Origin of the sequence: Bradyrhizobium sp. Mp27 (assembly GCF_029953005.1) — a bacterium.
In the GTDB taxonomy this organism is placed as follows: domain Bacteria; phylum Pseudomonadota; class Alphaproteobacteria; order Rhizobiales; family Xanthobacteraceae; genus Bradyrhizobium; species Bradyrhizobium barranii.
In genome coordinates this window covers 1-41,183 of sequence record NZ_JASAUS010000078.1, presented here as the reverse complement: position 1 = coordinate 41,183, position 41,183 = coordinate 1, and the positions used below count along the sequence as shown (strand labels likewise).

36 protein-coding genes and 3 pseudogenes are annotated in these 41,183 nt (G+C 61.8%); 25 read left to right on the top strand and 14 right to left on the bottom strand.

All coding sequences use genetic code 11. The annotated features are described in order from the left end of the window. Positions 1–343 precede the first annotated feature (343 nt). Both QJT78_RS30985 and QJT78_RS30980 read right to left on the bottom strand, forming a co-directional pair. Entirely contained in the window at positions 344–568 is a 225-nt protein-coding gene (locus QJT78_RS30985) for a hypothetical protein (protein ID WP_028149231.1), read from the bottom strand. A gap of 351 nt (positions 569–919) precedes the next feature. Continuing rightward, complete coding sequence (locus QJT78_RS30980) at positions 920–1,156, bottom strand: hypothetical protein (protein WP_049810602.1); 237 nt, start codon at positions 1,154–1,156, stop codon at positions 920–922. Between the two features lie 174 nt (positions 1,157–1,330). Between QJT78_RS30980 and QJT78_RS30975 the strand changes: the two genes are divergently transcribed. Both QJT78_RS30975 and QJT78_RS30970 read left to right on the top strand, forming a co-directional pair. Next, the gene (locus tag QJT78_RS30975; RefSeq protein ID WP_281460391.1) at positions 1,331–2,368 is read left to right on the top strand and encodes an alpha/beta hydrolase; all 1,038 of its coding nucleotides are present in this window, start codon (positions 1,331–1,333) and stop codon (positions 2,366–2,368) included. A 178-nt stretch (positions 2,369–2,546) separates the two neighbouring features. Continuing rightward, positions 2,547–3,719: an AI-2E family transporter gene (locus tag QJT78_RS30970; RefSeq protein WP_038944704.1), complete on the top strand. Its 1,173-nt coding sequence runs from the start codon at positions 2,547–2,549 to the stop codon at positions 3,717–3,719. A 67-nt stretch (positions 3,720–3,786) separates the two neighbouring features. On the opposite strand, the gene QJT78_RS30965 is transcribed toward QJT78_RS30970, so the two are convergent. The 3 genes from QJT78_RS30965 to QJT78_RS30955 all read right to left on the bottom strand — a co-directional run bounded on the left by QJT78_RS30965 (position 3,787) and on the right by QJT78_RS30955 (position 6,633). Continuing rightward, positions 3,787–4,908: a PAS domain-containing sensor histidine kinase gene (locus QJT78_RS30965; protein ID WP_038944706.1), complete on the bottom strand. Its 1,122-nt coding sequence runs from the start codon at positions 4,906–4,908 to the stop codon at positions 3,787–3,789. After that, entirely contained in the window at positions 4,905–5,699 is a 795-nt protein-coding gene (locus tag QJT78_RS30960) for an alpha/beta hydrolase (RefSeq protein WP_028140614.1), read from the bottom strand. The genes QJT78_RS30965 and QJT78_RS30960 overlap by 4 nt, the downstream gene beginning before the upstream one ends. 562 nt (positions 5,700–6,261) lie before the next feature. Next, positions 6,262–6,633: a hypothetical protein gene (locus QJT78_RS30955; RefSeq protein WP_028149229.1), complete on the bottom strand. Its 372-nt coding sequence runs from the start codon at positions 6,631–6,633 to the stop codon at positions 6,262–6,264. Between the two features lie 501 nt (positions 6,634–7,134). Between QJT78_RS30955 and QJT78_RS30950 the strand changes: the two genes are divergently transcribed. Beyond that, on the top strand, positions 7,135–7,812 hold the full coding sequence (locus QJT78_RS30950; protein ID WP_028149228.1) for a Crp/Fnr family transcriptional regulator: 678 nt from the start codon (positions 7,135–7,137) through the stop codon (positions 7,810–7,812). A 222-nt stretch (positions 7,813–8,034) separates the two neighbouring features. On the opposite strand, the gene QJT78_RS30945 is transcribed toward QJT78_RS30950, so the two are convergent. From QJT78_RS30945 to QJT78_RS30935, 3 genes are all read right to left on the bottom strand, one after another. Next, positions 8,035–8,847 carry a transglutaminase family protein gene (locus QJT78_RS30945; protein ID WP_028140611.1) on the bottom strand — a complete coding sequence of 271 codons (813 nt, stop codon included), beginning with the start codon at positions 8,845–8,847 and terminating at the stop codon, positions 8,035–8,037. A 130-nt stretch (positions 8,848–8,977) separates the two neighbouring features. Then, positions 8,978–9,862, bottom strand: a complete 885-nt coding sequence (locus QJT78_RS30940) for a transglutaminase family protein (RefSeq protein WP_028140610.1) — start codon at positions 9,860–9,862, stop codon at positions 8,978–8,980. A 77-nt stretch (positions 9,863–9,939) separates the two neighbouring features. Continuing rightward, positions 9,940–10,323 (bottom strand): response regulator, encoded by a 384-nt coding sequence (locus QJT78_RS30935; protein ID WP_028140609.1) that lies wholly within the window; start codon positions 10,321–10,323, stop codon positions 9,940–9,942. Between the two features lie 579 nt (positions 10,324–10,902). Here QJT78_RS30935 and QJT78_RS30930 point away from each other — a divergent pair. Beyond that, positions 10,903–11,163: a DUF1488 domain-containing protein gene (locus QJT78_RS30930; RefSeq protein ID WP_028140608.1), complete on the top strand. Its 261-nt coding sequence runs from the start codon at positions 10,903–10,905 to the stop codon at positions 11,161–11,163. A 907-nt stretch (positions 11,164–12,070) separates the two neighbouring features. Here the strand turns inward: QJT78_RS30930 and QJT78_RS30925 are convergent. After that, positions 12,071–12,280, bottom strand: a complete 210-nt coding sequence (locus tag QJT78_RS30925) for a helix-turn-helix domain-containing protein (RefSeq protein WP_028149227.1) — start codon at positions 12,278–12,280, stop codon at positions 12,071–12,073. Positions 12,281–12,742: 462 nt separating this feature from the next. On the opposite strand from QJT78_RS30925, the gene QJT78_RS30920 reads away from it, so the two are divergent. Next, positions 12,743–13,102 carry an IS110 family transposase gene (locus QJT78_RS30920; protein ID WP_049807912.1) on the top strand — a complete coding sequence of 120 codons (360 nt, stop codon included), beginning with the start codon at positions 12,743–12,745 and terminating at the stop codon, positions 13,100–13,102. A 921-nt stretch (positions 13,103–14,023) separates the two neighbouring features. Next, positions 14,024–14,564 (top strand): annotated as a pseudogene (locus QJT78_RS30915) (transposase); the annotation flags it as partial. Positions 14,565–14,862: 298 nt separating this feature from the next. Here QJT78_RS30915 and QJT78_RS30910 read toward each other — a convergent pair. Beyond that, positions 14,863–15,297, bottom strand: a pseudogene (locus tag QJT78_RS30910) (transposase); the annotation flags it as partial. Between the two features lie 357 nt (positions 15,298–15,654). Here QJT78_RS30910 and QJT78_RS30905 point away from each other — a divergent pair. Further along, a pseudogene (locus QJT78_RS30905) lies at positions 15,655–16,623 on the top strand (DUF3363 domain-containing protein); the annotation flags it as partial. Here QJT78_RS30905 and QJT78_RS30900 read toward each other — a convergent pair. Then, positions 16,515–17,264: an FUSC family protein gene (locus QJT78_RS30900; RefSeq protein ID WP_038976118.1), complete on the bottom strand. Its 750-nt coding sequence runs from the start codon at positions 17,262–17,264 to the stop codon at positions 16,515–16,517. The pseudogene QJT78_RS30905 and the gene QJT78_RS30900 sit on opposite strands and share 109 nt — an antisense overlap. 90 nt (positions 17,265–17,354) lie before the next feature. On the opposite strand from QJT78_RS30900, the gene QJT78_RS30895 reads away from it, so the two are divergent. After that, on the top strand, positions 17,355–18,293 hold the full coding sequence (locus QJT78_RS30895; RefSeq protein WP_028149224.1) for a helix-turn-helix transcriptional regulator: 939 nt from the start codon (positions 17,355–17,357) through the stop codon (positions 18,291–18,293). On the opposite strand, the gene ribB is transcribed toward QJT78_RS30895, so the two are convergent. Together ribB and QJT78_RS30885 are read right to left on the bottom strand one after the other, a co-directional pair. Next, positions 18,252–19,328 carry a 3,4-dihydroxy-2-butanone-4-phosphate synthase gene (ribB, locus tag QJT78_RS30890; protein WP_028140605.1) on the bottom strand — a complete coding sequence of 359 codons (1,077 nt, stop codon included), beginning with the start codon at positions 19,326–19,328 and terminating at the stop codon, positions 18,252–18,254. The genes QJT78_RS30895 and ribB overlap by 42 nt on opposite strands. Positions 19,329–19,470: 142 nt before the next feature. Continuing rightward, positions 19,471–20,094, bottom strand: a complete 624-nt coding sequence (locus QJT78_RS30885) for an Lrp/AsnC family transcriptional regulator (RefSeq protein WP_028140604.1) — start codon at positions 20,092–20,094, stop codon at positions 19,471–19,473. Positions 20,095–20,703: 609 nt separating this feature from the next. Between QJT78_RS30885 and QJT78_RS30880 the strand changes: the two genes are divergently transcribed. The 12 genes from QJT78_RS30880 (at position 20,704) to QJT78_RS30825 (ending at position 32,037) form a co-directional block, all read left to right on the top strand. Continuing rightward, positions 20,704–21,057 (top strand): VOC family protein, encoded by a 354-nt coding sequence (locus tag QJT78_RS30880; RefSeq protein WP_028140602.1) that lies wholly within the window; start codon positions 20,704–20,706, stop codon positions 21,055–21,057. A gap of 27 nt (positions 21,058–21,084) precedes the next feature. After that, positions 21,085–21,672: a flavin reductase family protein gene (locus tag QJT78_RS30875; RefSeq protein ID WP_244439215.1), complete on the top strand. Its 588-nt coding sequence runs from the start codon at positions 21,085–21,087 to the stop codon at positions 21,670–21,672. A gap of 114 nt (positions 21,673–21,786) precedes the next feature. Then, positions 21,787–22,656 (top strand): branched-chain amino acid ABC transporter permease, encoded by an 870-nt coding sequence (locus QJT78_RS30870; protein ID WP_028140601.1) that lies wholly within the window; start codon positions 21,787–21,789, stop codon positions 22,654–22,656. Continuing rightward, positions 22,640–23,671: a branched-chain amino acid ABC transporter permease gene (locus QJT78_RS30865; RefSeq protein WP_240536500.1), complete on the top strand. Its 1,032-nt coding sequence runs from the start codon at positions 22,640–22,642 to the stop codon at positions 23,669–23,671. Before QJT78_RS30870 ends, QJT78_RS30865 begins: the two co-directional genes overlap by 17 nt. Further along, the gene (locus QJT78_RS30860; protein WP_038944968.1) at positions 23,668–24,393 is read left to right on the top strand and encodes an ABC transporter ATP-binding protein; all 726 of its coding nucleotides are present in this window, start codon (positions 23,668–23,670) and stop codon (positions 24,391–24,393) included. The genes QJT78_RS30865 and QJT78_RS30860 overlap by 4 nt, the downstream gene beginning before the upstream one ends. Continuing rightward, the gene (locus QJT78_RS30855) at positions 24,386–25,105 is read left to right on the top strand and encodes an ABC transporter ATP-binding protein (protein ID WP_028149223.1); all 720 of its coding nucleotides are present in this window, start codon (positions 24,386–24,388) and stop codon (positions 25,103–25,105) included. The genes QJT78_RS30860 and QJT78_RS30855 overlap by 8 nt, the downstream gene beginning before the upstream one ends. A 105-nt stretch (positions 25,106–25,210) precedes the next feature. Beyond that, positions 25,211–25,975, top strand: coding sequence for an enoyl-CoA hydratase/isomerase family protein (locus QJT78_RS30850; RefSeq protein WP_028140597.1), 765 nt, complete (start codon positions 25,211–25,213; stop codon positions 25,973–25,975). Positions 25,976–25,979: 4 nt separating this feature from the next. Then, positions 25,980–26,771 (top strand): creatininase family protein, encoded by a 792-nt coding sequence (locus QJT78_RS30845; protein ID WP_028140596.1) that lies wholly within the window; start codon positions 25,980–25,982, stop codon positions 26,769–26,771. A 167-nt stretch (positions 26,772–26,938) separates the two neighbouring features. Beyond that, positions 26,939–28,072 carry an LLM class flavin-dependent oxidoreductase gene (locus tag QJT78_RS30840; protein ID WP_007594451.1) on the top strand — a complete coding sequence of 378 codons (1,134 nt, stop codon included), beginning with the start codon at positions 26,939–26,941 and terminating at the stop codon, positions 28,070–28,072. Between the two features lie 16 nt (positions 28,073–28,088). Beyond that, positions 28,089–28,868, top strand: coding sequence for an enoyl-CoA hydratase-related protein (locus QJT78_RS30835; RefSeq protein ID WP_007594449.1), 780 nt, complete (start codon positions 28,089–28,091; stop codon positions 28,866–28,868). Position 28,869: 1 nt separating this feature from the next. Continuing rightward, positions 28,870–30,735, top strand: a complete 1,866-nt coding sequence (locus QJT78_RS30830; protein WP_028149222.1) for an AMP-binding protein — start codon at positions 28,870–28,872, stop codon at positions 30,733–30,735. A gap of 273 nt (positions 30,736–31,008) precedes the next feature. Next, the gene (locus QJT78_RS30825; RefSeq protein WP_240537754.1) at positions 31,009–32,037 is read left to right on the top strand and encodes an ABC transporter substrate-binding protein; all 1,029 of its coding nucleotides are present in this window, start codon (positions 31,009–31,011) and stop codon (positions 32,035–32,037) included. Between the two features lie 73 nt (positions 32,038–32,110). Here the strand turns inward: QJT78_RS30825 and QJT78_RS30820 are convergent, their stop codons facing one another. Beyond that, the gene (locus tag QJT78_RS30820; protein WP_173015766.1) at positions 32,111–32,971 is read right to left on the bottom strand and encodes a helix-turn-helix transcriptional regulator; all 861 of its coding nucleotides are present in this window, start codon (positions 32,969–32,971) and stop codon (positions 32,111–32,113) included. Between the two features lie 371 nt (positions 32,972–33,342). Here QJT78_RS30820 and mdeB point away from each other — a divergent pair, with 371 nt between their 5' ends. The 5 genes from mdeB to QJT78_RS30795 all read left to right on the top strand — a co-directional run. Then, entirely contained in the window at positions 33,343–36,021 is a 2,679-nt protein-coding gene (gene mdeB / locus QJT78_RS30815; protein WP_028149220.1) for an alpha-ketoglutarate dehydrogenase, read from the top strand. A gap of 17 nt (positions 36,022–36,038) precedes the next feature. After that, a complete protein-coding gene (locus tag QJT78_RS30810) occupies positions 36,039–37,319 on the top strand; it encodes a 2-oxo acid dehydrogenase subunit E2 (protein ID WP_028149219.1) in 1,281 nt (426 codons plus the stop codon). An 8-nt stretch (positions 37,320–37,327) separates the two neighbouring features. Continuing rightward, on the top strand, positions 37,328–39,040 hold the full coding sequence (gene lpdA / locus QJT78_RS30805) for a dihydrolipoyl dehydrogenase (RefSeq protein WP_028149218.1): 1,713 nt from the start codon (positions 37,328–37,330) through the stop codon (positions 39,038–39,040). 17 nt (positions 39,041–39,057) lie between these two features. Beyond that, the gene (locus QJT78_RS30800) at positions 39,058–40,587 is read left to right on the top strand and encodes an acyl-CoA carboxylase subunit beta (protein WP_212481288.1); all 1,530 of its coding nucleotides are present in this window, start codon (positions 39,058–39,060) and stop codon (positions 40,585–40,587) included. An 8-nt stretch (positions 40,588–40,595) separates the two neighbouring features. Next, positions 40,596–41,183: biotin carboxylase N-terminal domain-containing protein (locus QJT78_RS30795; RefSeq protein ID WP_281460390.1), on the top strand; the 588-nt coding region annotated here is incomplete at its 3' end.

The following is a 41,183-nucleotide window of genomic DNA, read 5'->3' as shown; positions in this document are numbered from 1 at the left end:
CCGGCGGCTCTTCTTCGTCATCTTCGCTCCTGATTCGCAGCAAGAATCCTCGCCGCTGTCAGGCAGAAAATCCACTCAAGCTACTGTCCGAATTTGCGGGGCCAGCTCTTTTCGTGAATTGTGATTCCGAGCAACGGCTCGCGGTGAGCGGCAGCGTGGCGCCTGCGTTAGATAGTTCGCTGTGTCCAGCGGCCGTCTTCGATTGCGCCCCCACTGCATGTCTCCGAGTGCGCCGGCTTTCGCTCCGTAGCAAGACAACTCGTCACCGTTTGCTCGACGATGCGGCTCTTTGCCGAGCAAGGCCCTTTCCGCTCCTGATGAGCATCCTCGGAGAGTTGATTTCTCAGCCCAATAAGGTTCGGGCGGTTGTCACGGCGTCATAAATTTCGATCCGGAGCATCGGGTAGGTCGATTTAAGTGCGCGACCCGACGACTCGGCGGCTTCCGCGGTATCAAACCTTGACTTGAAGTGCCCGTCGACAACGATCGCAAATCCTTCCATCGGCAGTCTATCAGCGCGTGGTGCTCTCGGCTCGGGCTCTTCAGATGAGTGAACAGGCATTTTCATATGAACTCCCATTGTGCAGCGAAAGCATGGCAGGCGGCGCCTCAAAGACCGACAGCATGCCAGCAAAAGAACCTAATCGCGGCATCAGGCGCTGGCAGCCAAGTTGTGTCTCGGAGCGCAGGCAGAGGCGGGACAAGCTTGCCCTCGCCACGTTCTGACAGGAACAACTCTCCCATCGTGGGATTGTCATATTGGTCTATGGCGCGATACCTGACCCCTCAGCTTGCGTCATCCACCCGGGATGGCTCATCGTCGGACGCGCGTCTTGCGATGAGCCGGTTCTCGGAAGGTGCCTGAGTTGGTCTTTCAGGTTCATTCCGCGACCGCTACGAAGAGGGCAAAGTCGCGGGCCTATTCGGCGGGCTTCTCTTTGTGCCGAGACGGAGTGCCCCGATTTTCGTCAGTCTGCTCCGCGTCACCGGGCGTTTTTCCCGCCATATTTCCCGGATTGTAATGATACTTACCTTTCGGATTTTCACCGGGCTGCTTCTCATCCGGGTTTTTGTTGTTTGCCATCGATCCAGTCGCTTTCTCGGTAAGAGTAACAATGTTGAACAAGACCAACGTCGACATGTTCCATGCCATCATTTATTGCCTTCAGCGCTGGGCTGATCAGTCGGAGTAATCTTGAACCGGCGAGAGCGACAACGAGGCGCTCCAAGTTGCGTTTGGAACGAAGACTCGGCGGCGACCGTTGAGGATGAGCCTGCAACATTTCTCAATTTGCCAGAGTCATCGTGCATGCCACCTGAGGTACTGCACATGGCATCCCCGCGAACACGCTCCCTCTCGCTCCGGTCCGACTACACCACGGCCTTGCGGCGACATCCCGCGCTTATGGCATTTGCTGGGGCGGCTTCCCTTCTCGGCGCCATAGCGATCGTAAATGGGCGAGTCGCCAAGAAAGCGGAACGCGATAACCCGCCTCGTGGGCAGTTCCTGGAGATCGATGGCGTCCGACTGCACTACGTGGAACGTGGCAATGGGCGTCCGCTTGTGCTCCTGCACGGCAACGGCAGCATGATCCAGGATTTTGAATCAAGCGGCCTGATCGATCTCGCGGCCAACAGGTTTCGGGTGATCGTATTCGACCGCCCCGGATTTGGACACAGCTCGCGGCCACGAAACGTGATCTGGACCCCGGAAGCACAGGCAGACCTGTTCAGAAAGGCACTTGATCGTCTGAGCGTTCAGCGGGCGATCGTGCTTGGACATTCATGGGGTGCGGCGGTCGCTCTTGCGTTGGCGACAAGACATTCGTCATTTGTCGAAGCCTTGGTGCTGGCGTCGGGATACTATTTTCCAACCGTTCGTGCTGACGCGGCGGCATCTTCGATGTCAGCGATACCCGGCATCGGCGATGCCATCAGTCACACCATCTCGCCGATCGTCAGCCGCCTCTTGTGGCCTTCCATGTTGCGCAAGATGTTCGGTCCGCGGCCAGTCCCTGACAAGTTCGTCGGCTTCCCCAAGGAATTGGCGTTGCGACCGTCACAGATGCGTGCCAGCGCGGCGGAGGCAACGTTGATGATCCCCGCCGCATTTGCCTCGTCCAAGACCTACGACCAACTTAGGATGCCCATCATCATCATCGCCGGCGATGATGATCGCCTCATCGACATCAACAAGCAATCGGTCAGACTTCACGGCGAAGTCACTCACAGCAAGCTGCACCGCGTCGCTGGGGCAGGGCACATGATCCAACAGTCTGCCACGGCTCGGTTCCTGGCGGCCATCGATGAAGCCGCTGCCGAGACCGAGATTGGCGGGAATGCGCCGCATCGGTTCGCGAGCGCCTAGGAACGCTCCGGCGGGGCCACGTGTTCTCCTTATTCTTCAGTTGGCGAAGAGGCCCGCCGCGGCCGAACCGTCCAGCCGGACCGACTGCTTATCCGGCTAGAGGCTCCTGCAGCCGCATCGCGCCCTTCCGACCGGTGCGAAGCTGACTCAGCGGGTTGGGGCAGGCCCCTGGATCGGGATGGAGAAAAGCGTCGTGGTCTCGCTGTCAAAGTTGCCGCATGAGCCCCCCTGGTCCCCAGGGCAGAATGTCGGCGTACCGGAACCGGTTGCCTCGCCACCGCAGGCGGCCGACGATATCGAAATGCCGCTGCCGTCCAGCCCGCAGACGTTCTTTCTCGGTAGTCTGCTAACACTGGCCGTGCTCGCAGCCATCCATGTGGCAAGCTCGATCATATTGCCCGTGGTGCTCGCCTTCGTGCTGCAGCTCATTCTGCACCCCGTCGTGCATCTGCTTGAGCGTATAGGTCTTCCGCGTGCCATAGGAGCACTCTTGGCGATCCTGGTGGTCGTCGGAGCGCTCGTGGGCTTCGTGGCAGCCTTGTCGCTACCGGCAGCGTCTTGGGCGGAGAAATTGCCGGAGGGCCTGCCTCGCCTCGAAACTCATCTGGTCGTTCTAAAGCGCCCGATCGAAGCGCTGCAGAAAGTCATCCAGCAGGCCGAGCACGTCGCTGACGCTCCCGAGAAAAAGGGAGCCACGGTTTCGGTCCGCAGCGATCTCGGCCTGACCGGCGCGCTCTTCGCTGGAACGCGGGCTGTCATCGACGGCCTGTTCACCACGGTTCTGGTGCTCTACTTTCTCCTGGTCGCAGGCGACGTTTTTCTGCGACGTATCGTCGAGGTCCTCCCAAGTTTTCGCGACAAGAGGCAGGCGGTGGACATCTCCCAGCAGATCGAAGCGGACATATCTGCCTATCTGCTCACAATCACTACCATGAACGCTGCGGTGGGAGCTGCAACGGCGGTTGCGATGTATTTCTGCGGGCTTGGAGACCCCTTGTTGTGGGGAGCCGCGGCCTTCCTGCTCAACTACGTTCCGATTCTGGGCCCACTGTTAGGCACCGTCATCTTCCTCCTAGCCGGAATGTTGAGCTTCGACAGCTTGTGGTGGGCCTTGCTGCCGCCGGCCCTCTACTTCTGCATCCACCTCGCCGAAGGCGAAACCCTGACACCCATGTTGCTTGCCCGACGCTTCACGCTGAACCCGGTGCTGGTCATCCTGTCGCTGGTGTTCTGGTTCTGGATGTGGGGCGTGCCTGGCGCGATCCTGGCTGTTCCGATGCTGGCCATCCTCAAGATCGTCAGCGATCGCGTGCGTCCGCTAAGAGCTTTGGGGCACGTCCTCGAAGGCTAGTCCGGTGTCGCTCTTGGGAGAAGATTGAGGACCGCGCCGTCGGAAGGCGGCCATTGCAGCATGCAGGTTACGCCAGCGGCATTGAGAAACTAAAGCGGGTCTCCGCGGGGGTCGATGCGACGGTCAATGCGCCCCCATGCGCCTTTGCGATCTGAGAGGCGATGTACAGCCCAAGTCCAAGCCCTTGCTTGCTCGCACGGGCCTTGCCGCGGAAGAACGGTTCGAACAGCTTGTCCATCACCGTTTGCGGAATAGCCTCACCCGCATTGGCGACCCAGAGCTCGAACAATCCATTTCGCGTCTCGGCGTGAACGGTGATGGGCTTGTTGGCCGTGCCATGCGTCACGGCGTTGCCGAGCAAGTTGGAAAGGAGCTGGCCGATGCGGATGCGATCGCAGTTTACCGGCCCGTCGACGGCAAACTCGAATTCGATGACGCGACCGGGCGAAGCCAGCCTCAGTTCGTCGATCACCTGGGCAAGGACGGGCTCCAGCGGTCCTTTCGCATCGTATTCCAGGGTAATGCCACCGCCCAGACGACCGCGTGCAAAGTCGAGGACGTTGTCGATCATCGAGGCCATGCGCATGACCGTCGTCTGCATCATGGCGACGATCTGCTGCTCCTTCTCATTCTGCACGGTACGGCCGAGAAGTCTCGCGCCGGCGCTGATGGAGGCGAGAGGATTGCGAAGATCGTGACCAAGTACGGCGATGAACTGTTCCCGCAGTTCGGAGGTTTCGTGCTCGAGCAGCAGCACTTCTTGCGTCGCCCTTTCGGCAGCAATGGCCAATTCTCGGCCGGCGAGGAGCTCCTGTTCGTAGCGCCGTCGGTCGGTCGCCTTGATCAACGCAAGACGGATCAGCAGCAGCTTTCCATCCGCATCGCGGCGCTCGTTCGCGTTGGCGATCAGGTGGAGCGGCTCACCGGCAGTGGTCACCATGTCGATAGCGAATTCGTTGAAGAAGCCCTGCATCCGCAGCAGCGGCGCGATATGAGTTTCGTAGTAGATGCGGCCTGGCATGGTCAGGAAATCGGTGAAACGCTTGCCGACCATCTGGTCTGCCGGGTGCCCGCTCCACGCCAGCAAGGTCGGGTTGACATGCTCAATGCGGCCGTTCGGGTGCAGGGTGACGTACCCGCACGGGGCGTTGTTGACCATGTCCTCGAAGTCTGGACCGGAGACGCTCACGAGACGAAGGCTCGAATCGCCGCGATGACCTCGTCGGGCGCACTGAGGTTCGGGCAATGCCCGGTCGCGTTCAGGACGATCATTCGACCGCCGGGGATACTACGGGCAACGAAATCGCCGACCTCCTGGGAGGCGATGATGTCTTCGCTGCATTGGAGGACGAGGGTCGGAACGGAGACCTCCGCGAGATCCTTACGGTTGTCGGAGGTGAAAGTCACTCGGGCGAACGCTTTGGCAATATCGGGATCCGTGCGGCAGAAGCTATTCGTGAGCTCCTGACCGAGAGCCGGCCGGTCGGAATTGCCCATGATCATAGGTGCCATCTGCGCCGACCAACCCATGTGGTTGGATTCGAGAAATTCGAGCAATTCATCGATCTGCTTGGCACTGAACCCGCCAACATATCCTTCGTCGTCGATGTAGCGGGCTGAAGGGCCGATGAGCACGAGCTTGCCGAACGTGCCTGGCGCTTGTCGCGCGGCCAGCACGCCGATCATGCTGCTGACGGAATGTCCGACGAAGACGGAATCCTTCAAACCAAGTTCGGTGCCGATTTCGACCACGTCGTCGGCGTAACCCGACAAGGTCGAATACTTGGCCCTGTCGTAGGCCGACAGATCGGATCCGCCAGCGCCGACGTGGTCGAACACAACGGTCATGAAGTCCTTTTCGAACGCCGGAGCCACGAACCGCCACATGTTCTGATCGCACCCGAAGCCGTGGGCGAAGACCATCGCCCTGTCGCCCGCGCCACGAACCTGGACGTTATTCCGTTCGATTACATTTGCCATCCGACCCCTTTGAATCATGCATCATTCTTGCAAGCTTTCCGCAGTTGCCGGGGCGCAGTCCGGTTTGCGAGCCCTAGAGGGGAAACGGACCTGTTTGGACGTTCGAGCTCTCAGCGGGATACCCCGGTGCGCTCCCGGGATCAGAAAGGGCATGAGGAACGTGTCTTGCCTTGCAATGTTTGACTTTGCTGGCTGGAGACAGCCGGTTCACCGCGTGCGTCTGGCAAGGCTTCGCAAGGAAGACGCGATTTGCCGCCGCTGATTCCGGTCAGGTCCCGGCGGGAGCGTCCGAGCAAACCGGAGCATCTGATGGCGCAATTGAACAAGTTGCGAGATGCTGTAGCCGATTTGTTTGTCTGTTCGCTTGCGCAGAAGTGACCGCATGACATCAACCATGGATAGGCGGCGTGCTGGCTCTCCTTCACTGAAGAGCTACGGAAGCCATAATGGAACCTGGCTTGATGCCCCCCCCGCTGGTCAATATTGCTCAACTTGCAAGTAATTGTCCTGAACCCATCTAGGACAGCCGGGAGCGTACGCTTCGGTCACAGCGTTCAGGATCCTAGGTCAGCCTGTGAAATGCCGGCGGCAGTGTCTCTCGAACCAGTTCACTTAGATTCAAAGTCTCGCCACTTTCGGCGATGTCAGAGAACAGAACCTCGACGAAGGGATGTTGGCGGTTGAACGCGATACCTCGCTCGTATTTCGCGCGCACAATCCGTTGCAGTGCGGGCAGGTTCAGTCTTCCGAGCGCGTTGTATTGACCTCGGAAAAGACTTTGGCGTCCTCCGCGATGCTCGACAGATTCCGCCCAGATGTCCATCACTTTCCGACTCATGAACGCCTCGACCTGTTTGTTGTCGTCCCGCGCAATGAGCCGGAGCCCGTCCATGGTGTGCGGTCCGTCATCGATCCGAAGTTGCGCAAGTGACATGGCATCCTCCTATTGTCGACCACTGTTCATATCTGCAGCTGGTGCCACTCTCCTGCCGGCTGGCACGATCAGAGACACAGGATAGGATATGGGTATGGGAGGGTCGAATAACGAGGGATGCAAAGCAGACTCAGTAAAGAGTCGTGTCGCTGCTGCCGTCTACAATAATCCCGTCAACCTCTCCATGTGAGCTATATTGACCAGCGCGTCGCGCCGCCGGGCTTCTATGCTCCACCTTAAGATCGTGCCGCGCACAGGGCCAGCGCCTCCTCGTCTGAGATGACCGAAAACGCCCGCTGATGGGCGCACAGTGAGCCGCGCCGCTTGGAAAGTGGCTCTTCCCTAGAATTGCGAACAATCAAGGAGTAAAGTCTGCCCAACGGGTCCGCTCCCGCAAGTTCCAGCCGGCAAGAAGCGGCTGTTCGTCGCTTGGTCGAGAAAGTCGTTCGCTTGGCAATCGATCGAAGCGGGCAAGTCTCGTCGATCCAAGGGAGTCCACGCGTGGCGAAGTCGACCAAGGACATGTTCGACCCCCAGAAATTTCTCGCCAAGGTGGGCACCGGCAAAGCCATTCTGACGTTTCGCAAGAACCAGCTTGTGTTTCAGCAAGGCGACCCTGCTGACTCAGTGTTCTACATTCAAAGCGGCAAGGTCAAGCTGACGGTCGTTTCGGAGCAGGGCAAAGAAGCAGTCGTCGCCATTCTCGAGCCCGGTCAGTTCTTCGGCGAGGGGTGCATGAATGGTCACCCTCTGCGGATGTCGACGACAGCGGCGATGGAAGATTGCGTCATCACATCGATAACCAGAGAATCGATGATGTCGGCTATTCGTGACGAGCCGAAATTCTCCCAGCTGTTCATTTCGTATCTCTTGACCCGAAATAGCCGGATCGAGGAGGACCTGATCGACCAGCTATTCAATTCCAGCGAACGGCGGCTTGCTCGTCTGCTGTTGCTCCTCGCCAATTTCGGCAAGGAAGGCAGTCCGCAGCCGATCAGCGCGAGCATCAATCAGGAGACATTGGCTGAAATGATCGGAACGACACGATCGCGGGTCAGCTATTTCATGAACAAGTTTCGAAGATTGGGGCTCATCAGCTATAACGGCCACATCGAAGTCCACAACTCGTTGTTGAGTGCGGTGTTGCACGAGAAGCCTGTGCTGAGAGAGCGCGACTAGAGGGACCGTCCCAAGCGACGGCCCCAGAGCGTGGGGGCGCAATGAGGCCGTCATTTCCTCGGATGCTTTGGGGGGCGTTTGCATCCGGTCGTGCTTACCAAGTTGCGCCACCGACATTCGTTCCGGCAGAGGCCCAACTCGGTTTCGTACTGACAAATCCCGTCGCAAGTCCGCGATCATTTCTCCAAGCGATTCAGGGTCCAGACTCGCTGTATCCTGTGCTCAGGAAGAAGGGATCTCGTCGGTCCACACTTTGAAGCTGACCAAGGTGTTGGGGCCAAACGTCTGGGTAATCGGCACGTCGGCAGCGTCACGTCCTTGAGAAATCAGCACACGTCCAATCCGGGGGACGTTGTTGCGTGGATCGAATGTGTACCAACGCCCGCCGATATAGGCTTCGAACCATCCCGCGAAGTCCCCTGGGGCATAAGGGGGAGGCATACCAATGTCGCCGAGATAGCCGGTGCAGTATCTGGCGGGAATGTTCATGCAGCGACAGAACGTGACGGCCAGATGCGCGAAGTCCCGGCACACGCCCTTGCGCTCGTTGAAGACGTCCCGGGCCGTCTTGGTTGCATGCGCGTGCTCATAGCCGAATTCAATGTGATTGTGAACGAAATCACAGATCGCCTGAACACGGGCCCATCCGGGCGAGACCTTCTCGAAGAGTTTCCACGCGACATCGGACAGCTGGTCGGTTTCGCAATAGCGGCTGCCGAGCAGATACACGATCGTCTCTGCCGGCAAGTCCTCGACCGCGTGTTGGGTAGCCGAGGGCACAACGACGTCCGGCAAGCCCGTGTCGCGAACGATCCCGTCAGCCGCCAGGCGCATTCGACCCGCTGGCGCAACGATGCGGCTGCACCAGTTACCGAAGCCGTCACGATAGGGGACGATCGCAACCGAGGGCGTGGTGGTCAGATAATCGGGGACGATAACGTCCGATGCCCGGGAAAAATGAACGCCCAGGACCATGATCATGGGCGTGGGCTGCGGAAAGTCGTAGATCATCTCATAGCCGACCCGGATCTTCACGCGGCGTCCTCCAAAGTCGACAAATTCCCGCGGCTGCTAATCGTGAGCATGGCTCGTCGACACAGCGCAGCACTGCAAAAGTGCCAACGCGTTAGTAGTTGCCGTGTTCCTGTCCGTTCATTGAGCAACTCTATGACAGAGCTGACGTCGTTTTGACGTTCACGTCCACGTCCATTCCAAGCTCATCCTCGCGAGTTCCCCAATAACTGCCAAACAGGGGAACAGCTTGGCTCGGGACCCTGGCCACCGCCACGCGGATCAGATCTCGGTTTCCGACGATCCCATTGGTCGGATCGAACTCGACCCAGCCGGAGCCGGGGACGTAAATCTGACACCAGGCATGAGTGGCTCCCCCGCCCAGCCAGGCTGGACCATCGCGATCCGGTACGTAGATATAGCCGGTGATAAAGCGTGCGGCGAAACCTAGGCTTCGCGCGGCTTCAATCATCAAGACGGCAAAGTCCCGACAGCTGCCCTTCCTGCGTTCAAGTGTCGTGGAGGGACTTTGCGTTCCTGGCGCCGTGCGGCGGTCATATGCAAAGCCATCCGAGATTGCTTCATTGAGGGTCATCAGGACCTGGCCCGTACGGCGTCTGGTCCCGCGCACGAGAAACGTATCCAGCCACCGGCCGAGATGATCTTCCGGGTGCGAGAACCATCTTTGAACATAGGGTGCCAGGTCCGGCGCCTCATCATCCTGATACGCAAATGGATGGTCCTTCGCGTGGGCCTCAATTCTGAAGTCGGGCGCATTCTCCGGCGTGTGGTCGACCTTGATGATACACTCGAATCGCAAGTAGTCGCTGTCACAGGCAAATTCGACCTGCGCAACACAATTCCCGAAGACGTCGTGCAGCCACCTCACCTCCGAGGGCGCGGGCGTCACATCGAGCGAGAAATCAATCAGTCGCTGGTCGAAACTGTCGCGCGGGCGCGCCATCAGTTGATGTCGGCCCAGCCTGACCGCACGCCGGTACCGATATGTTGTGACATGCCGGACGAGGAAGATCGCCATAATGTTGCCGATCGACGAGAGGTGAGGGCTAGTTAGGATGGCCGCTTGACGCGGATGGTCGGGCGATGTTGGGCGCCTCAGGCGTGGCCAATCATCGTGCGAATCCCAGCTATGATCTGCCAGGCTTGGAGCGGCTTACCGTAGAATCTGCTGCGGGGGGGAAGATCGATGCTGGGCGGGTTCAATTGCTCGGACATCAGGATGATATCGATCGCCGGCCACCGTTTACGCACGGTACGCGCGAGGCCCATGCCGTCCATGCTGCCCGGCAGCTGGATGTCGGCGCAAACGAGCGCGATGTCGGATCTGGAGCTCAGGATTGCGAGGGCTTCGTCGGTATCCCGCGCTTCCAACGGCGTGTAGCCGGCGTCTTCCACCATGCCAACTGCGCGCATGCGGAGCACCATCTCGTCTTCTACGACGAGAACGATGGCTGGACTGCGTGACGGACCGAACGTCATCGGTAACTCTCCGCAATGCGGGTGCGAGTTGATCCTAGGTATCTCGTCCCCCGATGGCTGCCTCGCTGGGGTATCCCTCGTGCTGCTGAAATGTTCCATCATGCAGAGACTTTTGGCGCTGGCGGCGCGGGCCCGCGCAGGCGAGCAACTACCACTGAATGAGCACCGCACCAGCGATCACAAGCGCGAAGAAGATCGGCAGCAGGACCGGCGGTACCAGCCACTCGCGGAGTCCGAATTTGGAGATGTTCGACATATTGACCGCCTCTTGGTCGCGGCGGGAGCACGATGCTCTCAGTCACCGATAACTGCCGTGAACTCGCGGTGATATTCGAGATATAATGCCCATCGGCGGAATAACGAGGTCAAGCAGAACTATTTGCTGTGACAGGGGCGAGCAGAGTTGTAGTTCGCTTTCAACGTAGCCACTTAAGGGTTGGCGCAATCGCCTTAACGCTCTTTCCCCCTCGCCATGCTTGGCCGTTGCGAGCGTCGATGCAGATTGGCCATCGACCGGCGCAAAATCGGATAAGTCGGCAAGGAAGTCTCCTTCACCGACAACTGATCGGCCCCGACCATATGATCGAGTTTCCAAACCATAGCCGTTCATACGACCGCACGCGGCGTGCCGTACGATTCTGGGGACACGACAGCGCTATCGAGGCATCGTTTTTCATCGACGAAGATGCGCTGAAGCGAATTCAACCAGATGCCGGTTACGATGAAACGGGCTTTCTCCGCGTGTTCGATTGCAATCGCGACTTGATATGCGCCGCCGCTGCCAAGGTGTACGTCCGCGGCAGTAGGGGCTCTTACGATTTGGTCGCCGGTAATTTTTGAACCGATTGCGCTTTGTGAGGGCTTCGTCTCATCCGAAACTGCTCAACGCTTGCCGAAACGTCGGCCCTTCAATCTGAAAAGATGTCAGGCGGCGCGTCGATCGACGTTGGTCCTGATCAGCTTGGCCACGCGCCATCGTTCTGGCGGGCCATCTGCTCAATTCCCTTGTTCGGAATGGCGAAAAATCGCCGCGATTGTTTGTTCTCCCGATACCAACAAAATGCCACCAAACGGACGGAGGCGGTGAATTTTTGCTTGTGTTTTCAACGCGATCGAGGGCTGCCGACACAGGAATACAACAATATGATGCACTGTATTTACTGGCAAAAATAAAACTGCAGGCTGCCTCGGCAGCAGGCACCGCTCATCGCGTTCCGGTCTCCAAAATCGCCCCCGACCGGAATCGAACCCGGTTCTGACTCGAAGTCCCAGCGGGGACTCGACCTAACGTAACGCGAGGTTAAGGGCGGGCCTATGTCGCGTGCACGCGAAACCGGTATCGATAACGCGGGATCGCGCGACGCTGATCCGCGATCTGCTGGGCGTCCAATGACGAGAGCGTCCTAATGTCCGAAAACACTGAACAAGGCGCTGCGGACCATGGACTGCGATAATGCCCCGGCGGCGACCACCGCGCGCACGCGTCCGCTCGACCGCGTCGACCTGCTGAGCGAGTAGGTCGCGTTCGACGACGATGTAGTCGGAAGCCCAGCTCGCCCATAGTACGGAGAAAAAGAGCGCCACTGCGCGACGAGGTGGTACGGCGCCAGCTTTGGGACAATAAGAACCAGGCATCTGTAACCGTGCGGCCTAGCGGGCCGAACGGTGCGTTTAATACAACATAAAGTTGATCGCCTTGATAGCCTGAGCGACGATGCGCCCGCCGTTTCGCTACGCAGACGGCGGCCTAGCTCGCCCTCGTTTCGAGCCTCGGCAGCGAAGCGTGATATTCATCCACGCTGTCGAGGTCGATCATGGTCTTGCCCCCCATCTTGTAGGCCCTGATCCTCTCGTGGGCGATCAGCTCGTAGGCCTTAGTCTTTCCGAATTTCCCATAGCGGCAACCGTCCTTGAACTCGACGAGTCGGCGCCGCTCGTTGTTATCATTGTCAACCATGGTTCCTGCACGTGCTCCGATGATCCCGGCCAGAATCGGATCGAGCGCCGTTGAGCGAGATGGGCATTTCCATGGCGCGACCTTGGTGTCGATGCGGGCCTCCTAGGAAGGCGCTGGATTTGTGGTAGCTGACGAGGTTGCTGTTGACTTGTTTCGACGCCATCTGCGCGTTGCTCAACTGTCCGGGATGCGTTGATCCATATCGCCTACGGTGCCAAACAAAAGGCGCTCTGATCCCGCCGCTAACCGCTGCGCGCCGTAGCGTACAAATCGGACGGACCGGAAGCGCTTGGCAAGATCGTAGCCTGCCGTTACCGGTGCTCAGTTGGCCCCGTTGGGCAACTCCCGGTGTACAAGCGCCATGCAAACCTGGCAGTCCGCTCGATGCCTCCAGCACCTATGGAAGGATCTTCGCGAACAAGATGCTGGTGAACTGCCCATGACCAGATTGCACGCCGAAGGATGCGGAACAAGACCGACCGGAATGATGCGCGTGGCATTGCGCAGATGATGCGGTTGGCCTGGTACCGCGCCGTCCATGTCCAGAATATCGACATGCAGAAGATGCGCACGCTGCTGATCAGCCGGAAGCTGCTTAGGCGCAAACTGATCGACCTCGAAAACCACATTCGTGGCGCGCTGCGGGCCTATGGGTCGCTCGTTGGAGCCGTCGCCCGCGGTGCCTTTGAGGCCCGGGTCCGCGAGCTGATCGAGCGCAGCGATCCCGTCTTCGTGATGACCATCGAGGCAATGTTAGATGTGCGCCGCGCCATCCTCGAGGGATACGATCGGCTCCATCGTGCGCTGCTGCAGGTGGTCTAACATGATGCTGTCTGCCGGCGCTTGATGACGGCTCCAGGCGTCGGTCCCGTTGCGGCCCTGTCGTTCAAAGTCGGCGTTGATGACCCTCATCGCTTTGCCAGATCGAAAACGGTCGGCGCGCGCATTTTGGCTTGGCGCCGAGGCGGCACCAGTCCGGCACGTCGATCGATTACGAAGGACGCATCAGCAAACGAGGCGACGTCGCCGTACGCGAGGCGCTTTGCGAGGCGGCCGCAAGCCTGCTGCTGCGGGTCAGGAATGATCGGCACTGCGGGCATGGGGCCTGCGGATCGCCAAACGGTCGTGCATGCTGTGCGCGATCACCGCGGTGGCACGGAAGCTGGCAAGCATTCTGCACCGGATGTGGGTTAGCGAGACCGACTTCCACGTCGGGTTTGGCGAAGATCACGCAGCGGCTGCGGTTGAAACCGGCGCAGTAGTCGCGGTGCAGGTGACGACAGATCAGCGCTGGGCTTACGCCCGGCATGTTGAGGAGGAGCGAAATTTGAGATCCGCGCGCGCGGTGAGCGTCCCCTGGCGTGGCCGCGAAACGGGGAATGTCCGCTATCTTGCCTGCTGCCGCCCTTCGGGGACGAGAGCGCCGGAGACAGCCCTGTTTACGAACCTGATGAAGAGCATGCGACGGCCGAAGTGCTGAACGCGAAGGAACGCATGGACCCCGCCCGGTGAGTGCACGTCGCGTACGCGGCTGCGGTGAAGTGCGCGTTGTTGGTGCAGGGAGTCGGTCATGGCTGAAGTTCGAAGAGTCGCAGAAAAGCGTAGGAATGAGTTGACTTTGCCCGCCCGATTAGGAAGGCCGCTCGTAATCGGCCTGCTCCGGGCGTTGCGGCGGCAGATCAAGTGGCTTGCGCGCTGAATAAGCCGCACACTGCGCCGCTTCGGCAACGCGGGAGGCGTGCGATGGAATTCTTCTGTGGTCTGGACGTCGGCATGGCCGAGACAGCGATCTGCGTGGTGGACGCGACCGGCAAGGTGATGCTGGAGACGGCGGTGGTGACCGATCCCGATGCGATCAGGACGGCGCTTGACCGTATCTTGGCCGCTTGCGGCGGCTCGGCCACGAGGCAGGCTCGCTGTCGCCCTGGCTGCATCCGGAACTGCTCAAGCTTGATCTGCCGGCGGTGTGCCTGGAGACCCTCCAGGTTCGCGCGGCGCTGAAGGCGCAGCGCAACAAGACCGACCGGGCGGACGCGCTCGGGATTGCCCACATCATGCGCACCGGCTGGTTCCGCAGGGCGCATATCAAGAGCGAGGCCTGCTACCGGCTGCGGCTGTTGCTGACCCACCGCCGCAATTTGAAGCGCAAGTTCTTGGACCTCGAGAACGCGACCCGGCACTCTTTAAAGGTGTTCGGCATTCGCCTGAACCGGGTCGGGCGCGGCGGATTTGCGCAAGCCGTGCGCGGCGATGCGCTGGTCATGAGCTGATTGACGCCATGCTTTCCATCGGTGTGACGGAGCCACATCACAGGCAATCCGGCGCGATCGGTCGGATCCGAAGATGCATCGTCGCAGGCAAGATAACGTGCGTTCCGTCGTCGCTGTGCTGCATCAGTCCTCATCCGCCAGCGGCGGAGCTCCGTGTTCAGGTCGCGGCTATCGTCGCGGCGTTGCCAGGTTGAAGGATCACGCAGCTCATGCGTAAGCCCCGAGCAATTTGCGCTGCTTGGCGGTGGTTTCGGCGCGCATCTCCGCCGCAGATGTGTCCGGATCGCCGCAATAGAACGTGCCGCCAGTCTACATCGCGTGCATGATCACGGCGAGCTTGCGCGCCACTGCCACCGTCGCCTTGTGGTGCGAGGAGCGCCTGGCCAGCGCCAGCCCCCACGCCTTGACCTTGTCCTTTTTCTTGTAGCGCGTCGGCAAGGCGCTCGCCGCCTCGTACAGCGCCCGCCGCACGTCGCCGTCACCCGTCTTGCTGATCCGCCCCTTGACGTCGATCGAGGAGCCGGACTGCCAGCGTCGCGAGGTCAGGCCAAAATACGCCACCACGTCGCGCGAACGCTTAAAGCGCAAGGGATCGTCGACCGCGGTCATGAAGCTCAGCGCCGCGATCGGACCGACGCCGGGAATCTGCATGAAGCGCCGGCACAGCTCGTGCCCGGCGACCAGCCGCACCACCAGATCGTGCAGCCGGCAGTACTCCTTCCACAACGCCGCGCGCGCGTTCAAGATGCGCCGCGACGGCGTCCGCGCTGCCTTGCTGCAGCGAGTTTGTGCCGCCGACGAGCGCGGAAGACTGCACGGCGCGTCAGGACTCGCAGCCATCGCGGCGCATCGTGTCATGGCGTGGATCAGAGCGGCTTGTCGAAGACGGGAAAGGAAGCGAGAATGGGTAAGATCAGAGAGACGACACGACCGATTAAGACGGCGAGATAAAAGGGGCTCGCCGGTCGAACTGCAAGCCATTGGCATGGCTTGCGTTCTGGCGTGCCGGTCGGTCGGGGCGCGTGCCGCGCTCTGCAATTTGAGTAACGCGATCAAGGGCATTTTCGGCACTGCAGGTGCTTTTGATCGTGGGGAGGCCCTCCCGTGAGCGTGGGCGACAGCGATCTGCGTATCCGGCCTGGGCGCATCCGCACTACCCGCGCGCCAAAGCCGAAGAGCTTCATCAACCAGGTGCTTCGTGCCGCGAAGAAAGCTGGACACACCTCGGATCAGACCGTGGCCAGCAGGCGCTCGGCGGCCTATGGGCGCTCGACGTTTGGCCGCGGCCGACTGTCCTTTAGCCGTGCCCGATTGTTCAGCCCAACGCGTCGCGTCATGGTGAAGGCCCGCGTGGTTCGTCACAGAGGAAGAGCTTTCCGTTCAGCGCCACTGACCGCCCATCTCTCATATCTGAAGCGCGACGGCGTGACCCGGAGCGGCGAGAGGGCCGAGATGTTCGATGCCGGCAGCGACCGCGCCGATAGCGCGGCTTTCGCAGAACGGTGCAGGGACGACAGGCATCATTTCAGGTTCATCGTCTCACCGGAGGATGCGGGCGATATGACCGATCTCAAGGCCTTCACCCGCGATCTCGCAAAGCAGATGGAGGCCGATCTCGGCACGCGGCTCGATTGGGTGGCTGTCGATCATTGGAATACCGACAACCCTCACGTCCACCTTCTCGTCCGGGGTGTAGATGAGGAAGGGGCGGACCTGGTGATCTCCCGCGACTACATCAGCCGGGGCCTGCGCTCGCGCGCCGAGGAACTGGTCGCTATCGAACTGGGTCCAAAGCCAGAGCATGAGATCCGCAGTTCGCTGGAGAGGGAGGTCACGGCGGAACGATGGACGCGGCTCGATCGGGAGATCCGGCTGGCGGCAGATGAGACCGGCTCGATCGATCTTCGCCCAGAGAACCCCGGCCAGTCCGATCCCGAGATCCGGCGCCTGATGGTCGGTCGCCTTCAACATTTGGAGAAGATGGGCCTCGCCGCATCCGCCGCATCGGGGGAATGGATGGTTGGGCTCGAGGCCGAGCGCAGCTTGCGCGATCTCGGCATGCGCGGCGACATCTCAAGACCATGCACACCCGTATTCGGTGCCTTGTCGACGCGCGCGCAGAGCACATCGGTGGTCCGGGCGAAGGCGTCCGACAATGCGGCGCAGAGGGATTTCAGCACAGGAGTAGTGACGTCGCTCGGGAACAGCAGGGTGTGCACCAAGGTCGCACAGCCGATGCCGAGCAGGATCTCCTCGACACGCGACAGCGCGGTCACAAATACCATCGCCGGAACGTTGACGCTCGAGAACGCGATTGTCGTCGCGGTGTAGCCTGCCAGCAGGAAAGCATAGCTGCGCGGCGTGCGATCCTGCAAGGAGATATAGAGGCAGAGTCCGGCCCATGCGGTAACGGCAACCGACAATAACGCGGGTTGATCGACCAGGATCGGGACCAGCGCCAGCGCCACGCAGGCGTCCAGCAATGTCCCGACAAAGCGGTAGACGGCGCGTGACCGAACCGCGCCGGCGAACGGCTGTGCGGTCAGATAGACCGTGAGCATCGCCCAATACGGCCGCTCCAATCCGAGCCGGAAGGCAAAATAGATCGCGAGCATTGCCGCGATGAAGGAGTTCGAAGAGAACAGCGCCCATTTCGGATCGAGCCGGCCGGGCGCTGCTGTTGCGAGAAGCCGAGACAGAAATGGTGAAGGCATGATGTGATCGTCCGTGAAGCACGGAGACCATAGGCGTTGCTGCGTCGAGAGAATTTCGTTATTCTGCCAATTAATTGCTAAAGGATGACAATGCGCGGCACGCTCTATCAGCACTATCGGCGGTTCGATCCTGACATTTTGGACCGTCCGATCGTGGCCGGCATGGTGGATACCCGGGAGCAGGAGGACGAGCTGCCGGTTCACATCCATCGCAAGGGACAGCTCGTCCTCGCCCAGCGCGGCGGTGTGACGTGCGAAGTGCCGAGCGGCCTGTGGATGGTCCCGCCGCGCTGCGGCGTCTGGATTCCCGGCGGTATGCCCCACAGCAATCGCGTCAGCGGCAACGCCAGCCTGCTGTTTCTCTATGTGGACATGGATGCGGCGAGCGTGCCGCAGGAATGCTGCACGCTGTCGATCTCACCGCTGTTGCACGAGCTGATCCATCGGATGGCGACGCTGCCCCCGCTCTACGATCCCGACGGCCCGCCCGCGCAGATCGCCGCGGTGCTCCTCAACGAGTTGATCGCCATGCCGACCGAACGGCTGCATCTTCCGATCACGCGGAGTTCGAAACTGCGTATGATCGCCGATGCCTTGATGGACAATCCGGCCGACCGTAGGACCGTGGCGGAGTGGGCGCAAGCCGTCGCGCTCGGCGAGCGGACGCTGATGCGCATTGTGCTCGCAGAGACCGGCATGACCTTCAGTCGCTGGCGTCAGCAGCTTCAGATCATCGTCGCCATCCAGAAATTGTCTGCTGGCAACACGGTTCAGTCCGTGTCCGAGGCGCGCGGCTACGAGTCGGTGAGCGCGTTCATCACCATGTTCAAGAAGGCGCTTGGCAAATCGCCGGCGCGCTACTTCTCCGAGCGCGAGGCCGGCCAGACTGGCCCGGGGGAGACCTGCCGCGACACGAACTGCAAGCTTCGCCGGATGCCTGAGGTGCGGGACGCGCTCAATGGACTTTCGAAACGCGGATGGCTGGAGTTAGAGCGCTTCGTTTCGGACGATCTCGATGCCGAAGCCTGACAGTCCCTTGAAGTGATGCGTCGACGACGTGAGGTGACGGATGGAGCTGATCTTGAGATCCCGCAGGATCTGGGCGCCGACACCGATCTCGCGCCATTGCCGATTACGGTCGTCTTCGCGCGAACTGATCGGGCCTAGCGGCGCAGGCGGAACGCCCGCCGCGCCGTCGCGCAGATAGACGAGCACGCCGCTGCCATTATCCTTGAAGCGTTGCAGAATGACGTTCATCTTGGCCTGTTCCTGACCCGAGAACAAATCGCGCAGGATGTTGGGTTTATAGAAGCGCGTGAGGACGTTGGTGCCGTCGCCCAGTTCTCCGTAGATATAGGCGACGTGATGAATGGGGTCGAACGGCGAGCGATACGAATAGCCCTGGAGCGGGCCGATCGAGCTCTCCGCCGTGACGCTCGAGACGCGCTCGATCAGCGTCTCGCGGGCCTGCCGGAAGCTGATGAGGTCTGCGATGGTGACCTGTTTCAGCTTGTGCTTGTCGGCGAACGCCGCGACTTGCGGACCCTTCATCACCGAGCCATCGTCGTTCATCAGTTCGCTGATGACACCGACCGGCTCGAGACCTGCCAGTCTGCACAGGTCGACGGCGGCCTCGGTGTGACCCGAGCGCATGAGTACGCCACCTTCTTTTGCGATCAGCGGGAAAACGTGTCCCGGCCGGCAAAAATCGCCGGCGCCGACGTTGGGGTTGGCGAGTGCACGGCAGCACGAGGCCCGCTCTTCGGCCGAGATGCCCGTACCGTTATCCGGCCGGTAGTCCACTGACACGGTGAACGCCGTGGTGTGAGCCGAGTCGTTGTTGACAACCATCGGGTCAAGCCGCAGGCGTCTCGCGTCTTCGAGGGTAATCGGAGCGCAGACGATTCCCGATGTATGGCGAATGATGAAGGCCATCTTCGCAGCCGTACACCGCGAGGCGGCAACGACGAGGTCCCCTTCGCCCTCGCGATCGTCGTCGTCGGTGACCACGACGATTTCGCCGTCGGCGAGCGCCTGCAGGGCCGCTTCGATCGATCCCGTCATCTCGGTCGCTCTGCTCGCTGGAACCGACGGGTGCTCGCGTTGGGTCGTGTGCGGATTGTCAGGCTCGCAGCGCCGCTCGAGCACTCTGCCGATCTTAACTTCACCATTATTGCCAACTGGCCGGAGCCCATGGCGGGGCGCCTCATAGCCTTTCCACGCTGTAGCTGGGACGATTGGTGTCGAGCCCGATCGGCGCATCGGACAGCAAAGGACCGGTTGGGTCGTATCGGGGTCTTGGTGAGCGCTCCAGAGGGCGCGAGGGGGTGGCGCAAGCCTTGACGGTGACCGGCCGATTGGCGTCGATCGGCAGCACGGTCTTGTGCGAAATGCGCTTGAGGGCCAGATTTGATCGAATGCTGCTGACGCCGGGAATGCGGGATAGTTTGTTGACAATCAGGTCTTCGAGATCTTCGATGTCGGCCGCCATGACGCGGAGCATGTAGTCGCTCTCACCGGTCATGAGATAGCATTCCATTACCTGGGCCAGCCGGTCGATGGATCGGGTGAAATTCTCGAGGGACGTCTGGACCTGCTTTTCCAGCTTGATCTGGATGAAAGCCGTTACACCAATGCCGAGCACGGCGGGATCGAGAAGGGCGATCCGTCGATCGATCACGCCGAGTTTTTCGAGTGTTCTGACGCGTGCCAGACACGGCGACGGCGAAAGATTGACGCGTGATGCGAGCTCGACATTGGTCAAGCTCGCATTCTGCTGGAGCTCGTTGAGGATCTTGATATCTATTCTGTCGAGAGAGGTTGTCGACATCGCGTATCTCCCAAGTATGGCAGTCTTCTGCGGCGCGTATCACCGTCGTTTGCGGGGTGATGACAATCGCGTGGTAAAAGCTAACCGCAATTGCGCTTGTGGGATTTCGACAAATCGTCGATTTGTATCGAAAAACCGTCAACCTTCGCATTGTGCATTGCGATCAAAAGGTTAGTTGCCTACTTCCGATACATTTTTTGCCTATGCGATATGCAGGCCGACGTTGATCCACGGATTCGGTCAAGATGTAATGCCCGCCGCTCCATCGATTGGCTCCCCGTGTCACTTGACGGGACGTGCAGCAGAGCTCGATGTCGAGAACTGCCCTGTTTCGTACAACCGCCTGTCGTCGCGTGTGGCTTCGGTCCCACGTCGCTGACCACGCCGCGGGCGTTGCGCGAGACAAAAGGTTCGGCAGCAACGACGCCCACCTCGTCAACCAGAAAATGGCAAAGATCGGCCGGATGCAGAGTTGGATCTAGCGACTCGACAAGTCGTTACAGCATAAAATGCTGATGAAGCTTCTGTGACAGGCGTTGTTCAAGCAGTAATGCTGAGAGGCTCGGGCGACTATCCACCCACGATCGCACTTGGGTAGCGACGGTTTGGATGTCGAGCGTGAAACTGAAGCAAGTCTATTTGACAGCGAACGATCCTGGACGCCTGGCCGAGTTCTACGAAGGTCTGGGTCTGAAGGTGCGCTTCGCTGATCCCGGCAAGTGGATACAGTTCGTGAGCGATGCGGCTGCGTTCTGCGTCGCCGGACCGACGGAGTCGGTCTCGGACCAGCTGCAAGATGCCGTTCTTGTCTTCGGTGTCGATGACCTCGATGCCGCCATGGAGCGTGCCGCAGCCATGGGGGCGCAAGTCGGCGCGGTCCGGGACATGGAAAGTCACGGCCGTGCGGTGAAGGTGCGGGATCCGGGCGGCAACGTCATCCAGTTCTATCAAGCAGCCGGATAGCTCAGACGTTCACCGGGGCAGCGCTGCATGCCCGGACTCACAACCAGACAAAGAGGGCGCATCCATCTCATGAATCCAAGGGTCGTAGCCATGCCGTCCGCAACACCGCCGCTGTCCGAAACGAGCCCACTCGATGCCGCAGCATTCCGTGCTGCGATGCGCAGCGTGCCGGGCACCGTGTCGATCGTCACGACAGGTCGGGCGCCGAACCGCCATGGTCTGACACTGACGGCGGGCTGCTCGCTGTCGGCGGCTCCGCCCAGCGTGCTGGTTTGCGTCAATCGATCTGCCGGTGCGCACGACATCATTCTCAGCAGTGGGTCGTTCTGCTGGAATATTCTAGGAGTCGAGCATCGCGATCTGGCGCTCAAGTTTTCCGGGCAGGACGGCAGCAAGGGCGATATCCGCTTCGGTGACGGTTTGTGGTGCGATCTCAAAACCGGAGCACCAAGTCTGGTCGGCGCGGTCTGCAGCTTCGATTGCCGCGTGGTGAATGCTTACAGCGACAGTAGTCACACCATTTTCACCGGAGAGGTGGTGGCTCAGACCACGAGGGCCGGATGTGAGTCGCTCGTCTACATCGACGGATGTTTCGCCGCGCCAAAGGCGGTCTGAAACACAGGACGACGTCAGGCGCCGCTACGTTTCCGCTACAGCCAAGATGGAACCGATCAGCATGCAAGGAAGACGAAGACTTTCTATCGCGCATCCATCGGCGGTCGGTCGCTGATGCTGTCGCTCTGGCTCAATGTCATCGCCGGCGGGGTGCTCATCGGGCTGGTTTACGGGCTCGTCGCGCTCGGTCTCACCATCATCTTCGGCGTCATGCGCGTGGTCAATTTCGCTCATGGCGAGATGGTCGTGTTCGGGATCTACATCGGATACTGGACCGTTCAAATCTGTGACATCCCGATCGTTTTAGCCGCCGCGATCGCCGCGGTCGTCATGTTCGTGTTCGGCTATCTGCTAGAGACGCTCGTCGTGAAGCGGTTCGTCAATCGGCCGCATCATTATCAGTTCATCGTCTTCATCGGCCTCTCACTGCTTTTCAGCGGCGTATTGCTGATGTCGTTCGGTCCGGATCCGCGGCCGACGGCGTCTCAGTTGTCCTTCCAGACCGTGAGCGTGGGTCCGCTCACCTTGGATTGGGCCCGCATCCAGGCGGCCGCTACGGCCGGACTGCTGATCGCCGCACTGGGAGCCTATCTGAAGTACTCCGCATTCGGCCGATCGCTGCGGGGCGCCGCCAATAATCGACTGGGCGGACTGGTGGTCGGGCTGAATATCCCTCGGGTCTATGCGGTGACCTTCGGCATCGGAGCCGCCTGCGCTGGCGTCGCCGGCGCATTGATCTCGCCGCTGTTCGATGCGCAGCCCTATCTTGCCGTCGACTTCACGCTGCTGGCCTTCGTGACGGTGATCGTCGGCGGTCTCGGCAGCTTCGGTGGCGCTCTTCTGGGCGGCCTGACGATCGGGGTCGCCGAAGCGATCGCGGCCTTGATGTTCACGCCGTCGATGAAAACAGCACTCCCTTACGCGCTCCTGATCATCATCCTGATTTTCCGTCCGAGGGGGTTTTTCGGTGCAAAGGACATCTGATCAAGCCAGCGACACCAAGCGTTGGGGTGCCGGCGCTCTGGTCTTCGCCGCCCTGGCCGTGGTGGGTGGCATGTCCAACGCCTACGTCATCTCACTTCTGACGATCGTCCTGTTGTTCACCTTCATGGGACAATCGTGGAACCTGATGCTCGGGATCGGCGGGCAGCTATCCATCGGTCACGCGCTGTTCGTTGGAATCGGTGCGTATGCGGTGGCGATCCTGAACATCAAATACGGCGTCACCCCGTGGATCGGTCTGCTGCTGGGCGCGGTGATTGCGGGCTTCGTCGGCGCGGTGCTGGCGTGGCTGAGCTTCCGCTTCGAGGTCCGTGGCATCTATTTCGCGCTGCTCACGATCGCAGCCGCCGAATTCGCCCGGATCATGTTCGGCGGGTGGGACTATGTCGGCGGCATGCAGGGCCTGTTCTATCAGGCGCCGAGCGGCACGATGGACCTCGGGATGCTGCGCGGTGACGCGCGGTTCTACTACTTCGTCGCGCTCGCGCTTGCGGCCATCGGCGTCGCGGGAACGGAGCTGATCTCGCGGTCCTATTGGGGCTATGTCTGGCGGGCGATGCGGGACGACGAAGAGGCCGCCCGCGCACTGGGGGTGCGGACGTTTCGCCACAAGGTGCTGGTGGTCTCGATATCGGCCGCGACGGCCGCGGTCGGCGGCGGCGTGCTGGGCTTGGTGCAGGGTGCGATCTTTCCGGATTCGATCATGGGCATGGCGATCTCGGTCGACGTACTGATCGGCCCTGTGGTCGGCGGATTGGGCACTGCGTTCGGCCCGCTGGTCGGCTCGATGGCCGCGATCCCGCTGCATCACGCCATGGGGGCGCTCGGCGACAGCCTGGGGCTCCCCGGACTGAACAGCGTCGCCTACGGGGCGGTGCTGATCCTGGTCGTGTGGTTTCTGCCCGACGGCATCTGGCCGGCGATCGTCCGGCTCTACGAGGCGATCCAGCTGCCGGCGCGCGGCCGGATCTCACAATTGCGGAAGGTCGAGGAATGACCGCGCTGCTCGAAGTGAAGAACCTGACCAAAGCGTTCGTTGGATTGGTCGCGGTCAATGACGTCAGCTTCTCACTGCAGGCAGGCCGCATCACCGCCCTTATCGGGCCGAACGGCGCCGGCAAGACCACCTGCTTCAATCTCGTCGCCGGGGCGCTGAGACCGACCGCCGGGCGGGTGCTATTCGAGAGGCGTTCGCTCGAGCGCGAGCCGCCCGAAGCGGTGTGCCGCATGTGCATTGCGCGCACCTTCCAGATCGTCCGACCGATGAAAGATATGTCGGTGCTCGAGAATGCCATGGTGGGCGCCTTCAGCTGGACGACGAACGTCAAGGAGGCGCGGGACAAGGCGTATGAGTCGCTCGAAAATGTCGGGCTCGCCGGCAAGGCGAATGCCCGGACGGATCAGTTGACGTTGCCCGATCGCAAGATGCTCGAGATGGCGAAGGCGCTCTCGACTCGCCCCAAGTTGCTGCTGCTCGACGAAGTGATGGCGGGGCTGCGTCCGACCGAAGCGGCAGGCGTCGTCGGCGTGCTGCACCGGCTCGCCGAGGGTGGACTGACGATCCTACTGGTCGAGCACGTGATGCGGATCGTGATGGAAGTGGCGTCGACCGTGGTGGTGCTACACCACGGCGCCAAGATCGCCGAGGGCAAGCCGTCAGAGGTGGTAGCGGATCCTGCGGTGCTGGAAAGTTATCTGGGAGCCGGTTTCCATGCCTGACGACGCGCTTCTCGAAGTCGACGACCTGTGCGTGGCCTATGACGGCTCCAATGCGCTGAACGGCGTGTCGCTCCGCATCGGCAAGGGTGAACTGATCTGCGTGGTCGGCGCCAACGGCGCCGGCAAGACCTCTCTGATCCGATCAATCGCGGGGATCGTGCCGTCGTCGCGTGGTTCCGTCAGGATCAACGGAGTCGAAATCTCGCGGCTACCGCCGTGGGACATCTGCGAAATGGGCATCGCTCAGGTCGCCGAGGGCCGCCAGATTTTCAGTGCGCTCTCCGTCGAGGACAATCTGCTGATCGGCGGCTCGCTGAAGCGGGCCAGGCACGACCTGGCAAATACGCTTGATTCCGTCTATCAGCTGTTCGGGCGACTTCGCGAGCGCCGCGACCAACTCGCCGGCACGCTGTCCGGCGGCGAGCAACAGATGCTGGCGATCGGTCGGGCGATCATGTCGAAGCCAGAAATCGTGATGTTCGACGAGCCGTCGATCGGACTGTCGCCGGCGCTGACCGATGTGATGTTCAGCGTCGTCAAATCCCTCAACGAGCAGGCCATCACGGTCCTTCTCGTCGAGCAGAATGTCGCCAAGTCGCTCGCTCTGAGCAGCCGCGGCTATGTGCTCGAGAACGGCTCCGTGGTGTTGCATGGATCTAGCCGCGATCTGCTCGAGAACCCCGATGTCCAGCGCGCCTATCTGGGATTGTGAGGCGCGCCGTCTCGGCGAGGCGTCGGGCGTTGCGGCTCTCGTCTCGCCGCCGTTCGGTCCACCGCTCCCCGGCTGTTGCAGCCGCCTCTCGCTTGGGTCTCATTGATGAATACTGCCACTTCTCTCCTGATCGAGCGTGATCAAGACCTGGTCACGATCACGATGAACCGGCCGCCGGCCAATGCGCTGAATGCGCAACTAATCGTCGAGTTGCTGGAGGCGATCCGGCGCCTTGCCGACGACGAGAATCCGCCCGGCATCGTGCTCACCGGAAGCGGCGACCGCTTCTTCAGCGCAGGCGGCGACATCAAGGAAGTCGTCGGGATCGACGTCGCTAGGCCGCGCATCCGGTTCTTCCACGAACTCCTCGTGGCGATGGAGAACTATCCGGGCCCGATCGTCTGCGCCGTCCGCGGCTATGCGGTCGGAGGCGCCCTGGAGTTTCTGCTGCATGCGGACTATGTTGTGGCCGATGCGGCGTGCAAGATTGGATTTCCGGAAATCAACCATGGCCTGCTGCCGGTGACCAAAGGCATGCGCCGGGCCGTCGAGAAGCTCGGCGTGCGGGCGGCGCAAGAGCTGCTGTACTGGGGCGAGCTCGTCGGCGCGGAGCGCGCCGTGGCGATCGGCGCCGTGAACGAGATCGTCCCGACCGAGGAGGTCGCATCCCGTGCGCGAGACGTGTGCGGCGTGTTGCGGCAGAAAGACCGCAAGCTGTTCCATGCCATCAAGCGATCGCTCAACCTCACCGCGCAAATGAGCGATCAGGCGCTCGAAAAAATGACCGTGGCCGACCTCGACGCCTATGTCACAGCCGAGAGCTCAACCAAAGCGCGTGCAAGATTTCTATCAAAGAACAGTAAGGGTTGAGCCGATGACGCGCGGATATCCCGATCAGATCTATCTGGAGCAGATGAGCCACGAGGAAGTCGCCGCGGCGCTGGCCGATGGGTGCACGACGGTAGTGATCCCGCTGGGGGCCGTCGAGCAGCATGGGCCGCATTTGTCTTTGGGCATGGATGCGGATCATGCCGATGCTCTGGCCGAGCGGATCGCGCGCAGCCGCGGCAACACGCTGGTGGCGCCGACCATCACGGTCGGCTGCTCGTCTCACCATCTGCCATTCGCGGGTACGATCTCGCTACGGCCGGGGACGCTGGAAGCGATTTGTGTCGATTATTGCACAAGCCTGGCGCGGCACGGCTTCAAGCGTATCCTGATTCACTCGGGTCACATCGGCAATTTTCCGGTCCTGAAGGACATGCTCGGTCGCTTGCGCGAGGCCGTCCCCTCGGATGTCGAGATCCTGGCGTTCTTCGACTCGACGAAATGGATCGACACGTGGCGCGATGCGGTGCGCGAAGCCGGAGGAGACGTGTTGGCCGTCGGCGGCCACGCCGACATCGCCGAGACGTCGCTGATGATGGTCATTAGGCCCGACAGCGTCAGACCGGACCGCTTCGAGGTGGGCCATCTTGGCGGCTTGTCGGAGGCTGATCTCGAACTGATGTGGAAGAACGGCATCCGATCGGTTTCGCAGAACGGCGTGATCGGAAGTCCGATCGGCTCGAGCTACGCCATCGGCGAAGCGTGCCTCGCGGCGGTCGCCGAGTTGCTGATCAAGACCTTCGATAGCGAGGCCGGAGCCGCCATCGCCCGCCGTTGACGGTCAGCCCGTCCGCTGCGTGGCGAAGCTTCCCGGGGCGTCTGCCATGTTGCGAATGCTGACAGCATAAAATTCGGAAAGCGTTACTACGCAACGCGGCTTTCGGGCGAAAATATCGCCACGCCTATGAAACCCTGTGCCATCTCGCAAGCTAAAAGGATTGAGACATGGCACTTACGTTTGGGTTCTGGTCTGAACAGGAAACCCAGGTCGGCCACAGTTACTCGCGCAGGCTTCACGAACTGGTCGACGAAGTCCGTCTGGCCGAGAAGGTCGGCTTCGACTGCGTCGCGCTCTCCGAGCAGCACGTGGCACTGGGCGGGATCTCGAGCTCGGCGCCCGAAGTGGTGTTCGGCTATCTGGCCGCGGTGACGTCGCGCGTCAAGCTGCGCGCGGCGGTGACGCTGATGCCGCAGCGCATCAACCACGCCTTGCGTTCGGCCGAGCGGCTTGCCGTGACCGACATCCTGTCCAACGGCCGCATGGAATTCTACGGCGGCCGCGCCAACACCACCATCGCGATGCGGGCGTTCAACGTCGATCCGAACGAAACGCTGGCGCAGATGGAAGAAGGGCTGGCGCTGCTGAAAACGGCGATGCGCCAGGACATTTTCACGTTTGACGGCAAGTACTACCAGATCCCTCCGCGCCAGCTGGTTCCGAAGCCGCTGCAGAAGCCGCATCCGGTGATCGGGATCGCGGCGACCAGCGAGCGCAGTCATCTCTGGGCGGCCTCGCAGGGCTTCGCCGTGATGAGCAGCAACATCTATCAGGGCTGGGAAGCTCAGCAGAAGCTGATCGACGCCTATCAAAAAAACTGGAAGTGCGACGCGGAGGGACCGCTGCAGCGTCCGCGTATCGGCATTCCGCTGTTCATCGGCATCGGGAAAACGGACGAGCAGGCCAAGGCGGATTATGCCGGCCCGCTAATGCACTATGCCAAGATCTCGACCGATGCCTATCCGCGTCTCGCGGCGATTGCCGACGACTACAAATACATGGGGGAGAGCGTGCCGTCGATGGAGCGCGCCGCCAACGACTGGGACTATCTGGTCAACGAGTCGGCCACGACGGTGTGCGGCAGCCCCGATACGGTCATTCGTCAGATCGAGAAGTTCGAGGCCATGGGTATCGACGAGGTGCTGCTGCACATGGACTCCGTCCCGCACGAAAAGATCATGGAGGCGATCGACATGGTCGGTCGCTACGTCATCCCGCATTTCAACGACGGAAACAACGTCGTGCGGCCGACCGAGGAGATTCTCGGGCAGATCCGGCTGATGCGGACCCAGAAGCAGTAATCGAACGGTGAAATCAATGTCGCAATACGGCTACAAGTACCTGATCGTCGAGCAGCGCGCCACTGGCGTCGCGATCGTCACGATGAACCGCCCGGAGATCCTCAACGCGATCAACTGGGAGATGCACGAGGAGCTCGAAGACGTCTTCGTCAAGCTGGATCACGACAGTTCTGTCAACGCGATCGTTCTCACCGGTGCGGGCCGCGGATTTTGCTCTGGTGGCGATCAGAAGTCGCTGGATAAGGGAACGCTGCCGTCCCCGACGCGCAGCGGTCGCCACCTCATCCGCAACATGCTGGAAGTCGAAGTGCCGATCGTCGCGGCCGTCAACGGTGTCGCGGTCGGCCTGGGTGCCACGCTCGCGCTGTTCTGCGACGTGATCTATGCGAGCTCGACAGCCCGTTTCGCCGACACGCATGTCAATGCCGGCGTCGTCGCGGGCGATGGCGGCGCGGTGATCTGGCCGCTGCTGATGGGGCCGGTACGCGCGAAGCACTATCTGATGACCGGCGAATTCATCTCCGCCGAGAAAGCGGCTGCTATCGGTATGATCAACGAGGTGGTCGCAGACGGCAACGTTCTCGATGCCGCGATCGAATACGCCGAACTGCTGGCAAGCGGGCCGAAGGAATCGATCGTGTGGACCAAGTACAGCGTCAACAAGATCATCAAGCAGTACGCCCACCTGCTGCTCGACACCTCTGCGGCGCTGGAGATGTTGACGTTCAAGTCGCCCGAGCGGGCCGAGGCGGTTGCCGCATTCGCGGCCAAGCGCAAGCGTTTCGCGGAGCGCTGAGATGAACGTCGCTGAGATGACATCCGGCGCCCAGTTGGCGGATACGACCGTCGTGCAGCTTTTGGCCGCGCGACTCGCGGAGCGGCCCGACAAGATCGCCTTGCAACAAAAGCGTCACGGCGCCTGGACCGCCATGACGTGGGGCGCCTATGCGCAGCGTGTCGTGAACCTGGCCAGCGCGCTGCGGCGTGCTGGTCTCGAGCGCGGCGATCGGGTCGCGATCATGGGCGATTCGTCCGAGGAATGGCTGATCGCCGACATGGCCACGATGTGCGCCGGCGGCGTCATGGTGGGCGTTTACTTCACCTCGTCACCCGAAGAAGTGGCTTACTGCTTCACGGATTCAGGCGCGAAGTTCGCGTTCGTCGGCGGGGAGCCGCAGCTTCGCATCGTGCTCGCCTCCGGTCGGGCCGAGCAGCTCCGCGGCATCATCGTGCTCGACCCGGATTGGACCGGCGAGGCCTCGGCGTTGATCAAGTCGCTGGCCGACTTTGTTGGAGCACACGATGTCGATGCGCATGACTATCTGCAGAAGGAGAGCGCGACAGCAAAGGCGTCCGATGTCGTCAGCATCGGCTATACGTCCGGGACGACCGGAAACCCCAAAGGCGCCATGCTGACGCACCTTTCCATTCTCGCCGGCGTTCATTGCATCACCCTGTTCGGCCCCAGTATGCGCGAAGAGGAACACCGGGTGGTCGTGCATTTGCCGATGTCGCACACTGTGGCGCGCGGGCAGGCGACCACGTTGCCGCTGATCGCCGACGCAGTTCCATATTTCGGCGAGACGACCGCGGACTTCGCCCAGACGATCAAAGAGGTGAAGCCGACCTACTATATGGCGCCGCCGCGGTTCTACCAGCGCTTTGCGACACAGATCCTCAGCAAGGTGCATCCCGCCGGTGAAGCGGGAGATCAGAACTACACGCTTGCCGTGACGATCGCGCGCAGGGCGCTCGAAGACCGTCAGCGCGGCCACGAGGATGCCTTCGTCTCGAAACTGTTCGCGGCCTGCCGCGAGCAAGTGTTCCTGCCGCTGCTCGCGGAGGTCGGTTTCGACGAACTGAAGGTCGCGTTCACCTCGTCGGCGGCGATGCCGTCCGAGCTGATGTCGCTGTGGCAGTTGTGGGGCTTGCAGCTCAAGGAGTGCTACGGCCAGACCGAACTGGTCGGTGCCAATCTGGTGCAGATGGCGGAGTGGCCGAAGGCCGGCAACGTCGGGGTCCCGCTGCCGGATCCGGCCTGGGAAACCGCCGTGCTCCAGGACGGCGAGATGATCGTCCGTGGACCGGGATTGTTCGCGGGCTATTGGAACAAGCCGGACGAGACGAAAGCGGCGCTTCGCGACGGCTGGCTCTACACCGGCGACATCGTCGAAGTGTCGCCGGAAGGAACCTTCAAGCTTGTCGACCGGAAGAAGGAGATCATCAACACGTCGAACGGCAAATCGATCAGCCCGACTCAGATCGAAAACGAGCTGAGGCACAGCCCGTTCATCTCCGAGGCGGCTGTGATCGGCGAGGGGCGAAAATATCTCACCGCCCTGATCGAAGTGGATGCCACCGCCACAATGGACTGGGCGAAGTCGCGCGACGACAAGATCGCGAGTTACGCGGACCTGGCAGGCTCCGAGATCGTCAACCGGCTGATCGAGGCGGAGATCGGCAAGGCCAACGGAAGGCTGGCGCGAGCCGAGCAGATCAAGGCGTTCCGCATTCTGCCAGAGGAGCTGTCGCTCGAGAACGGCGTGATGACGCCGACGCGGAAGAAGCGTCGCAAGCAGATCAACGAGCGCTATCAGTCGCTGATCGCGTCGCTCTACGACGAAACCGAGGAAGAATTGATCAAGGCCGAGATGGGCCTTTGAGGTCGGCGGTCGGTCCCAAAACGTACGAAGCTAACAGTCGAGATAAGATTTCACTCCTTCAGCAACAGGACATCGAGATGACCAAGCGAAGCGGAATCACGCGGCGGACGATTGTCGGAAGCGGATTGGGAATTGCGGTAGGCCTGGTATCAAGGCCATCGTTTGCGGCGAACACGAAAGTGAAAGTCGGAGCGATCATGCCCAGCAGCGGCGTGCTGGCGTTTCCCGGTCAGGCCTGCGTGCGCGGCATCGATCTCGGCGCCAAATTCGCGCGTGAGAAGTTCGGCCTCGACATCGAGATCGTTCACGCCGATACGGCAAAGCCGTCCGGAGAACGGCCGGATTGCCGCCGAGAGCCTGATCCGGCAGGGCTGCACCGTGCTGATCGGCGCGTGGGATTCCGGTGCCACCATTTCGGCGCTGCAGGCCTGCGAGGCCGCCAAGGTGCCGATGGTGGTCCACATCGCGAGCGCCACCCAGGTAACTTCACAGGGCTTCACCCAGGTGTTCCGCTATTACCCCACGTCGCTGACCATCGTGCGGCAATCGTTGGCCGAGCTGAAGTCCGTGCTCGGCACGCTGAAGGATCCGCCGAGCAGCGCCGTCGTTCTCCATCTCAACAACACGATGGGGCAGTCGACGGCGGCCAGCATCGATCAGGCGTGGAAGGAAGTGGATGTTCCGCTCAAGATCGCGCAGCACGTTGCCTATGACGAGAAGGCCAAGGATCTGTCGGTGGAAGTTGCCAAGGCGAAAGCGTCGGGTGCCGATGCTTTGATCTCGGTCACGCGCGTCAACGACGCGATCATGATCGCGCGCGAATGCATCAAGCAGGGCTGGGACCCGAAGATGGTGTTTTCGCCCAACTCCAACGGCGTGTCCGACAAGGCGTATCACGACGCGCTCGGAAAGTATGGTGACGGTCCGGTTCTGTCGGCGTTGTGGCTCAATCCCAAGGGCGCCGAGACCGACAAGATCATGAAGATGTTCGCGGCCGACTACCCGAACGACTGGTTCGATGCCAATGCGGGCTGCGCGTTCGAGGCGGTGCAGATCGTCGCAGACGCCGTGACGCGGGCGGCTTCGCCGGAGTCCGCGGCGATTCACGGCGCGCTCAAGAAGACCGACATGAAGCCGATCCTGATGTACGGCGACAACACCAAGTTCGACGAGACCGGCCAGAACATCCACTGTTCGATGGTGATGCTGCAGGGTTTGAAAGGCAGGCCTCGGGTGGTGGCTCCAAAGGCCATTGCGGAAGCGTCGCTCGAGTATCCGCTTGCGCCTTACAGCAAACGCTGACGTCGTTACGGGCGGCCCCGCGAAAGCGTCGCGGGGTCGCGGTCGTCAAGTGCCCAAGGCAGGGACGTGCGAGCTAGGGCAAACTGTCCGAATTAATCAGGCGCGACCGCTCGGCAAGGAAGCGGCGGGGGCTCTTTCCCATCGTCTTCTTGAACATCGTGATGAACGCGCTGGGGGTTTCGTACCCCAGTTCCAGCGACACGGCCTGGACCGAAGTGCCCGCCGTGAGGCGTTGCATGGCGATCAGAATGTGGAGACGCTGGCGCCAGCGCCCGAAGGTCATCCCCGTTTCCTTGGCTATGAAGCGTGCGAAGGTACTCTCGCTCATCGCGTAGCGCGAGGCGACTTCGTCCATCGTGCTGCGGTCGCCCGGATTATTCAACAAGGAGGTCGCGAGGTGTTGAAGACGGGCGTCGGGGGAGATCGGCAAATACATTTCATCCGTCGTCGACATCTGCACGAGTTCGTCGAGCAAAACCCGGCCGAGACGGCTGGTCGGTCCTTCCAGCGGATAGAGCGGTGGGAACACCGAGAGGCGGTGGATCAATTCCCGCACCAGCGACGTGATCATCAGCGTGCAGCAGGTCCGCGGCAGCATGCTGACCTGCGGATCGATGAACACTGTGTAGAGTTTGCCGAAATCGGCCACGCAATTGCTGTGCTGCACGCCGGCCGGGATCCATACCGCGCCTTGCGGAGGCACGATCCACAAGCCGCCGGGCGCCCGGCACATCACCGAGCCGTGAGATGCGACGACCAATTGGCCTTTGCGGTGTGAGTGCAGCGGCAGGTCGTCGTTGTCTTTGCTGGTTTCGAGACAGAATGAAGTGACGGGACGATCGAACTGATCCGGATCGACAGGATCATAGTTGATCCGAAGATCGGGCAGATCCATTCGCGCAAAATCGCGATCGAACTCGGTCTCGGGCGGCATTTCAATCCTGCCAATTCGTCAAGTCAGTCAAGCCTTGATGCAGATCCTGCTGCTAGCCGAGGTTAGCTGTTTTGAAAGGTCAGGTCACTAGTCGCGGCGAGCCGTCGAGTTCGCTGATCTGCGACAAGATGCCCGCTACTGCGGCGTGAGCGCTGAGCGATGCGGCATGCTGCGCCGTGACCAAGCGGGAGCACCTGTCAGGCGGCCGACGGCTCGATCACTCGCCCGATTAAACCAACAGCAGAGAATGCTGCGATGCGAGCCTCCGCGTCCCGCCGGAGCCGGGCAATCCGTCGGAACGCGGCCGAATTCAGCAGCACGTGCCATAGCACCCGATGCTACCAAGTGCGGGCTTTCTCGGAGCCCGACGCATGACTGCACACATCGATCCGCCACGCAAGGTCGTCAACGCCGATCAGGATGCGGTCGAAACCGCCGATTGGCTCGCCTCGCTTGGATCGCTCCACCACAGCGCCGGTGCCGAGCGCGTGCGTTACATCCTGGCTGCGCTCGATCGGCGCGCGAAGGAGCTCGGCGTTCTGCCGGACTCTCCGCCGTTTTCGCCCTATCGCAATTCTATTCCGCTCGAGCAGCAGAAGCCCTACCCCGGCGACATCGCGATCGAGACCCGCCTGACGGCGATCATTCGCTGGAACGCGCTCGCGATGGTGGTCCGTGCCAACAAGGCCTATGGGGAGCTCGGCGGGCACGTCGCCAGCTACGCCTCGGCCGCGGAGATTTTCGAAGTCGGTTTCAATCATTTCTTTCGCGCGTCAAGCTCCGAGTCGGAGGGCGACTTGGTGTATTTCCAGCCGCATTCGTCCCCCGGAGTCTATGCACGAGCGTATCTCGAAGGCCGACTGTCGGACGAAAATCTGAAGCTGTATCGCCAGGAACTGAGCGGCCCCGGTCTGTCGTCCTATCCGCATCCCTGGCTGATGCCGGAGTTCTGGCAGGTGCCGTCGGCGTCGATGGGCCTTGGGCCAATCAGCGCGATCTACCAGGCGCGGTTCATGAAGTATCTGCAGCATCGCGGCCTGGTGCAGACGGCTGGTCGTCACGTCTGGGGTGTGTTCGGCGACGGCGAGATGGACGAGCCGGAATCGATCGCCGGGCTCGCCCTGGCGGCGCGGGAAAATCTCGACAACCTCACCTTCGTCGTCAATTGCAACCTGCAGCGCCTGGATGGGCCGGTCCGCGGCAACGGGCAGGTGATTCAGGAACTCGAATCACTTTTCCAGGGCGCCGGCTGGAACGTAATCAAGGTGCTGTGGGGATCGGACTGGGACGATATCTTCGCGCGCGATAGCAAGCATGCGCTGCTGCGCAAATTCGCCGACACCGTCGATGGCAAATATCAGACGCTCGGCGCCAAGGATGGGGCCTACAACCTCGCCCACTTCTTCAGCGAGGATCCCGAGGTCCGGGCGCTAGTTGCGCACATGTCGGACGCGGATATCGACGGCCTTAAGCGCGGTGGCCACGACTTCAAGAAGTTGTTCGCGGCCTTTGCCGCCGCGAAAGACATTAAGGGTCGGCCGACCGTCATTCTGGCGAAGACCAAGAAGGGCTACGGCATGGGCGGCGCCGGCGAGTCGCGCATGACGTCGCACCAGGCCAAGAAGCTCGATGTCGACGCGCTGTATGCGTTCCGCGACCGGTTCGCCCTGCCGCTCAGCAACGAGCAAGTCGAGGATCTGGAATTCTTCAGGCCTGCGGAAGACAGCGCGGAAATTCAGTACCTGCGCGCCCGTCGCGCGGCACTCGGTGGCTACATGCCGGCGCGGCGACGCGCTTCGGCGGCGCTGCCGGTGCCGCCGCTGCAATCCTACGCGGAGTTCGCGCTGCGCGGCGACGGCAAGGAGACGTCGACCACGATGGCGATCGTGCGGCTGTTCACCAATTTGCTCAAGGACAAAACGCTCGGCCCGCGCATCGTCCCGATCGTCGCCGACGAAGCCCGCACCTTCGGAATGGCGAACCTGTTCAGACAGGTCGGCATCTACTCGCCGGCGGGACAGCTCTACGAGCCGGAAGATGCCGGTTCGATGCTGTACTACAAGGAAGCGATCGACGGTCAATTGCTGGAGGAGGGGATCACCGAGGCGGGGGCGATTTCGTCATGGACCGCGGCGGCGACCTCCTATAGCATCCATAACTTCCCGTTGCTGCCGTTCTATATCTACTATTCGATGTTCGGCTTTCAGCGGGTCGGCGATCTGATCTGGGCGGCGGCGGACCAGCGCGCGCGTGGCTTTTTGATCGGGGCGACGGCCGGCCGGACGACGCTCGGCGGCGAAGGCTTGCAGCATCAGGACGGGTCCAGCCATCTGATGGCGGCGACCGTTCCGAACTGCCGGGCCTACGATCCGGCATTCTCCTACGAGGTGGCCGTCATCGTCGATCACGGCATGCGGTCGATGCTCGAGCAGGGCAACGACGAGTTCTATTACCTCACGGCGATGAACGAGAACTATGCGCAGCCCTCGATGCCCGACGATGCACGCGACGGCATCATCAAGGGTCTCTATCGGGTTCTGCCGAGCGCTGACGGGCCGGCGAAGATCAGGCTGGTCGGCTCGGGCGCCATTCTCCCGGAGGCGCTCGCCGCCGCAGCGATGCTGCAAAGCGAATGGAAAGTGGCCTGTGAAGTCTGGTCGGCAACGAGCTTTTCCGAGCTGGCGCGGGAGGCGCGCGATGTGGAGCGAACTAATCGGCTCTCGCCACTGTCGACCCCGGTCGAGAGCCACGTCGTACAATGCCTCGGCGGCAAGGTGCCGATCGTCGCGGCATCGGATTATGTCCGGGCGTATCCGCAACTGATCGGTTCTTACATCGAGGCGCCCTATACGGTGCTGGGCACCGACGGCTTCGGGCGCAGCGATACACGCGCCGCGCTGAGATCGTTCTTCGAGGTCGATCGCAAGCAGATCGTCGTTGCGGCGCTCTCGGCGCTGGCAAAATTGGGTCAAGTGGCGCGTGAGCAGGTCGCCGAAGCCATCGCCAGCTACGAATTGCCGACCGGCGTTGCATCGCCTTGGTCGCGCTGAGAGAGGGCGGAGCGCGCATGTCTCGTTCAATTGAAGTCGTTCTGCCAGATATTGGGGACTACAAGGATGTTCCGGTAGTCGAAATCAATGTGTCGGTCGGCGACGAGGTCACGATCGACATGCCGTTGCTGTCGATCGAGTCCGACAAGGCGACGATGGAGGTGCCATCCCCGGCCGCAGGCACGGTGGCCAAACTGATGATCGACGTCGGGGTGCGGGTTTCTCAAGGTTCGGTTCTGATGGTCCTCGAAGGGCGCGGCGAATCCACCGCGCCTCCGCCGGCGACTGCGTCGGCACCGCAGGTGGAGCAACGGATCTCGCAGCAGGAGGCGCTGTCACGGCCGGCGCCCGTGGCTCCAGTCGATGACTCGCGAGCACGTGCACAGCAGCCGCAGCTTAGCGGGGCGGCGCATGCATCGCCGTCGGTCCGCGCTTTGGCGCGTGAGCTCGGCGTGACGCTGGACTCTGTCGTGCCCACAGGCCCCAAGGGCCGGACTTTGCGCGAGGATGTGGCGGCCTTCGTCAACGGACTGGTGCGATCGAGACCGGCGACGGCGCCTGAGCCCGGCGCCCCGGTCGATTGGCCCAAGGTGGATTTCGAGAGGTACGGCGCGGTCGAGCGCCTGCCGCTGACACGGATCCAGAAGCTGACCGGTACGAACCTCTCGCGCAACTGGAGCGTCATTCCCCATGTAACGAATTTCGACAGAGCGGATGTGACCGACGCCGAAGCCTTTCGTCAACTCGCCAATGCCGAGGCCGCGAAGGACACGGCGAAGCTCACCATGGTGTCGCTGCTGATCAAGGCCGCGGCCTTGGCGCTGCAGAAATACCCGCGCTTCAATTCGTCGCTCGATGGCGATGAGTTGATCCTCAAGCACTATGTCCACATCGGCGTCGCTGTCGACACGCCGAGAGGTCTGGTCGTGCCGGTGATCCGGGACTGCGATAAGAAGGGCTTTCGGCAAATTGCCGCGGAGATGCGCTCGCTCGCCGACAAGGCGCGCGCGGGGCAGCTCGCGTTGGGCGACATGCAGGGCGGCTGTTTCTCGGTGTCGTCTCTCGGAGGCATCGGCGGTCAGGGATTTACGCCCATCATCAACGCGCCCGAGGTGGCGATCCTCGGCGCCGGGCGGGCCGCCACCGAGGCGGTCTGGAACGGCCGCGAGTTTGAACCGCGCCTCATCCTTCCGATGAGTCTGTCGTGGGATCACCGGGTCGTCGACGGCGTGGCTGGGGCCCGGTTCCTGGGCTTCGTCGCGTCGGTGCTCTCCGATCTGCGGCGCTTCGCGTTGTGAGGACGCAGATGCGGACAGAGGAAATCCGGGTCCCCGACATCGGGGATTTTCGAGACGTCGAGGTCGTCGAGGTCCACGTCAGGGCAGGCGACGTCGTCGTGCGAGAGCAGGCGTTGATCACAGTGGAATCCGACAAGGCCACGCTGGAGATTCCGTCGCCGATCGCAGGGGTGATCACGAGCATGTCGCTGCGTGTTGGAGACAAGGTGTCTCAAGGCTCCATGATTGGCACGGCGTCGGCGTCGGACGAAGCGGGCGCGCAAGGCGAGACGATCTCAGCGGATCAGGATGTTGGCCAGCGCGCAACAGATTATACGCGCTACGATCTTGTCGTGATCGGAGGCGGGCCGGGCGGCTATTCAGCAGCGTTTCGGGCCGCAGACCTTGGACTGAACACCGCGATCGTCGAACGCTACGGCACCTTGGGCGGAGTTTGCCTGAACGTTGGATGTATCCCGTCGAAGGCGCTGCTTCATGTTGCGGCCGTCAAGGAGGAAGCCAAACGGATCGCGGACAAGGGCATTCGCTTCGCCGCGCCGCAGATCGATCTGCAGGAGCTGCGCGCCTTCAAGCACGGCACTGTCAAGAAGCTGACGGATGGGCTGAGCCAGATGGCAGCAGCGCGCCGCGTCACGGTGATCCGCGGCATCGCGAAATTCGCCTCCGCCACGCGGCTCGAGATTGTCGGTGAGGGGGCAGGCTCGCAGCAAATTGAATTTGGTCAATGCATCATCGCCACGGGCTCGCGCGCGGTGCAGCTAGCGGTGCTTCCCAAGGATGAGCGGGTCGTGACCTCGACCGGCGCGCTCGCGCTGCGAAGCATTCCGGGCCGCATGCTCGTGATCGGAGCGGGGATCATCGGGCTGGAGATGGCGACCGTCTACAACTCGCTCGGCACCAAGATCGATCTTGTCGAAAGGCTTCCCGATATCCTGGCGGGCGTGGATGCCGACGCGGTGAAGATCTGGCGTTCGCGCAACGCGCATCGCTTCGAGCATATCGACGTCGCAAGCAGCGTATCAACCGCCGAAATCACGCCGGACGGCGTGAGGGTCGGTACCACAGGCGCATCGGTACGGACACGATCGTACGATTTGGTGTTGCAATCGGCCGGCCGTGTTCCCAACAGTAGCGAGCTCGGCCTCGAACGGATCGACGTTGCCATCGATTCGAACGGCTTCATTCAGGTCGACGAGCAGATGAGAACGACGGCGCGCAACGTCTTCGCCATCGGCGACGTCGTCGGCGGTCCGATGCTGGCGCACAAGGCCGTTCACGAGGGGCACGTCGCCGCGGAAGTAGCTGCCGGGAAGCCGGCGGCCTTTACCGCGAAGATCGTCCCCAATGTCGCCTACACCGATCCTGAGATCGCCTGGGTCGGCAAGTCCGAGCGTGATGTCGCCGAATCCGGACGGAAGATCCGTTCGACAAAATTCCCATGGGCCGCGTCCGGCCGGGCCATCGCGTCGGGCGCATCCTATGGCATGACGAAGCTGCTGTTCGACGCCGAAACCGGTCGCATCGTCGGGGGCGTGATCGTCGGACCGCATGCCGGCGATATGATCGGGGAAATCTGTCTCGCTATCGAAATGGGGGCTGACGCGATCGATATCGGAAAGACCATTCACCCGCATCCGACCCTCGGCGAGACGATCGGCATGGCTGCCGAAGTCCATGAGGGCATTTGCACCGACCTGCCTCCAATCGCCAGAAAGCGGTAGATCAGTTGGCCCAATCGATGTCCGTTATCGAAGCCCTTGAACAACGTCGCGCCGGTGCCAAACTCGGCGGCGGCGAGAAGCGCATCGACGCGCAGCATGCGCGCGGCCGCCTCACCGCGCGGGAGCGGATCGACCTGCTGCTCGACAAGCATTCGTTCGAGGAGATGGACATGTTCGTCCAGCACCGCTCGACCGAATTCGGGATGGAGAAGACCAAGATTCCAGGAGACGGCGTGGTCACCGGCTGGGGTACCGTCAACGGCCGCAAAACGTTTGTCTTCGCCAAGGATTTTACGGTGTTCGGCGGCTCGCTGTCCGAGACCCACGCGCTGAAGATCACAAAGCTCCAGGACTTGGCGATGAAGGCGCGGGCGCCCATCATCGGCCTCTATGATGCCGGCGGCGCGCGCATCCAGGAGGGCGTCGCCGCGCTCGCCGGCTATTCCTACGTGTTCCGCCGCAACGTGCTTGCCTCCGGCGTGATCCCGCAGATCTCGGTCATCATGGGCCCCTGCGCCGGTGGCGACGTCTACTCGCCGGCCATGACCGACTTCATCTTCATGGTGAAGAACACCAGCTACATGTTCGTCACCGGCCCCGACGTCGTGAAGACGGTCACCAACGAGGTCGTCACCGCCGAAGAGCTCGGCGGCGCCTCGGTGCACGCCACGCGCTCCTCGATTGCGGACGGCGCCTTCGAGAACGATGTCGAGACGATTTTGCAGATGCGCCGTCTCATCGACTTCCTGCCGGCGAACAACACCGACGGCATGCCGGATTGGCCGAGCTTCGATTCCATCGAGCGGGTCGACATGTCGCTGGACACGCTGATCCCCGACAATCCGAACAAGCCCTACGACATGAAGGAACTGATCCTGAAAGTCGTGGACGAGGGCGACTTCTTCGAGATCGCCGAGGGTTTTGCCAAGAACATCGTCACCGGCTTCGGCCGTATCGCGGGCCGTACTGTCGGTTTCGTCGCCAACCAGCCGATGGTGCTGGCGGGCGTGCTCGACAGCGACGCCTCGCGCAAGGCCGCGCGCTTCGTCCGCTTCTGCGACGCCTTCAACATCCCGATCGTCACCTTCGTCGACGTGCCGGGCTTCCTGCCGGGCACCGCGCAGGAATATGGCGGCCTGATCAAGCACGGCGCGAAACTGCTGTTCGCCTATTCGCAGTGCACCGTGCCGCTCGTCACCATCATCACCCGCAAGGCCTATGGCGGCGCCTTCGACGTCATGGCCTCCAAGGAGATCGGCGCCGACCTCAACTACGCCTGGCCGACCGCCCAGATCGCGGTGATGGGCGCCAAGGGCGCGGTCGAGATCATCTTCCGCTCCGACATCGGCGACCCCGACAAGATCGCGGCGCGCACCAAGGAATACGAAGACCGCTTCCTGTCGCCGTTCATCGCGGCGGAACGCGGCTACATCGACGACGTCATCATGCCGCACTCGACCCGCAAGCGCATCGCCCGCGCGCTGGAGATGCTTAGGGACAAGAAGGTCGAGATGCCGGCCAAGAAGCACGACAACATTCCGTTGTAGGAAGAGCTGTGTTCAAGAAGATTCTGATCGCCAATCGCGGCGAAATCGTCTGCCGGGTCATCAAGACCGCCCGCAAGATGGGAATCGAGACGGTTGCCGTCTATTCCGAGGCCGACCGCGATGCCCTGCATGTCGAGATGGCCGACGAGGCCGTGCTGATCGGCCCGCCGGCGGCAGCCGAGAGCTATCTGGTGATCGAGAAGATCGTCGAGGCCTGCCGCAAGACGGGCGCCGAGGCCGTGCATCCCGGTTACGGCTTCCTGTCCGAGCGCGAGGCGTTTCCGCGCGCGCTGGAGGCAGCAGGCATCGTCTTCATCGGCCCGAACCCGGGCGCGATCGCGGCGATGGGCGACAAGATCGAGTCGAAGAAGGCGGCCGCCAAGGCCAAGGTCTCGACCGTGCCCGGCTATCTCGGCGTCATCGAGGACGACAAGCACGCGGTCAGGATCGCCGACGAGATCGGCTATCCCGTGATGATCAAGGCGTCCGCCGGCGGTGGCGGCAAGGGCATGCGCATCGCGCATTCGAAGAGCGAGGTTGCCGAAGGCTTCAACCTTGCCAAGGCCGAGGCGAAAGCCTCGTTCGGCGACGACCGC

What these genes read in the sequence shown, in the direction of transcription:
- QJT78_RS30985 (WP_028149231.1), bottom strand. Translation starts at nt 568, where the DNA reads ATGAAAATGCCTGTTCACTCATCTGAAGAGCCCGAGCCGAGAGCACCA.
- QJT78_RS30980 (WP_049810602.1), bottom strand. Translation starts at nt 1,156, where the DNA reads ATGATGGCATGGAACATGTCGACGTTGGTCTTGTTCAACATTGTTACT.
- QJT78_RS30975 (WP_281460391.1), top strand. Translation starts at nt 1,331, where the DNA reads ATGGCATCCCCGCGAACACGCTCCCTCTCGCTCCGGTCCGACTACACC.
- QJT78_RS30970 (WP_038944704.1), top strand. Translation starts at nt 2,547, where the DNA reads ATGGAGAAAAGCGTCGTGGTCTCGCTGTCAAAGTTGCCGCATGAGCCC.
- QJT78_RS30960 (WP_028140614.1), bottom strand. Translation starts at nt 5,699, where the DNA reads ATGGCAAATGTAATCGAACGGAATAACGTCCAGGTTCGTGGCGCGGGC.
- QJT78_RS30955 (WP_028149229.1), bottom strand. Translation starts at nt 6,633, where the DNA reads ATGTCACTTGCGCAACTTCGGATCGATGACGGACCGCACACCATGGAC.
- QJT78_RS30940 (WP_028140610.1), bottom strand. Translation starts at nt 9,862, where the DNA reads ATGGCGATCTTCCTCGTCCGGCATGTCACAACATATCGGTACCGGCGT.
- QJT78_RS30935 (WP_028140609.1), bottom strand. Translation starts at nt 10,323, where the DNA reads ATGACGTTCGGTCCGTCACGCAGTCCAGCCATCGTTCTCGTCGTAGAA.
- QJT78_RS30930 (WP_028140608.1), top strand. Translation starts at nt 10,903, where the DNA reads ATGATCGAGTTTCCAAACCATAGCCGTTCATACGACCGCACGCGGCGT.
- QJT78_RS30925 (WP_028149227.1), bottom strand. Translation starts at nt 12,280, where the DNA reads ATGGTTGACAATGATAACAACGAGCGGCGCCGACTCGTCGAGTTCAAG.
- QJT78_RS30920 (WP_049807912.1), top strand. Translation starts at nt 12,743, where the DNA reads ATGCGGAACAAGACCGACCGGAATGATGCGCGTGGCATTGCGCAGATG.
- QJT78_RS30900 (WP_038976118.1), bottom strand. Translation starts at nt 17,264, where the DNA reads ATGCCTTCACCATTTCTGTCTCGGCTTCTCGCAACAGCAGCGCCCGGC.
- QJT78_RS30895 (WP_028149224.1), top strand. Translation starts at nt 17,355, where the DNA reads ATGCGCGGCACGCTCTATCAGCACTATCGGCGGTTCGATCCTGACATT.
- ribB (WP_028140605.1), bottom strand. Translation starts at nt 19,328, where the DNA reads ATGACGGGATCGATCGAAGCGGCCCTGCAGGCGCTCGCCGACGGCGAA.
- QJT78_RS30885 (WP_028140604.1), bottom strand. Translation starts at nt 20,094, where the DNA reads ATGTCGACAACCTCTCTCGACAGAATAGATATCAAGATCCTCAACGAG.
- QJT78_RS30880 (WP_028140602.1), top strand. Translation starts at nt 20,704, where the DNA reads ATGTCGAGCGTGAAACTGAAGCAAGTCTATTTGACAGCGAACGATCCT.
- QJT78_RS30875 (WP_244439215.1), top strand. Translation starts at nt 21,085, where the DNA reads ATGCCCGGACTCACAACCAGACAAAGAGGGCGCATCCATCTCATGAAT.
- QJT78_RS30870 (WP_028140601.1), top strand. Translation starts at nt 21,787, where the DNA reads ATGCTGTCGCTCTGGCTCAATGTCATCGCCGGCGGGGTGCTCATCGGG.
- QJT78_RS30860 (WP_038944968.1), top strand. Translation starts at nt 23,668, where the DNA reads ATGACCGCGCTGCTCGAAGTGAAGAACCTGACCAAAGCGTTCGTTGGA.
- QJT78_RS30855 (WP_028149223.1), top strand. Translation starts at nt 24,386, where the DNA reads ATGCCTGACGACGCGCTTCTCGAAGTCGACGACCTGTGCGTGGCCTAT.
- QJT78_RS30850 (WP_028140597.1), top strand. Translation starts at nt 25,211, where the DNA reads ATGAATACTGCCACTTCTCTCCTGATCGAGCGTGATCAAGACCTGGTC.
- QJT78_RS30845 (WP_028140596.1), top strand. Translation starts at nt 25,980, where the DNA reads ATGACGCGCGGATATCCCGATCAGATCTATCTGGAGCAGATGAGCCAC.
- QJT78_RS30840 (WP_007594451.1), top strand. Translation starts at nt 26,939, where the DNA reads ATGGCACTTACGTTTGGGTTCTGGTCTGAACAGGAAACCCAGGTCGGC.
- QJT78_RS30835 (WP_007594449.1), top strand. Translation starts at nt 28,089, where the DNA reads ATGTCGCAATACGGCTACAAGTACCTGATCGTCGAGCAGCGCGCCACT.
- QJT78_RS30830 (WP_028149222.1), top strand. Translation starts at nt 28,870, where the DNA reads ATGAACGTCGCTGAGATGACATCCGGCGCCCAGTTGGCGGATACGACC.
- QJT78_RS30820 (WP_173015766.1), bottom strand. Translation starts at nt 32,971, where the DNA reads ATGCCGCCCGAGACCGAGTTCGATCGCGATTTTGCGCGAATGGATCTG.
- mdeB (WP_028149220.1), top strand. Translation starts at nt 33,343, where the DNA reads ATGACTGCACACATCGATCCGCCACGCAAGGTCGTCAACGCCGATCAG.
- QJT78_RS30810 (WP_028149219.1), top strand. Translation starts at nt 36,039, where the DNA reads ATGTCTCGTTCAATTGAAGTCGTTCTGCCAGATATTGGGGACTACAAG.
- lpdA (WP_028149218.1), top strand. Translation starts at nt 37,328, where the DNA reads ATGCGGACAGAGGAAATCCGGGTCCCCGACATCGGGGATTTTCGAGAC.
- QJT78_RS30800 (WP_212481288.1), top strand. Translation starts at nt 39,058, where the DNA reads ATGTCCGTTATCGAAGCCCTTGAACAACGTCGCGCCGGTGCCAAACTC.